The following is a 57,671-nucleotide window of genomic DNA, read 5'->3' as shown; positions in this document are numbered from 1 at the left end:
TCCCTGGTTCTGTTCCAGGGAGCGGCGGGCGCCGAGGCCATCGCTTTCTCCAATATCGTCCGCACCCCGGTCCTGGGGCCGTCCATCTCCCTGCACAAGCATGCCGACCGTGACAGCGCCGGCCTCGGCGATACGCTGGTATTCCGGATGACCGTCCGGAATACCGGCAACGCCGCTGCCGAGGTCCTCCTGTACGATCCGTTGCCGGAAGGCCTGGCCTTTGTGCCGAACAGCGTTCTTGCAGGCGGCCTTCCGCTGGCGGGGGCCAATCCGGCTGCCGGCATTCCGGTGGGACTCCTCCTTCCCGGCAGCGAAGCCTCCATCGTATTCCAGGCGCTGTCGGTGGCGCTCCCGCCTTCCCTGGAGTATCGCAACCGCGCCCGGGCCGATTATTTCTTCACCGGGCCGGACGGACAGCAGGTGCGCGGCAGTGCCGAGTCCGGGACCGTGACGGTCGCTCTGCGCGCCTACCTGCTGGAAATCTCCCTAGCCGTGAATACCGCGGCCACATTCCCGGGGGACGTGCTGACGTACACCGCGACCCTGCGCAACAGCGGACTTCAAGCGATCCGGGAGCCGATCTTCGCCGCTCGGCTCCCGGCCGCTGCCGGCTGGATTCCGGGAAGCGTCATCGCGGACGGCGTCTATGACCCGGCCGCCGACCCGCAGACCGGCCTTCTCCTGAACGATCTTGCGCCGGGCCAGTCGATGGAAGTCATATTCCGGGCACGCTCCCTCTATATCCCCAGCGCAACGGAAATTCTCGTTCAGTCGGTCGTCTCCTATTCCGTCGGAGGAGAGACGCTGCGGCGCAGCCAGAGCAGCAACAGCGTCTCCACCGCTCTCCTCGCGCCCGGGCTCACCCTCCTTAAGACGGTCAATGCCGTCTCCGCCGCTCCGGGAGCGGAACTCCGCTATACCGTTGAAGTCGGCAACCCCGGCGCGCTGGCCGCCGAGGTGGTACTGCAGGATTCGCCGCCTTTCGGGACGGATTGGGTGCCGGGCAGCGTCACGATAGCCGGCGCCGTCTATCCCGAGCTGCTCCCCGACCGGGGTCTTCCGCTCGGGATGATTCGTCCCGGCGAGTTCGTGAAGGTGCAGTTCAGCGCGCGGGTCGATCCCCTTGCGGGCAAGGGCGGGCTGACCGAAATGATCAACTATGCTTCAGCCCGCTACATCACCCTGCTGCCCGACGGCCGGTCCGTCCGGCAGACTGTCCGCTCAAATTCCGTCTCCGTGCGCTTAGCTGTGCCCCTGCTGTCTCTGACGGCAGCGGCTCAGCCGGCCAGCGTCCATCCGGGCGACGAAGCGGTCATCGCGGTGACGCTGGCCAACAGCGGCAGCCTCCCGGCAGAGGTGCGGCTCGGCTCTCTGCCGCTGCCCGGCATGGAAGCTGTGCCGGACGGCCTGAGTATCGACGGAGCCCCAGCGTCTTACGGCAGCGGCGGGTTGTCGCTTGGCGTCGTAGGTCCCGGAGAACGCCGGATCATCCGCTGCCGGGTCCGAATCCGGGAGGACGCGGCAGGGACGGTGCTGTCCGGTTACGCCGCCGCCTCCGGCCGCTATGAGTCCGGCGGACAGACCTACACGGCCGAAGCCCGCTCCAACGAATATACCGTCACCGTAGAAGGTGACGACGAATAGGAGGAGGGCTAACAAGCGGCCTGCACATATCTCTTCTTCCGCGGAATATATATGGAAAGAACTGAACCAGGAGGTGACCGCCATGCCGGAATCCGGGCTTCCTTATTCATTTGTAGTATCGAAGGAGGATTGGTCGCTGCACCGCAAAGGCCATCAGGACCAGGAGCGCCATCAGCAGAAGGTCAAGGAAGCGATCAAGGCGAACCTGCCCGATCTCGTTACGGAAGAGAATATCATTATGTCCGACGGCCGCAAGCTCGTGAAGGTCCCGATCCGCAGCCTCGACGAATACCGGATCATCTACAATTACCGCAAGCAAAAACACGTCGGCCAGGGCGACGGCGACAGCCAGGTCGGGGATGTTCTGGGCAGGGAGCCTGCCTCCTCCGGCCACGGCAAAGGCGAGAAGGCCGGGGACCAGCCCGGCCAGGACTTGATCGAAGCCGAGATTGATCTGGAGGATCTGGAGGATATTTTATTCAAGGAGCTGGAACTGCCCCATCTGAAACCCAAAACCGAGGAAGAAATCGAGACCCGTTCCATCGTCTTCAACGATATCCGCAAAAAAGGCATGATGTCCAACATCGACAAGAAGCGGACGCTGCTGGAGAACCTTCGGCGCAACGCCGGCCGGGGACAGCCCGGCATTCACAGCATCAGCCCGGACGATCTGCGGTTCAAAACCTGGGACGACATCACCATCCCGCACTCGAACGCCGTCATTATCGCCATGATGGATACCTCGGGGAGTATGGGTACCTTCGAGAAATACTGTGCCCGCAGCTTCTTCTTCTGGATGACCCGGTTTCTGCGCCGCCAGTACGAGAAGGTGGAGATCGTCTTCCTGGCGCATCACACCGAGGCGAAGGAGGTCAGCGAACACGACTTCTTCAACCGGGGCGAGAGCGGAGGAACCATCTGTTCGTCCGCTTATCAGAAAGCGCTGGAGATCATCGATACCCGCTACCCTCCGTCGAAATACAACATCTATCCCTTCCATTTCTCCGACGGAGACAACCTAAGCTCGGACAACGAGCGCTGCGTCAAGCTGATCGGCGAGCTGCTGAAGCGCTGCAACCTGTTCGGCTACGGCGAAGTCAATCAGTACAACCGCAGCAGCACGCTGATGTCGGCCTACAAGAACCTGAAGCACGAGCGCTTCATGCACTACGTCATCAAGGACAAGAAGGAAGTGTACCAAGCCCTTCGCACCTTTTTTGCGCCAAAAGAACCGGCGGCGCGCTGATCGCCTCCGCCCCCCGTTCCCTTCCATGCAGACAGGGCCGGCCCGGTCGTCTTCCGACTGCGGGCCGGCCCTGCCGGCATGCTTTCACTCTTCCAGCCCGGGCCGAAGGCCCAGGGCTTATGCGCTTTGTTGCAAGTTCTCTACAGCGGACTGGCCTTCGGCGGAATCGGCTTCCGGTGCAGCTTCTTCTCCGGTGTGAAAGGAGATGAGCGAATCCTGGAGCGACGCCGCCAGCTTCTCCAGCAGGCCCGACAGCCGGACCAGCTGCTCGCTGATCCGGAACTGCTGGGAAGACATCGAGGCCACCTCTTCGGTGGAGGCAGCCGTCTGCTGCACTACGGCGCTCACACTGTTGATCGACTCTCCCATTTCCTGCTGACTGACAAGCAGGTCGCTGACCGCCTGCGAGGATTTTCGAAGATGCTCCATGTACTTCTCCATTTCGGCTTTGACGTCGGCAAACGTCTCCGAGGTATCCCGCACCGCTGCAATCTGCTCCTGAAACAGCGGAACGGCAGCCTGTACCGCTTCCACCATGTTCCCGATATCCAGTCCGATTTCATCGGCAATCCGGGACACAGACTCAATAGACCGGCCGGACTGATTGGCCAGACCGCGGATTTCATCGGCGATGACGATAAAGCCTCTGCCGGCCGCTCCTGCGCGTACTGCTTCAATAGAGGCGTTCAGCGCCAGAATATTGGTCTGCTTGTTAATGGCAATCATCGGAGCCAGCAGACCGGCAATCAACCGCAGGCTCTCTTGAAGACGGGCGGAATTCTGCTCAATCCGGTTCATCATATCCAGCGTGGATTCGCTCTTCGCAACCAGCATTTCCATCAGCTTCCCGCCCTGTCCGCTGACTCCGAGCAGCCGTTCAGCGGAACGGTCCAGAACTTGATTGATTCCGGCGACCTCTTTCATCTGCTCGCCCATGCGCTGCACGTTCCGGCTGCTCTTGTCCGCCTCTTCCGCGAGACTGGCCGTTCCGTTGGCAATTTCCTCGGAAGCGGCAGCCACCTCCCTCGCATTCACGGAGATTTCGCCGGATGCGACAACAAGCTTCGCCGAAGTCGTCAGCACGTCCTGCGCGCTTTGTCCGCTCTGACGGGCAAGCCCGCCAAGCTGCTCCATCATTTGATTGAAGCTGTGGCCGACCCTGCCGATCTCATCCCTGCCGCCGAAGGAAGCGCGGACCGTTAAGTCCCCGTTCTCCCCTCGTTCCATCAGCTTCGCTAACATACCAAGCGGCCGGCCGATCATTCGGACGAGCAGATAGCCAATCAGCAGGGCAATCAGCGCTGCGCAGGCTACCACGATCAGCGTAATATACAGCAGCCGCTTGGCCGAATGGGTAAAATCGCTGACCGGCGCATACCCCGCCAAGGTCCAGTCGGCCGACCGGATGCCGTGATAGACCACGAGCTGATCGTTCCCGCTGCGGTCGGCAGCCGTAATCGACTGCTGTTCCTTACTGCTCTCTTTATTGTCTTTCTGCTTCGGCAGGGCGACAAAGAACTCTTGTCCCAGGGAGTCTTTATCCGCCGGGTAGACAATCCGGTTGTCTGCCGTCACAATCCGGATCTGCCCCTTGTCTCCGATATGGAAGTTCGCCAGCAGATCGCCAAGCGCCTGGCCCTTCACCTCGATAATCAGGTAATATTCCAATTCCGGGTTCTTCAGATTCCGCAGGAGCCGGCCCATGGCAAAGGAAGGGTCAGGATTGATATCGAAGAAACCCCGGGTCCGTGTCGGGAACCAGACCGGATTGCCTTTGGCAGCTTCTACAGCCTTCAGCCGCTCTTCCACCCCTTCGTCGGAGCGCAGATTATTGAGGCCTACGGATTTATAGGATTCCGAATCAATCAGGGATTTAGCAACCAGGCGCACACCCACCAGCCGCTCATCCGAAGCGGTCAAGGCAGTCAGCTTCTGTTTGATGCGTTCCTCTGCGGCACTGATATCGGCGGGAGCGCTTGCACGATTATGTATAGCGGCCAGATCAGCCTTAAGCGTTGCATCGACGGCATACTGTCTGGACAAGGATTCGTATTGGGACAGGAGGAAGTCCAGCTTGTCTGCCGCCTGGGTGACGGATTGTTCGGAAGCCGACGCAACCTGATCGGTGATGATACGCTTGGAAGCATTGTAAGAAGTGAGACCGAGAACGGAAGTCAACAGCAAGGTGGTGCAGAACAAGGCGGCAAACAGCTTGGTACCTACCGATTTGAAGACCATGCCCTTCATTACATTCATCATCCTCTGATAGTTAATAAAAGAGGGCACAATCTTCACCATAAGGGTAAAGATTGTGCCCCTCTGGAGCCCAAAATCCAAGATTCACATGGGTTCGGCAGCGTCGTCAGCCTTTACTTGCCCCGGCCGTAAGACCGTCTACCAGCAGCTTCTGCAGGAAGCCGAACAGAATCATAATCGGAATCGAGATCAGAACCGCACCGGCCGCAAAGGTCGTAAAGTTCGTATTCTGATTCGAGTTGACCATGTCATAGAGACCAACGGCCACCGTCCATTTATCTTTGGTTCGCAGAATAAGGCGGGCAAAGATAAAGTCTACCCAAGGGCCGACGAACTGCGTCAGCGCCATGTAGGTAATCATCGGTCTGGACAGCGGGAGAATGACTCTCCAGAAGATGCCGAAGTTGCTGGCGCCGTCGATACGCGCCGCCTCGTCCAGCGAACGCGGGATCGTATCGAGGAAGCCCTTGGCAATCAGCGTTCCGCCGAGCGGCGCTCCCGCCGCATAGACGAGAACGAGCGCCATATGCGTATCCAGCAGGTCGAACTCCTTGAGCAGCAGATAGATGGCGATCATACTCATGAAGCCCGGGAACATGCCCAGTACGAGCAGCACGGACATCGTCGTCTTCCGCGTCTTGAAGCGGAAACGGGAGACCGCATAACTCGTCAGCAGGGTCAGAAAGACACCCAGAATCATCGAGAAGATGGCGATCTTGAACGTGTTCAGCCACCAGTTCTGGAACAGCAGCGTGTTGTCGGTGAACAGTTGACGGTAATGCTCCAGCGTGAACGTCTCCGGAATAAAGGTCTTGCTGTAGAGCGATTTGCCGGGACGCAGCGACGACAGCAAAATCCAGAGAGCCGGATAGAGGGCCGCCACGGCGAGTATCACCAGCATAACGTAGCTGAGCGTCAGGCGTATATTCTTCTTAAGCTTAAGGCTCATTGGATCATATCCTCCTCTTGGAACGACTTCGTCCGGCGATAGTTATAGATCGAGAACCCGGCTACAATGATGAAGATGATAATGCCGACCGCCGAAGCCATGTTGTACTTGTTCTGGTCGAGCGTCAGCTTGTAGAGCCAGGTAACGAGCAGGTCGGTCGAACCGGCATACTGATAGTTACCGTTAACCGGATTACCGTTCGTCAGCAGGAAGATGGCGTTAAAGTTGTTGATATTGCCCGCGAACTGGGCAATCAGCGTAGGCGCGGTCGAGAACAGCACCATCGGCAGCGTAATAATGCGGAATTTCTGGTAACCGGTAGCGCCGTCCACTTCCGCCGCTTCATACATATCCCGCGGAATCGTAGTCAGAACGCCCATGATGAGCAGCATGGATACCGGAATACCGACCCACATGTTAACGACAATAACAGTGAACTTGGCCCAGAACGGGTCCGTCAGCCACGGCAGTTGACCTAGACCGAAATATTTCAAATACTGGTTGATCGGGCCGAACTGTCCGTTAAAGAGGTTGCGCATCAGCAGCAGCGAAATCATCTGCGGAATGGCGTAAGGAATAATGAGGATGGCTCTCCACATTCCTTTGAACTTGATTCCCTGCTGGCTGACCAGCAGTGCGACGAGCAGACCGCCGAAGTAGGTCGTAATCGTAGAGAGAATCGCCCAAATAATCGTCCAGGTCAAGACGCCGTAGAACGTATGGCTCCAGGACTTCAGAACGAGCAGATTGCGGAATGTCTCGAATCCGACCCAGTCCACCAGCTTGGCCGGAGGCATATGGTTAGGCGCAGAGTAGTTCGTGAAAGCCAGCAAAATCATAAAGATAATCGGCATGATGGTGAACATCAGTATACCGATAGAAGGCACGATCAGGAAAGTCTGCGCAAACTTGTAGTCGAGAATATAACGGATGCTGGCTTTGAAGCCGCCGGCTTGTTCTCCCTTGTCACGGGCAGCGCCAGTCTTCATGGCATCCTTAATGTTCATGTACCAGGCAATCAGGAACAGAACAAAGAAGATCAGGACAATCAAGCTTTGAATCAGAATAAAGATCGAGTGATCGCCTTTGACAAGCTTGGCGATTCCGTTGACCTTCTCAAAGTGCTGGGTCTTCTCGCCCAGCGTTCTCATACCCCAGAACGCGTCTCCGAGTTTGTTGATGAAATAAACCAACGATCCGGCTTCTGCAGCCAAGAAAATGAGGCCTTTAATGAATTGGCGGTTATATATCTGTCCCAATCCCATGAAAATCGTCGACAGTATAGCGGCTATCGTGCGGTGTCGCTTCATTTCCCTTCCGTTCTCCTCTCCTCGAGCAAAATCAGGGAATCGCCCGCCGCAACCGAGCGGCGGGCGATTTTGATTTCACGTGCTTACTGTTAAGAGCAGAGCTATACGCTATGCTTATTACTGGGCCGAAGCACCGTTGTTCAGGTCCTTGATCTGTTGAGCCGCTTTATCCATAGCAGTCTTCGGATCTACGCCCTTGTCCCAGATTTCCGGCAGAGCTGCGTTCACAGGGCTCCATACGTTGCCCATTTCAGGAATGGAAGGCATCGGCTGGGAGTTCTTCGTCTGTTCAGCAAAAGCGGAAATGTAAGGGTCGCCGGAAATCTGCTGATCGGCCAGAGCTTCATTGTTCGTCGGAATGGAACCAACCAGTTCATTCAGCTTCAGCTGGGATTCTTTGCTGGAAGCGAATTCGGCATACAGCTTAGCAGCGTTAGGATACTGCGTGTAAGCATTGACTGCGAAGATTTTGAAGCCGGCGAAGGAGATAGCGGTCTTGCCGCCAATTGTCGGCAGCGGAGCGATACCCAGTTTGTCGCCGAGGGCTTTCTTGTATCCGGCCAGTTCCCAAGGACCGTTGATGTCCATGGCTACGTCGCCGGAGTTGAACAAGCTGCGCTTGATGTCGGCTGTGATGTCGCCGCTCTTGATCGGCAGCACTTCTTTCAGCTTCATGTACTCTTTCAGGCCAGTGATTGCGCCTTCGTTGTTGATGCCGATATCGTCTTTGTTCGTGCCGTTCTCACCGAAGATGTAACCGCCGTTGGAAGCGATGAACGGATAGTTGAAGTACATGTTGCCAACTTCCCACATGATGCCGTATTTGTTCTTGGATTTGTCCGTGAACGTCTTGGCAAAGGTGATTACGTCATCAAAGCTCTTAGGAGCTTCTTTCACGAGGGACTTGTTATAGAAGAGGGCATAAGTTTCAGCAGCGCGCGGGTAGCCGTAGAGCATGTTGTCGTAGCTGGCAGCCGTGATGGAGGCTTCCGTGTTGTTGGCTTTGGTTTCAGCTTCGAACACGTCGTTCGGCAGAACCAGCTGAGCGGCTGCTGCGCGGCCCAGGTTGTCGTGAGGAATCAGGATAACGTCTGCGGCCAGACCGGAAGGACCGTCCTGGGACAGCTTCGTTACCTGGTCTGTCGGGCTCAGTTCTTCGATTTTAACCGGTACATTGTATTTCGCCGTAAATTCTTTGGAGATTGCGTCTGCAAAGGCTCTTTCTTCTTTACTTTCCCAAACAACCAGGGATGCGCCATCTTCCGGAGTGATCGAGGCAGCGGCGTCGCTGGCTGCAGGTGCTGTGCTTGCTGCAGGCGCTGTGCTTGCTGCCGGAGCCGCGGAAGAAGCGGCGTTGCCGTTGTTATTGTTGTTGTTGCCGCCGCACGCTGTGATCGACACGGCCATAGAGGCAACAGCGGTTACTGCCATCCATTTTTTCATGCTCATTACTAATAACCCCTCCTGTTTAATAAAACTAAGCTTAGCAAAGCTTTCAGAAAAGTTGCGCAAACGATTTCAAAAGGCCGAAAATGAAAGTGCTTTCTTTCTGTGCGACTTTTCAATTTCGGTTGGCTTCTCTTCGGAAAGCGCTTTATTGCTGAACCAATCATACAACAGATTCTACGTTTTGCAAAAACGTTTGCACAGGTCTAATATGCCCATTTTGATCATTATATATAATCTTTTCTTTGCATTACTCAATATATCGCAGATTTACTCTAATTTTCGCCGATATTGGTCTCTTAGTCCTCCTTTAATCCGCTTCGCGGATTTCCATGATGTTATGGGCGGTTTAAAAAACCGGTTTCCCGCTTTATTGAAACGCAGCATTTTGTCACCCTGCCTCTATGCAGCCCATGCAATGGTTTGTACAGAATCGCTTTTCAGACCGTTTCTTCCGTGCTATAATGCGAAGCAATGTTCATGAAACATGCACAACCGCGGACGTTTGAAACAACAATTTAAAGGCAATGCTATCGTCTATACGGTACAACCTCGGCAGATTTCAGAGCCAGGCTGTGCCTTTTTTGTTGAGACGCGGTACACCAATCACGATCTAACGGGAGGAAAAACCAATGCTGCTGGAAGCCATCTATCACCGGCCTCGAATGAACTGGTCCTATGCTTACGACGAGAACACCATTCATCTTCGTCTTCGCTCCAAGAAGGGCGATTTGACCGAAGCCTATGCCTGGGCAGGCGACAAATATGCCTGGGACCGAACCAAAGAACTGATCCCCATGACGCTGCTGACCTCCGATTCCATGTTCGATTACTGGGAATGCGAATCGGTCCCTCCTTACCGCCGGCTGAAGTACGGTTTTCTGCTGCTTCAGGGCGATGAACAAATCTGGATGACCGAGAACGGTTACCAGGAGGAGCAGCCGGCCAACCCGAACCGTCTGTTCGAGTTCCCTTACCTCAATCTGAGCGACGTCTTCGCGCCTCCGGCCTGGGTCAAAGACACCGTCTTCTATCAAATCTTCCCGGAACGCTTCGCCAACGGCGATCCTTCTCTCGATCCGGAAGACGCAGAGCCTTGGGGAGCTGCTCCGACACCGGAGAATTTCTTCGGAGGAGACCTTCAGGGCGTCATCGATCACCTGGATCACCTCTCTGAGCTCGGCATTACCGGCATTTATTTCACGCCGATTTTCGCCGCCACTACGAACCATAAATACGATACCGAAGACTATCTCCGGGTCGATCCGCAGTTCGGGGATACCGAAACGCTGAAACGCCTGGTCGGGGAGTGTCACAAGCGCGGAATCCGTGTTCTGCTGGACGCCGTGTTCAATCATTCGGGCCGCACGTTCGCCCCGTTCGTCGATGTGCTGGAGAACGGCGAGGACTCCCGCTATAAAGACTGGTTCCATGTACGCAGCTTCCCGCTGGAAATTGAGGACGATGTGCCGACCTATGACACTTTCGCCTTTGAACCTAAAATGCCCAAACTGAACACTCAAAATCCGGAAGTCAAAAAATATTTGCTGGAAGTCGCCGAGTACTGGATCAAAGAAGTCGGAATCGACGGCTGGCGGCTGGACGTAGCCAGCGAAGTATCCCATGAATTCTGGCGGGATTTCCGGCGTGTTGTGAAGCAAGCCAACCCGGAAGCTTACATACTCGGCGAAATCTGGCACGAATCCGCCCCTTGGCTGGAAGGCGACCAATTCGATGCCGTTATGAACTACCCGTTCACCGACGCCGTCATCGACTTCTTCGTCCGGGGCGATCTGGACGCTGCGGGCTTCGCCAATTCGATCGGCCGCCAGTTCTCGCGCTACTCCATGCAGGTCAACGAAGCCGCCTTCAATCTGCTGGACAGCCATGACACCGCCCGGCTGCTGACCCTCTGCGACGGCAACAAGCAGAAATTCAAGCAGGCTGTTGCCTTCCAGTTCACTTATATGGGAGCTCCCTGCATCTATTACGGCAGCGAATTCGGTATGGACGGCGGAGAAGATCCCGGCTGCCGGAAGTGCATGGTGTGGGAACCGGAGCTTCAGGACCGGGACATGTTCCGGTTCTATCAGGACCTGATCCGGATCCGCGGCAACCATGAAGCGCTCCGCAAAGGCTCCATCCGCTTCCTGGAAGCGGCCGTCAAGGGAAGCAAGCTGGCCTATGAGCGCCGCCTGGGCGATGAAGCCATTCTGGTACTGATGAACACCGGAGACTGCGGACAATCGTTCCGGCTTCCGGTTCAGGAGCAGGAATGGGAGAACCTTCTAACCGGGGAGAAGCTGCGGACTGATCGCGGTGTGCTGCATGCGAAGCTTCCGTCCTACGGGTATGCCATTCTCAAAGCCCGGACGCTGTAAACCGAAGCTGAACAGACTGCGGTAATTGCCCGGCCCAGAGCGCGAACGGCGCCCGGCCGGGCAAGCTTCCTTATGGCTTGAAGGGAATTGGAGGTTCCTCCAATAGAGGGGGGGCCTAATTCATGATTTTACATAAATTATGAGGGGGCCTATCCCTTTCTCTATTTACAATTTCAGCGGGTTCGATTAATATTACGATTGTAATACAAACGGTTTCATGAGGAGGTTTCTATGACAGTAACCATCAAGGATGTGGCGAAGAGAGCTGGTGTCTCTCCTTCCACGGTATCCCGGGTATTGTCCAATCATCCAAGAATCAGCCTGGAAACCTCTCGCAAGGTTAAGGAAATCATGGAAGAAATGGGCTATCACCCGAATATGATGGCCAAAAGTCTGGTCTCGAAAACCACCAACAGCATTTGCATTATATTGCCGAAGCCTGCGGAGGAACTCTTCTCCAATCTGTTCTTCATGGAACTGATTCGAGGCATAGTTACACAGGCCGGCCGCTCGGGGTTTGATGTACTGATCAGCTCGGGCGCCAACGAGAAAGAAGAACTGGAAGCGGTATCTCGGCTGCTTAAAGGCCGCCGGGTAGACGGCGTCATTCTGCTGTACTCCCGCAAGGACGACAGCGTCATCGACTTCCTGGAATCGAACGGCTATCCTTTCGTCCTGGTAGGACGAAGCGACCGTTACGAGAATATTCTCTCCGTCGACAACGACAATGTAATGGCGGCTTTCGATGCCACCAACCATCTGATTACCATGGGACATGAGCGAATCGGCTTTGTCAGCGGACCGCCGAATTTGATTGTATCGCGCGACCGGCTTGCCGGTTACCAAAAAGCGATGGAAGAAAGCGGCCTTGAGATTCGGCCCGAATGGATTGTAGAAGGCGAATTCCTTCAGGACAGCGGCTACCGGGCGATGTCGTTCTTCATGAACCTCCCGAATAGGCCAACCGCCCTGCTTGTTGTGGACGACATGATATCGTTCGGCGTGCTTCGCGGGCTGAATGAACTGAAATATACCGTCCCGCAGGATCTGGCACTCGTCGGATTCAACAACATCCCGCTCAGCGAGTTGTCCAGCCCGCCAATCAGCAGTATTGACATCGGCATTTACCACTTGGGTTACACAGCATCGCAGGTGCTGATTCAGGCTATACAGCAGCCGGACAAGGATATCGGTTACACCAACCGGTTCATTATCCCGCACCGCTTGATTGTGCGCGAATCTTCCATGTATTCGCCGGGCAGAAAGTAAAGCCAGACTACGGTTTCACCAAAATAAATGAAGCGGTTTACCGGCTTCATTTATTTTTTCAAAGATTGTACAAACGTTTGCGCTTCAAATCAAGAAGGAGGACATTATGACTACCATCAAAGCCTGTCTGTTCGATCTGGACGGCGTCCTGGTCGATACCGCCAAGTATCATTACATCGCCTGGAAGGAACTGGCCGACTCTCTCGGCTTCACCTTCACCGAGAAGGACAACGAGCGGTTAAAGGGTGTCAGCCGGATGGCTTCGCTCGATATTCTGCTTGAAATCGGCGGCCTCAGCTTCGACGATGCCAAGAAAGCCGAGCTCGCCCAGAGCAAGAACGACCGCTATGTCGAATATATCACCAAAATGGACAGCTCGGAGATTCTGCCCGGCGCCCTCGACTTCCTCAAGGAGTGCCGCAGCGCCGGAATCAAGGTAGCCCTCGGCTCCGCCAGCAAGAATGCCATGATGATTCTCGACAACACGGGACTGACGCCATATTTTGATGCCATCATCGACGGTAACAAGACCTCGGCGGCGAAGCCCGACCCGGAAGTGTTCCTGCTGGGCGCGCAGGCGCTTGAAGCCCGTCCGGAAGAATGCATCGTGTTCGAGGATGCCGAAGCCGGCATCGAAGCGGCTCAGCGGGCCGGAATGCGCAGCGTGGGCATCGGTTCGCCGGAGACTCTGGGCGCAGCCGACCTCGTCATCGCTTCGCTCGAAGAGATGAACACCCAGCGGCTTGGCGAGTTTTTTGCTTCCAAATAAGTTGTCTTCCAAATCTGTGTCTATGATAAAGGAGCCGATTGAAAGTGAAACAGTATCTGAAAATTGATGAATGGTCCATTATTGAAGAATCCTTTGATCCGCATAACCATGAAATTTCCGAAAGTATCTTCAGCATCGGAAACGGACATATGGGCGGACGCGCAAACTTTGAAGAGCAATACAGCGGACGCAGCCTGCAGGGCAGCTACATGGCAGGCGTCTATTATCCGGATAAAACACGGGTAGGCTGGTGGAAGAACGGCTATCCTGAATATTTTGCCAAAGTTCTCAACAGCACCAACTGGATCGGCATCAATATCGAAATCGACGGCACGCCGCTTGATCTGGCAACCTGCACGGTGTCCGACTTCCGCCGCGTCCTGAACATGAAGGAAGGCACGTTGTCTCGCAGCTTCGTGGCCCGTCTGGAGGACGGCAAGGAAGTGAAGGTCGAGAGCATCCGGATCGTCAGCATGGTTCGCCGCGAAATCGGCGCAATCCGCTACGCGGTAACGGCGCTTAACTTCTCCGGCAACGTTACGGTTACCCCTTATCTCGACGGCGACGTCAAGAACAAGGACTCCAACTACGACGAGAAGTTCTGGAACGAGGTGGAGAAAGGCGAAACGGCAGACGGCGGCTTCCTGACGCTGAAGACCAAGAAGCTGGACTTCCATGTTACCTCTGCCTTTGCTTACGATCTGACGCTGAACGGCGAGAAGCTGACACCGGAAGCGGCATCCGAGCTGCGCGACAAATACGTCTCCAGTACGGTTCAGGTATCGCTCAACCAAGGCGATCAGCTCGTTATCTATAAATACGCCGCCAATGTGACCTCCCGCAATCACGGACTGGGCCAACTTGTCGAAGCTGCCCAGACGGCGCTTGCTTCCGCGCGCGAAGCGGGCTTTGCCGCTCTGCTGTCCGAGCATGCCGAGGCATGGAGAGACAAATGGAAAGAAAGCGACATTATCATCGAGGGCGACGTGTCCGCCCAGCAGGCGATTCGCTTTAACATTTTCCAGCTGAACCAGACCTACACCGGCGAAGACGACCGCCTCAACATCGGACCGAAGGGCTTCACCGGCGAAAAATACGGCGGCAGCACCTACTGGGATACGGAAGCCTACTGTGTGCCGTTCTACCTCAGTACGGCCGATCCGTCGATCTCGCGCAACCTGCTGATCTACCGTTACAAGCATCTGGAGAAAGCCAAGGAGAACGCCCGCAAGCTCGGCTTCACCAAGGGTGCGCTCTATCCGATGGTAACGATGAACGGCGAAGAATGCCACAACGAATGGGAAATCACCTTCGAGGAAATTCACCGCAACGGCGCCATCGCGCATGCCATCTTCAACTATGTCAACTACACGGGCGACAAGTCCTACCTGGGACAGTACGGCCTGGAAGTGCTCGTTGAAATCTCCCGCTTCTGGGAGCAGCGCGTTCATTATGTCGCCCATAAAGACAAGTATGTAATGCTCGGCGTAACCGGCCCGAACGAATACGAGAACAACGTCAACAACAACTGGTATACGAACCGGATGGCTGCCTGGACGATGGAGTATACGCTGGAAACGCTGAACTACCTGAAGGAGAACGAAGCTTCCCGCTACGAAGAGCTGGTCGACAAGCTCGGTCTGGAAGAATCCGAGACTTCTCTCTGGGCCGACATGATCGCCAAGATGTACTACCCGGCCGATGAAGAGCGCGGCATCTTCCTGCAGCAGGACGGCTTCCTCGACAAGGAAATCGTGCCGGTGAAGGATCTGGCTCCGGAGAACCTCCCGCTGAACCAGAAATGGTCGTGGGACCGCATTCTGCGTTCCTGCTACATCAAGCAGGCCGACGTGCTGCAGGGTCTGTATTTCCTGGGCGACCGTTACGATCTGGACACCAAGAAGCGCAACTTCGACTTCTATGAGCCGATTACGGTTCACGAATCCTCCCTCTCCCCTTGTATCCACGCCATTCTGGCCTGCGAACTGGGCTACCGGGAGAAAGCGTACGAAATGTACCTGCGCACTTCGCGTCTGGATCTGGACAACTACAACAACGACACGGAAGACGGCTGCCATACGACCAGCATGGCCGGTACCTGGATGTCGATCGTACACGGCTTCGGCGGACTGCGCGTTCATGACGGACGCCTGGTGCTTCAGCCTTCGAACCCGGGCCACTGGACGTCGTACTCCTTCAAAATCGTATTCCGCGGCTCCCGCCTCAAGATCAGCGTAACGGACCGCGAAGTGATCGTGGCCAACGAGACCGATGTTCCGGCACAGCTGAAAGTATACGGCGAAGAGTTGACGGTAGGCGGACTGAGCTCCGTGACTGTTCAGCAGACTGTCTCTGCTTAAGAGGAGCAGAATCTCGTCAAATATCAGATTCATACAGAAAGGCCGTCCCGAAAGGGGCGGCCTTTGTCGTGCTGTCATGCTGTCCTACTGTCCTACTGTCGTGCTGTCTGGTCGTTCGGTCAGGCAGATTACGGAGCAGGCTTCACATATTCCGAACTGACCAGATATCCCCAGCCGGAGGCTTCCACGATCTTCAGCTTGTCATCGGCAATTAAGGATTCATTGGCAGTGCTCCTTGGAAGCAGCAGCAGCGATCGGGGATGGTTCCTGAACTCTTGGAGCTTCCCCTCTTCCGCCGCTCTCATTCCGCCGTAGAGCTTGGATGCGAGCACTACGCTCTGCGGCATGTCTTTGCCCGGATGGTCGTAATAGTACAACGTATATTCTCTCAGCGAGTCTCCGGCCGGCAGCTTCCGAAGCAGCGCCTGCTCCGGCCCCGCATCGGGTGCGCCCTCCGAAGACGCCGTCCGCACCGCGCCGCTCTCCATGAGAAGAAAGAGCAGGACAAAGGCGCCGGCCAGAGCGGCCCTTCCCTCCCTTCGCCGTACATTCCGAAGGAGAGCGGCCAGCAGGACGGCGGTAGCCAGAGCGAGTGCGGGGTAGACCGGCATAATGTACCAGCGGATCTTGGTGGAGACGGCCGAGAACAGCAGCAAGGGCACCGCAATCCAGAGAATGAGACCCAGCATGTCGCTGTCCAGCGGAAGGATGTCCCGGTTCCGCCGAAGCAGCATGACGAATGCAGTGCCGACGGCAAGCGCGAGCAGCGCTGCGCTCCATTCCAAGTGATAGAGCTTCAGAATGTGGAGATAGTAGGTCGGGCCGTTGGCATGCTGCTCAATCGCCGTAGAGGAACGCGCCAGCAGATCGTACCGGATCATCTCCCGCACAAACCGAAAGCCGTCGTGCGGATACCGAAGCGCCAGCCAGAGCAGAACCGGCAGGGATGCCGCGAGCCCGAATCCGGCCAGATGCCTGGGCTTCATCTCCCGGTACCGGCGCGTGATGACGGTGTACAATCCGGCGATGACCAGCAGGATACCAGCATGCCAGCTCTTGGTCAGGAAAGCCAGGGCGAACATCAGGCCGGTGACGGCTATCCAGCCCGGACGGCGCTCGGTCAGCAGCAGGGCAATCACCCCGACAGTCAGCCAGAGCACGAAGAGCGCGTCCGCGTCGCCTGCCCGGGCGGAATGGTGAAAGATAAACTGCGTGCTGGTTATCAGCACGGCAGCCGCAACCAGTGAGGCCGCATTCCCGTAGCGGTAGCGCGCGTACCCGGCAGTCGCCGCTATCGTCAGCAGAGCTGCGATAGCGGACACGAGCCGAAGTCCGAGCAAGTTGAAGCCGGCCAGCTTGTAGCCGAGCGCCACTGTCCAGAAGCTCAGCGGGGGCTTCAGATTCCAGTAATCCGTCTCCCAATTGTATGTATTCACCGCATAATTCCCGCTCTTCAGCATCTCATAGGCGCTGACTCCGTGCCTGGCCTCATCCCAGTCCTCAATCGGCTTGACGCCGAGATTCATGAACAGGTTGAAGCAGGCCGCAGACAACAGCAGCAGAGCCAACAGCAGGTACAGACGATCGGATATCACTTCCCGGGTTCTCATTCTTTCCCCTCTTCCCCTTCTTCTATTCTTCCGGGCTCTGCTCTCCGGATGCCGTTACATTCCCGATTACGAACCATTACCCCGGGAGGGACAGATTGGAAACATGCCTAAATTCGGGTTCAAGGTTTATGATTCGCCCCAAGCTTGGTATAATTAGGACGTACCTGATCATCGGCGAAGGAGAAGCACATGCCCACTGTAAAAATATTCACCGACAGCACGTCCGATTTGCCCGGATATTGGCAAGACCGCTATGACATCGGGGTCATCCCGCTGTATGTCGTGTTCGGCAATGATACCCGCCGGGACGGGATCGAAATTACGCCGGATGACGTCTACCGGCAGGTTGCCGCCGAAGGAGCGCTGCCCAAGACTGCGGCGCCTTCGCCGGCGGATTTCATTCGAGCGTTCGCACCGGCTGTTGAACAGGGCCGCGATGTCGTCTATCTCAGTCTCTCGTCGTCCCTGTCTTCTACATACCAGAACGCCCTGATCGCTGCGGGGGAGTTCCCCGAGGGCCGCGTTCATGTGGTGGACTCCGAATCGCTCTGCGGGGGCATTGCCCTGCTTGCCGTCCGGGCAGCACGCGCCGCCGAGAACGGCGCCGGCGCGGCCAGCATTGTCTCGGCGCTGGAAGATGAACGCCGACGCCTGAGCACCGAATTTGTTGTAGATACACTCGATTATCTGTATATGGGCGGCCGGTGTTCCGGTATGGCGAATTTTATCGGAAGTCTGCTCAAGATTCGTCCCGTCCTTCGGCTTGTGGAAGGCAAGATTCTTCCGATCGGCCGGATTCGCGGCAAGAAAGAGAAGGCCGTGGAGCAGATGCTGAACCATGCCCTGGAGAATCTGGACGTGATCGACCGCGAACTGATTATTGTGGCCCATACCCAGGCCCCGGAGGATGCGGAGTTTCTGCGCCGGGCGCTCCAGGAATCAACCGGAGCCCGGGAAATTGCCGTGATTGAGGCCGGCTGCGTCATTGGCAGCCACTGCGGCCCGCACACGGTCGGACTGATGTTTCTTAAATCCTAAATTTCCGGCCCCATAAGCAAAGGCCGTGGCTCCGGTGCACAAGCGCCGGCCGCCACGGCCTTTGGCCTTTCTAGACATAGCTGTTCTTATTACCGGTATCCTTACCCTCATCCTCATTCTCATCCTCATTTTCATCCTCGTCCTCATCCTCGGAGTCCAGCGACAGCCGGCTGACCGGGAGCAGGAACCGGAAGGCCGATCCCATTCCTTCCTCACTCTCGACAAAGATCGTTCCGCCCATCAGCTCAACCAGCTGCTTGCATATGGCCAGTCCCAGGCCGGTCCCTCCGTACTTGCGGGTAATGGAGGGATGAAGCTGCGAGAACGAAGTGAAGAGCAGGTCCAGCTTGTTCACGGCGATCCCGACACCGGTATCGCGGACCGAGAATTCTAGGAGGCCGCTCTCTGAGCCGGGCAGCGGAATGCTTTTGACGGACAGGTTAATGCTGCCCTTCTCGGTGAATTTCAGCGCATTGCCGACCAGGTTCACCAGCACCTGCCGCAACCGCACGGCATCCCCCTCGACCAGCTCCGGCACGCTCGTATCCGCCCACCAGCGCAGCGCAAGCCCCTTCTCCTCCGCCTTCGGCATGAACAGATCAATGACGCCGGAGACCACCCCTCGAAGGTCGAACCAGTCGGACTGCAGCTGCATTTTGCCGGCTTCCATCTTGCTGAAATCGAGAATATCGTTCAGGATGCCGAGCAGACTGTAGCTGCTGCTTCGCAGAATCTCGGCGTACGCCCGCTGTTCTTCGGTCAGCTCGCTGTCGGCGAGCAGGTCGGCCATCCCGATGATGCCGTTCATAGGAGTGCGGATCTCATGGCTCATCATCGCCAGAAATTCCGACTTGTGCCTCGCGGTCTGCTCGGCCATCTCCTTGGCGCGGATGATCTCCCGCTCTCCGGTAATATCGCTGAACGCAACCACGACGCCCTCTACGCGTCCCTGCTTCAGTATCGGCGATACTTGGTAATTCACGAAGAAGCTGGTCCCATCCTTGCGCCAGAAAATCTCTTCGCTCATCCGGCGGGTAACCCCGTCCGCAATCGTCCGGGTAATCGGACACTCCCGGGAACAGTAGGGCGATCCGTCCGGCCGGGTATGATGAACCTGCCTTAGACTGTGGAGGCCCATTGCTTCCCTGTACGTATAGCCGAGCATCTCAAGAGCCGCCGGATTGGCAAAGACCATGCCGCCCTCTTCATCCAGTACGAAAATCCCCTCGGTCACGGAATCGAGTATCCGTCCGTGCCAGCCTCCCCCGTTCCGTTCCGATTCACCGGGCCCTGCTTCGGGTCTGCGGAGAATGGCAAAGACGCCGACAACTTCTCCTTCGCCGCGAATCGGGGCAAAGCTTAAATCCACGTACTGCAGAAGTCCGTCCGGTTCCTTGTAGGCAAGCTTCATCCGGGAGGCTTCTCCTTGCAGCGCCCGCTCAAAGCACTGGCGGGCTTCACTCCGGCTATCGAACAGCAGAAAGCTCCGGATCCATTCGCCGACGTCTCCGGAGGTAATCGCCCGGCCGCAGATCGACATGCGGTTCGCATCCATCAGCTGTCCGTCCAGGCTCAGTATGTAGATCGGATCGGGATGTTCCGCATATAGATCACGGAAGATCCCGGCCCCGGCAATCATTCGCTTCAGCACAGCAGTCTTGTCCTTGTGCACCATCCACTTCCCCCCTGCGCTGTATCTGCCTTCATTATAGCAAAGTTTGTCACATCCGGGCAGGTAACTTCGTTAAATTTAATCCATTTGGCTTATCCGACTACATCGTCGGTCTCCACGCGCCGGATGGCAAGCCAGGCAATGAAGAGACCGGCCAGGCAGAGCGCAATCGAGATGCTCGCGAAGTTCTCCAGCCGCAGGCTCCCGAACCCGGAGGAGGTCAGCGAGATGATGAGAACCGACGATACAATCGTTGTGGGAACCGATTTGCGCCGCATTCCGAAGAAGAGCGGAATCATGGCAATTCCCGAAGCGTACACCGCATTGAGTCCGGCCTGGGCCAACAGATTTTGGACCAGTTCCCCCGTCAGCGGCTCCGCAAAGTGATGGGTTCCGTGAATAATTGCTGCCAAAGCAGCGCCCAGCACCAGCTCCGAGAGCAGAATATTGACGAAAGTGAAGATAAAGACGATCATCAGCTTCGCAAGCATCATCGTGCGGCGGGGAATCGGGTACATGAAGAGCAGCGAGATGGTCTGACTCCGGTATTCCTCGATCACCAGCCGGCTGATGACAACGGATGCGAAGACGACGAAGGTAGCCTTGCAGAAGAGGAACAGACCCTGCATGGCTTCCGTCCAGGTCGAGAAGTCTCCGTCCTCGGCACTAAGGAGCAGGCCGACCATAAGTCCCAGAATGCAGAGATTGGCGATCAGCACGCCTTTGAACAATCCGCCCAGACGATGCTTGCGCCATTCCAGCGACATGAGTTTACGCAACGTCTCCACCCCCGATCAATTCCATAAAGTAGTCTTCCAGCGACTGCGACTTGCGGCTGAAGCTGTCCAGCGGAACGTCCGCTTCCACAAGTGCCCGGTTGATGCTCTGAAGCGACACTGCAGAATCGTAAATCCGGATGATCCGTTCTCCGGCCAGTTTGTATGAGCCAAGTCCCAGCTTCCGTTCCAGAACGGCCAGCGCTCGGGACGTATCCGGGGTGACCAGCTCGATATAATCGGTATCGCGGCCTCGGACTTCTTCCATCGCCACTTCCCGGACAAGCCGTCCGCTTCGAATAACGCCGATCGTATCCGCAATCTGCTCGATTTCGCCGAGAATATGGCTGGAGATCAGAAGTGTCATGCCATAGTCTCTGCTCAGACGCCGGAACAGTTCGCGCATCTCCCGGATGCCGACGGGGTCCAGACCGTTGATCGGTTCATCCAGGATGAGCAGCTCGGGCCGGGTCATCATTGCCCGGGCAATACCCAGGCGCTGCTTCATACCGAGCGAGTACTGCTTCACCGGCCGGGAATCGCGCAGATCCAGTCCCACCGCCGACAGCGCATTGTCGACCGCTTCGGGATTGTAATATCCCATGTACTCGCCATGCAGCTCCAGGTTCTCCCGGCCGCTCAGCCGGTCATAGAAGACGGGGTATTCAATGATGCAGCCCATCCGCTTCAGCAGCTCCAGCGACTGTCCCGCCCGGACGGGATTGCCCAGAAATTCGATCTCTCCGGCCGAGGGCCGCACGAGTCCGGTTATCATCTTCATGACTGTCGTTTTGCCGGCTCCGTTCGGGCCAAGAAATCCGTAGATTTCACCTTGTCTGATCGTCATGCTGATGTCCTTCACGGCTTCCTTGCCGTCAAAGGTTTTGCTCAACCGGTCGGTTCGCAGCAGGGTTGTCATGTCTTCCCTCTCCTTTGCTGTACGCTGTATGCTTCATGTCTTTATTGTACAGACCGGATTTTGCTTTTTTCTTAACCGATTCTTACGAAAATCTTAAGCCGCTCACAGCCGCTCCCGCATTCTCGGAAAAGCTGCCGTAAAGGCCGCGCCCTGTCCGGGAACGCTGTCCACCGACAGGCTCCCGCCCATCTGCTCCGTCAGCCGCTTCGTAATCGCAAGCCCCAGTCCGCTTCCCTGGTAGCCCCGGTTGCGCGAATCCTCCAGCGTGTAGAGCCGCTCGAAGATCCGGTTCTGCTCGGAGGCCGGAATGCCTTTGCCCCGGTCCCAGACCACGGCGCACACCTGCTTCTCCCGGGCATATACCCGAAGGCCGACTACGCCGCCGTCGCTGCCGTAGGCAATGGCGTTGGAGAGAAGATTGGCCAGCACCCGGTCCAGTGCCTCCGCGTTCGCCAGGCAGTAATACGGCTCCTCCGGAATCTCGATCTCTACCCGGAGTCCACGGCTCTCCAGCAGCTCGTAGAAAGCCAGAATTCCGCGCCGTCCGGCTTCATTCAGCTCGGTTCGGGACAGCGGCAGTTCCGTATCCCCCGCCTCCAGCTTCGCCAGGTCGAAGAAGCGGTTCATCAGCGCGATGACTTCCTCGGCTTTGCGGTGAATCATCCCGAGCATCCGCAGACGCTCTTCCTCCGGGATGCCGTTCTCTCCGCCGCGCTCCAGCATCTCGATATAGCCGAGAATGACGGTCAGCGGCGTCTTCAGATCATGCGAGACATTGGCAAGCATCCGGCGAAGCGACTGCTCCAGACGAGCGCGCTCGACGTTGCCGCTGTGGTTGTGGTCCAGGAGCCGGTTAATGTCGGTCAGCAGCCGCCGCATCTGCGGTTCTTCGCTGAAGAGCAGCAGCCGTTCGTTCGTCTTCCGGTCGATGATCATCCCCAGCTTCTCATGGATGTAATCGAGCTGGCGGCCCAAATTGCCGGCCTTCCGCCGCTGCCACAGGGCGGCCAGCCCGGCGGCCGCGGCCAGCAGCGCCAGAGCGGCTATGTATATTCCCGGGGTCATCGTCATGCGAACGATTCTCCCAAGCGGTAGCCGATGCCCCACAGCGTCTTGATGATCTCGGGCTTCGACGGGTCCTCCTCAATCTTCTCCCGGAGCCGTCTCATGTGCACATTGATGACGTTCTCGTCCCCGTAATACGCGTCCTGCCAGACCGCGGCGTAGACCTGGGCTTTCGTGAATACCCGTCCGGGATGCTCGGCGAACAGCTTCAGAATCTGGAATTCCTTGGCCGTCAGCCGGACCGGTTCGCCGTTCTTCACGGCGCTGTAATTGTCGAGATCGACGGTCAGGCTGCCGAGGGACAGCAGCCGGGGCTCCGGCTGCGTTCCGGAATCGGCGGAAGTGCCCGCTGGCTGCCCTTCCGGCAGAGCGGACGCGTCCGGGACCGCTGTCGCCGAAGCGGCGGCATAGCCGGCCCGGCGGATGGCCGCCTGGACTCTGGCCGTCAGCTCGATCATCGAGAACGGCTTGGTGATATAATCATCCGCCCCGAAGCCGAGCGACAGCGCCTTGTCCAGTTCGCCGTCCTTGGCGGACAGGATCAGCACCGGGACGAGGCTCTCGGCGCGGATCAGGCGCAGCACCTCGGCGCCTCCGAGCTTCGGCAGCATCAGATCGAGCAGGACGAGATCGAAGCCGCCCCGCTCCCGGCGGAAGGCCTCGACCGCCGCCTCTCCGTCATACGCGGGGGTGACCGCGTAGCCTTCTTTTGACAAATAGGACGAGACCATCCCGCTGATCGCCTCATCGTCTTCCACCAGCAATATATGCCGTTCCGTCATGTTCCCTCTCCTTTGTGCGCAGGGCTCTATCTCAAGTTAAATGTAAGTATAGCAGATTCTCCCTGCGGTGTGAGGCAACGGGCGGGCTTCCGGTTGAAATGGCATACCTCATGCCCCCGCCTCATATACATCCTAGATAAGCGGCCTGCCGCCTGCTCTATGGCGGGTCCTGCACAGACGGGAGGGATGGGTGCGTGCCCAGCAGTGAGATTGCCGCGCTGGAGCGGGCGATTGCCGAGATTACGGAGATCGCGACCGGCTTCGGCCTCGACTTCTATCCGATGCGCTATGAGATCTGTCCGGCGGACATCATCTATACGTTCGGCGCCTACGGGATGCCGACCCGGTTCGGCCACTGGAGCTTCGGCAAGACGTTCCATAAGATGAAGTCCCAATACGACTTCGGCCTCAGCAAAATCTATGAGCTTGTCATCAACTCCAACCCCTGCTACGCCTTTCTCCTGGACGGCAACAGCCTCGTCCAGAACAAGCTCATCGTCGCGCATGTCCTTGCCCACTGCGACTTCTTCAAGAACAACATGCGCTTCTCCGCCTCCAACCGCAACATGGTGGAGAGCATGTCCTCCACCGCCGACCGCGTGGCGGAGTACAGCATCCAGTACGGGATCGACGAGGTGGAGCGCTTCATCGACGCCGTGCTGGCGATCCAGGAGCACATCGATCCCGGCCTCCTGCGGGCCGGCAGCACAGCCGGCCGGCAGAGCACCGTCCGCAAGCCGCCGGGCGCAGCGGACGGCGGGCGGCTTGCTGCCGGCAGCCGGGCTCCGGGCAGCCCGGGCAGGACGGCCGCCGGCGGGGGAGCGGCCCGCGGAGGCGCGGCGAACCCGCCTGCCGCGCCCCCCGGTCCCTACGACGAGCTGTGGAAGCTCGACGGAACGCCTTCCCCCGCCCCGAAGGAGAAGGCGGGGGAGCGGCGCTCTTTTCCCGAGGAGCCGGAGAAGGATCTGGTCTGGTTCATCCAGCAGTACTCCCCCGTTCTCGCCGACTGGCAGCGCGACATCATGACGATGCTCCACGACGAGATGCTCTACTTCTGGCCCCAGATGGAGACGAAGATCATGAACGAAGGCTGGGCGTCGTACTGGCATCAGCGGATCATGCGCGAGCTGGACCTTACTTCCGAGGAGACCGTGGAATACGCCAAGCTGAATTCGGCGGTCGTGCAGCCGTCGCGGCAGAGCCTGAACCCCTACTACCTCGGCCTGAAAATCTTCGAAGACATCGAACGCCGCTTCGACCGGGACAAAATCTTCGAGGTGCGCGAGCTGGACTCCGATATTTCGTTCATCCGCAGCTATCTGACGAAGGAGCTGGTGCAGGACCTCGATCTGTACGTCTTCGAGAAGAAGGGCCCGGAATGGAAGATCACCGACAAGACCTGGGAGAATGTCCGCGACCAGCTCGTGCAGGCCCGCATCAACGGCGGCAATCCCTATCTGGTTGTCCAGGACGCCGACTATGACCGCAACAGCGAGCTGTACATCGCGCACCGCTATGAAGGCATTGAGCTGGACCTGAAATACCTGGAGCGGACGCTGCCTTATCTCCATGCGCTCTGGGGCCGGACCGTGCATCTGCAGACGGTGATCGAAGACAAGAAGGCGCTGTTCTCCTACGACGGCAAGAAGGTAATCCGCAAGTTCCTTCAATAAGCCTTCAAGACTTCGTGAAATTCCGCCAAAAAAAGAGGGTTCCACGGCCGCCTGTACGGCGGACTGGAACCCTCTGCTATTTGCTCCGCATCACGCCGCCGCTTGGCCGGCAGCGGAAAGCGCCGCGCCCTTGGCGCCATAGGTGCTATGGACGGTCTACTTCTTCTCGTCCGTGTCCAGTTCATGCACCTTCACGCTCACCGGCTCGGCCGAGGCGGACGGTGCGGGCGAGCCGGATGGCGCGGGCGAGGCGTCCGCCTTGGCATAATCGACGATAATCGCCTTCACCTTGAGGCTCTTCGCGGTATCGGCAGCATCCGAAGCCTGGAAGAGCGACGTCATCCGGAACGAGAAGCCGCTGACGGCGTGCTCGTTGTAGAAGCGGTACTTCAGCACGCCGGTGCGGTTCTCCGGCGTAATCACGTCCTTGATGTCGTGCGTGGTGTAGTCCTGGAATTCCACGGTCAGCCGGTCGTCCGGTCCGATCGACGAGGCGTCGTACTCGAAGCTGATGGTGACATAGGATTTGGCCGGGAGGGACAGGAACTGCCCGTCGGTAATGAAGTTGGTGACGGCGTGCTTAAGCGTCATGTCCTTATTCCTGGTCACCACGATCGACTTGTCGCCGGAGGAAGACTTGTCGATGTAGTTTTTGTAGGTCAGAATGCTCTTCTTCAGCTCGCTGTCCTTCATGGAGGTCTTCGTGTAATCATTGCCGAACATTTCGCCGTTGTCGGTCGTCAATTGGTAGAGCTGGCCGCTGTTGTCGACCTGATAGACTTCGCCCTTCTTGACCGAATAGAAGACATCCCCGTTATAGTGGGAGGCGAACAGAATCGGCGATTCCCCGGAATAGTCCCGGAAGAGGCTCCGGCCGGTCAGGGCCGTGTCCAGCGAAGGGTCGGCGTAGTCGAGCACCGAGTTCAGGACATCCTTCTGGCCGTAGACGCCCTCATTGACCACTTGGCCCTGGATATCCGGCGAGTAGGCGGCGAAGATGCCCCAGTTCGATCCGTAAGGCTGATCGTTGACGCCGTGCGACTCATCGGAGACGAACAGCACCAGCGTGTTCTTGCCCCACTCCGAGGCGTTGATATAATCAATGAAGTCGGACAGCGCTTCGTCGAGATAGGCGACCGCGGCTGCCTTCCGGCTCGGATAGTCGGCTGCATAGGAATCCGTTACCGCGTAAGGGTGATGCGTGCCGACTGTCAGCATGGCGGCGAACCACGGCTTGCCCTTGGCGTTCAGCTCGTCCAGATGCGTGCGGCTCTGCTCGAAGAACGCTTTGTCGTCCGGCCCCCAGCCGAACGGCACGTAAGCGTTCTTGAAGCTCTCGCCTCCGATGACGGTATCGAACCCGGCTGCGGTCATGAAGTCGCCTTTGGACATATAATCCAGATTCGCGGCCTGGATGAATTCAGTCGCGTACCCGCGGTCCTTCAGCAGCTGCGGCAGCAGCGCCGCCCGGGTAGCCGGGTCCTGCTGCAAATACTCGTACGCCTTCGGCGTCGAAGCGTCCAGCTTCGGATAGTCGCCGCTGATCAGCGAGTACATGCCCCGAATCGTCTGGTTGTTGTGCGTGATGTAGTTGGGGACGACCAGACTGTGATTCTTGATCTTCTCCAGGCTGTCCATCCGGATGTCGTTCTTCACGCCGAGCAGCTCCTGATTAAATGGAGAGTACGCGCCCGGAATTCCTTCCATAACGACCATGAGAACGTTCTTGCCGCCGGTATGGTTCTCCAGCAGGTATTCGCCGTCCTCCAGCTTCTGCGAGGTATCGATCTTCTGCTCGATGTCGGGCGGATAATCGGTCAGGTTGTCCGCATTGAAGGTCATCAGAGCCACGGAGTTGCTGATCGAAGCCGACATGAAGTTGCCGGTCTTCCAGTCCCCGCCCGAGTTGACCGCGACTACGGCGTAGAGCAAAAGTACGCCTGCGAATGCAGCGGTCCGGTAGCGGGCCCGGCGGGCAATGCCCGGCAGCCGGTTAAGGCAGAACACCGACGCCAGCAGAGTAACCGCGAGCAGCGTCGTGTACAGCGGGAAGCTGACATGAAACAAGGTGCCCTTGATGAATTCCGCGTCGGAAGCCATCTTGATGTCGTTGATGTTGATGACATGGTCGAGGGCATAGATATATTCCACGTTGGCCAGATGAAAGACGCCGATGACGACGGCCAGCAGATAAGGCAGAACGCGCAGCAGCTTGCCGGCCGCATAGAGCAGCGCCAGCACGAGCAGCCCGGCGAAGGCATCCTTAAGAAAAGGCAGCGCAAGTCCCGACAGACTTGCATCAAGGTTCTTCTGGGAATAGAGCAGGGTGCGTCCATAGCCGAACACCGCAATAAAAAGCACGGGCGGTATCAAATAAAGTAAACGCTTCTTCATGTTCTCGCTCCTGACATTTAACACAAATTGAACAATCGTTTACTATTATATAATACTTTGTCCCCGCCCGGTCTTAATATTTGTTGAAAATCAAAGAGGATGCCTCCCTGCGAAGCTTCAGGGATGGCATCCTCTATCCGGCTGTCCGCCTATCCTTCCGCTCTGCGAAGCAGCAGGAAGGAACCCAGCAGGAAAGCCGGCAGCAGCGGCAGGCTCCGCAGCGTCCACTGCAGCGCCGTATCCGACTCATGCGCCGCGAACCAGTCTGTTATTCCGTTCTGAACGTCCGGCAGTCCTCCGGCCAGAGCGGCCGCCGCAGCCAGCACGCCGAAGAAGATCCAGACCGCTCTTCCGCCGAACCGCCGGTGCAGGCTTCCGAGAAAATAACCGAAGGCATTGAAATTCATCAGAAACAGCCAGTAGATGAAGAACAGCTCGGCTGCATTGGCGCCGCTCAGGTACGGCAGATTGAAATAATGCAGGTGCTGTCCCCAGTAATCGACAGCCTTCTCCATATAGCTCAGCACCAGATAGACAGCGGCCGTTGCGGCGCTTGCGCAGGCCAGAAAAGCCGTGCTGCTGAGAAAAAAGTCCGTTCGCCGGAGACTGATGCCGATGGCATACGGAAAGGTCTGGGCAATGAGCAGAATGCTGTAGACAAAGCCGAAGATCAGCAGAACTGAAATGGAGCCGTTGTAGCGTTCCCCGGTTCCGGCATCCCCGAATTTGCCTGTAAGCAGCGTGATGACAAGGATGGATGCCATCACCAGCCACGGTGTCTTGAGATAGCCCTTGAACCCTTTGGCATGGAGCCTCCAGGCTCCCTGAAATCCGCTCATACCGCTTCCTCCTCCTTGGCCGCAACCGCCGGGCCTGTCATCTGCACCATCAATTCCTGCAGCGATACCGCCGACAGCTCCACGCCGAACTGCCCGGCCTTGGAACGAGCCATGGCATCCATCCGTTCATGCACCGTCGCCTTGAGGTAGCCTCCGATCGCTTCCCGGCTCATGACCTTGCGGCCTGCGAGGAACGCCTCCACTTTTGAAGCGGGTCCCATGACCGTATAAGCGCTGCCGCGCAGTTCGTCGGCGTCGGTATCGAGGATCAGACGCCCCTTGTCGATCAGCAGAATATGTTCCAGAATCCGGCTGACTTCATCTATAAGATGCGTAGAGAGCAGAATCGTCCGCGGATGGAGACTGTAGTCCTCCAGCAGGCGCTCATAGAAGAGACTGCGGGCCACGGCGTCCAGGCCCAGATAGGGCTCGTCGAAGAGGGTCAGGGGCGCCCGGCTGGCAAGGCCGGTGACCACACCGAGAGCGGAGAGCATGCCGCGTGACAGCTTCTTGATGATCCGGTTGGCCGGAAGCTCAAATTCTTCCCTCAACTGTTCGGCGAATGCCGCATCCCAGTTCGGAAATACGGCTCCCGCAATGTCAAGCGCGTCACGGACCTTGAGAGAGTCGGGGTACTGCTGGCTCTCCTTGATGAAGCAGATTCGCTCCAGCACCCGGCGATTCTCGTAGGGATGTTCCCCGAAGATGCGGATTTTGCCTTCCGTTGCCTGAAGCTGGGCAGTCAGCATGCGCATCAGCGTTGTCTTCCCCGCCCCGTTGCGGCCGATCAGGCCGTAGATTCGTTCTTCCTCCAGAGCAAAGCCGACCTTCTCGACAACCGCCGTCCGGCCGTAACGCTTGCTCAGACCCTCGGCCCTCACGATCTCTGTCATAGCTCTCTCGCCCCCTTCGCGATCATATCGCATACCTGCTCGGTGGTAATGCCGAGCTTTCTGGCTTCCTGAAGCAGCGTGTTGATATACAGCTGATAGAACTGTTCCCGCCGTTTCTCCATAAGCTTCTCTCTCGCTCCTTCCGCCACGAACATTCCGATCCCCCGTTTCTTATACAGAATGCCTTCATCTGCCAGCACATTGACCCCTTTGGCCGCTGTCGCCGGGTTGATCTGATAGAGCGAAGCGAACTGGTTCGTCGATGGAACCTGGGCCTCTTCCGGCAGCCGCAGCTCCAGGATGTCGTTCTCGATTTTCTCGGCAATTTGTTGAAAGATCGGCCGGTTGTCGTCCATGCTTCACCTCTCCGTCCCACGGTTCATTGGTTAATTACTCATGTAAGTAACCATACAACCAAAGAAGCGAACTGTCAACAGGCGGGCACAGCTTCTCCCCGAATCCCCCGGATCTTACGCCAAAAAGGCCCTGCCCGTTGGGCAGGACCATCAGCGAAAAGAAAGCCGGGCGGCGGTTCAGGCCGCCGGATTCCTGGCGGGCAGTCCGCAGATTCCTAGCGGTTCAGCAGGCTCCCGACGTAGCGCAGCAGTTCATTGGCGCAGGTCGGGCAGTAGCCGTGATCGTCGATCAGGCGGCGGCTGACCTCGTTGATCCGTTTGAGCTGGCTTTCGTCGGGCGTTTTGGACGAGGTGGTGATTTTCACAATATCCTTGAGGTCGGCGAACAGCTTCTTCTCGATCGCTTCCCGCAGCCGGTCATGGTTGCTGTACTCGAACTTCTTGCCCTTGCGGGAATACGCCGAAATCCGGATCAGAATCTCTTCGCGGAACGCCTTCTTGGCGTTCTCGGAAATACCGATCTGCTCCTCGATCGACCGCATGAGCCGTTCGTCCGGCTCCATCTCTTCATCGGTAAGCGGGTCCCGGATCTTGGTCCAGTTGCAGTATGCTTCAATATTGTCGAGATAGTTCTCGAACAGCGTCTTGGCCGATTCGTCGAATGAGTACACGAACGCCTTCTGGACTTCGTTCTTGGCCAGCGCGTCGTACTCCTTGCGGGCAATGGAGATGAAATTGAGATCGCGCTCCCGTTCTTCCTTCGTGATCGACGGATGCTGATCCAACCCGTCCTTGATCGCCCGGAGCACATCGAGCGCGTTCATGCACTGCAGGTCGCCCTTGATTAATGCGCTGGAGATGCGATTGATGACATAGCGGGGGTCGATGCCGGACATCCCTTCATCCAGATGCTCGTTCTGCATTTCCTTCAGGTCCGCTTCCTTGTAGCCTTCCACTTCCTCGCCGTCGTACATCCGCAGCTTCTTGACGAGGTCCATGCCCTGCTTCCGGCTCTCCTTGAGCCGGGTCAGTACCGAGAAGATCGCGGCGGCACGCAGCGCGTGGGGCGCGATATGCACATGCTTCATGTCGCTCTGCGCGATCAGCTTGGCGTAGATTTTCTCCTCTTCCGACACCTTCAGATTGTACGGGACCGGCATGACGATCATCCGGGACTGGAGCGCCTCGTTCTTCTTGTTGGCGATGAAGGATTTGTACTCTGTCTCGTTGGTATGGGCCACAATCAATTCATCGGCGCTGATCAGCGCGAACCGTCCGGCCTTGAAATTGCCCTCCTGGGTCAGGGACAGCAGGTTCCACAGGAATTTCTCGTCGCATTTCAACATTTCCTGAAATTCCATCAGGCCGCGGTTGGCTTTGTTCAGCTCGCCGTCGAACCGGTACGCCCGCGGATCGGATTCCGAGCCGAATTCCGTAATCGTCGAGAAGTCGATGCTCCCTGTCAGGTCGGCGATGTCCTGCGATTTCGGATCAGACGGGCTGAACGTGCCGATGCCGATGCGGTCCTCTTCGGATAACAGCACGCGGACGACCTTCACGCGTTCGATATCGCCGCCGTATTCGGTTCTCAGCCGCATTTGGCAGGACGGGCAGAGATTGCCCTCGATTCGCACCGACAGTTCCCGTTCGATCTCGGGCCGCAGCTCATGCGGGATCAGATGCAGCGGTTCCTCGTGCATCGGGCAGCCTTCAATCGCGTAGACCGCTCCCTGCTGGGTACGGGAATACTGCTCCAGCCCCCGCTTAAGCAGCGTCACAATCGTCGATTTGCCGCCGCTGACCGGTCCCATCAGCAGCAGAATGCGTTTGCGGACATCCAGCCTTCGGGCCGCAGAATGGAAGTATTCCTCCACCAGCTTCTCGATGGCCCGGTCCAGACCGAAGATCTCCTGTTCAAAAAATTTGTATCGCTTGCGCCCGCCCATCTCCTCCACTCCGTGCGACTGGATCATGTCATAGACCCGGGCATGGGCCGTCTTGGCGGGAGAGGGGTCCTGATGCAGTAATTCGATATATTCCTTAAAAGTTCCGCTCCAAGCCAACCGGTCGTTCTCTGCCCGATACGATGCGATACGCTCAAAAATGTCCATTGCTTGCTGCCTCCTCACCTTGCGCTCTTCTCGTCGGCCCGGCCGACTGCCCGCGCCGTGCCGTGCTTCTGTCCGTTCCCGCCGCCCCGCCTCGCTCTTTTAGCACTGAAAAAAGTGTATTACATACCTATGCGCCGGGTATCGCGTAGTTGACCACTTTTTTGCTGTGCTATAATAGGGATTCAAGAAAGGGGAAGGCGAAGATGGCGGTGCGTCACGAGACGGAGCTGTACGCTCCATTGAAGGCTTTCTTTGAGGCCAGGGGGTACGAAGTGAAGGGGGAAGTGCGGTCGTGCGATCTGGTCGGTCTCCCGCCGGAAGGGGGGCCGCCGCTCATCGTGGAAATGAAAAAGACGTTCAATCTGCCGCTGCTGCTGCAGGGACTTGAACGCCAGAAGCTCAGTCCGGTTGTCTACCTGGCGGTAGAACGCAACCGGACCAAGAAGGGTGCCGCGAACCAGCGCTGGGGCGAGATTACCGGCCTGTGCCGGCGGCTCGGTCTGGGTCTGGTAACCGTCATCTTCTACAAGACAAAAGCTCCGCTCGTCGAGGTGCTCGCCGAGCCGGAGAACGCCCAGCCTGTCCGCCGTCCCGGACGGCGGCAGGAGCGGCTGCTGCGGGAATTCCAGGAACGCAGCGGCGATTTCAACGTCGGCGGCAGCACCCGCGTCAAGCTGGTGACGGCGTACCGAGAGAAGGCGCTGCGCGTTGCCAGCGCCCTGGAGGCGGCGGCGCGGGAAGCCGCCCTGCAGGCCGCCGAGGCTGCCGAGGCTGCCGGTACAGCCGGAGCGGCTTCCCGCGCCGGCAGCGCGGCGTCCCCGGCTGCGGCCGAAGGGGACGCGCCGGGCGAGAGCGCCGCGGCGGAGGCTGCTGCGCCGCGGCATAACAAACGCCGCTCTCCGGCGGAAGGCCGGACAGCGGCGCAAGGCGGCGGAAGCCGGGCGGCTCAGCCCGGCGGCATCACGCCGGCGGAGCTTCGCCGGCGCAGCGGGGTGCCCGCCGCAGCGGACATCCTGCAGCGGAACTACTACGGCTGGTTCCGCCGGACCGGGCGGGGCCGCTACGAGCTGACGGCCCAGGGGCAGGCCGCGCTGCTGGAATATGCCGCCGTCTCGGTCCGGCAGAGATTCGCTGCCGCAGCGCACGGCGAGTCGTCCGCCCCGGACGGCAAGGGCGGCGAGGCCGGACCCGGGCGGCCGCTCTAGCTGCGGGCCGTGAACTCTGCCACGGCTTCGCCGAGCAGGTTCATCCCGAGCAGCAGCTCGTCCCGGCCCGGGTGGCTGAAGTTCAGCCGGATGTATCTCCGGCTGCCCCCGTCCGGGCTGCACAGAGGGCCCGGCAGGAAGGCGACGCCTTTCGCCAGCGCCGCCTTCAGCAGCACTTCGGCATCCAGCCCTTCCGGCAGGCAGACCCACAGGAACATGCCGCCTCCCGGATACCGGTAAGCGGCCTCCTTCCAGGCGCTGCGTTTCAGCAGCTCCGCCATCAGCTTGAGCCGGGTATGGTATTCCCGGTTCAGCAAGGCAATGTGGTCGCGAAGATCGAACGCGGTCACATCCAGCAGATGATAGAGCAGCCGCTGATTCAGCGAGCTCGATTGCCAGTCCGCCATGCCCTTCGCCGCTGCCATCATGGCGATGATTTCCCGGCTCCCGGCCGCCCAGCCCGTCCGCAGCGCGGGAGCGACCGTTTTGCTGAACGAACCGATATACAGCACATGCCCCGAGACCGTATTGTTCTCCAGGGCGTACAGCGAGGGATAGCGGACAGACGGCGGCTGGCTGTAAGAATGAAAATGCAGATCCCCGTAGGAGTCATCCTCCACAATCAGCACATCCCGCTCCAGACACAGCTCCAGCACTTCCTTGCGGCGCTGAACGCTCCAGAGAATGCCGCTCGGATTCGTGAAGTTCGGCGCCGCGAACAGAGCTTTCGGCCGATGCCGGTCCAGCAGTTGGCGCAGATGCTCGGGATGAAGACCTTCCCCGTCCCCTTCGGCGGCAATGATGACGGCTCCCTGCATCCTTAGCGCCTGTAATACGCCGGGAGAGGTCGGATTCTCGACGAGCACCCGGTCGCCGGGGTCGATGTAGACCCTCGCGAACAGATCGACGGCTTGCTGGCTGCCCGTGGTGAGCAGCACCCCTCCCTCGCCGACATGGACGTCCTTGCTCTTCAGCCAATCTCCGATCAGCCATTCCCGAAGCGGCGCATAGCCCTCCGGATCACCGTACTGCAGCGCCTGGGCATCCGCCGAAATGACGGAGGCTGCGGCCTCGGCCAGCATCGGCAGCGGGAACAGTTCCTCGGCGGGCAGTTCCTCGGCCAGCGAAATCAGCGATCCCCGCCGCGCCTGCATCCGAATGCCAAGCAGCGGTGAACGCAGCAGCGTATAAGCCCTTTCGGAAAACTCGTACTTCATGTCCGCCCCCCTCTCTTGCACCAGCCTATTCCGTTTCCGGCGGCTTTATGCTCCGGGCCGGGACCGCCCGGCTTCAGGCATAGACGGGAGCGCCGCCCCGGGAGTAGAGCGCGAACTGCTCAATGGCCTGGGCCCGTGTTGAAACGTCGAGTTTAACATAAATCTTGCGCAGGTAATTGTCAATGGAACGCCGGCTGACATCCAGCTCAACGGCAATCTTGTCGTATGTAATCCCCTGAACGATTCGCTCCATAATGAAGATTTCCGTCGGGTTCAGCTTCATCAGCTTCTCGTTTCTCTTGTGGGCCGCCGGGTTCCAAGGCCCCCGGGACAGCCAATCCAGCGGCATGGAGAGAAACCCCTGCCGAAGTCCCCGAATCATCTGGAGCAGCTGCTGCGGAGAGGCTTCCCGCGGAAGAATTCCGCTTGCTCCCTGCTCGATCAGCGGATAGAATCCTTCTCCCTCTTCCAAATCGGCTATCAGAATGTAATAGGTAGTCGGACAGGCCTTCTTCAGCCCCGGGAGCAGCGCGCCCAGCTCTTCCCGGTTCAGTTCTCCGTCCACCAGCACCACATCCGGAGACAGCTCCTGCACAGCCGCTGCCGAAGCAAAACCGCAGGGCAGCATTCCGGCCACCTCCAGATCCCCGTCTTCCTCCAAAATCAGCTTTGTTCCCAGCATCCCCGTAGGGTAATTGCCCATAATAACAACCCGCCAAACGTTGTTCATCCGTGCCTGAACCTCCTGCTAGATCTAGAATAAAAATCCTGCCTCCGTGTGAAAGAGCTATGCCTGATTTTTCAGTATAGATGAAATTGTATAACATCCGTTTCCAAAAGCGCAATGATTTTCTTCCTGTTTTTTCCTCCTGCCATTTTGCGAAACCTATCATGATCTGCTAGAATGGGAACTTGATCTTTAGATTTGAGGTGATTGAGGCATGCAACCGTCAACGGAACCGTCCGGTGTCTACCCGCGCCGGAATACTGCACGAAACGGCTCCTCCGTCAAATGGTTTCTGCTGTTCTGGGTTCTGGTCATCGCGGCCGGAGGCTACGGCACCTACCGGTACACGCATCAACTGAAGAGCCAGGTCCTGGAGCAGCTCACCGTCCAGAGCCAACAGCAGCTCGCTGCCGTCCAGGCCGATTACGACCGGAAGCTGTCCGCTCTGACCGCCGAGATCGGGGAGCTTCAGACCCAGGTCCAGACATTCAATGAACTGCTGACGTTCACGAAGGACAACGCCAACACCAAGACAGACAACAGCAACAAGCTCTATACGCAGCTTGCCGAAGTCCGCAAGCAGCTGGATGCCTTGAAGAAAGAGATGGATCTGCTGAAATGATGACGCCGGTCAAACGCGTGAACCGCTTCTTACTTCTCGCGACAGCTCCTTTCTTCGGGCTCTTGCTCTGTCTGATGCTTGTTCAACCGGCGTTGGAACTGGATTTGAAGACAGAGCTGTACTCTCCCGCGGACGGGCCGCTGGCCGAGGCCGCCAGGCTGAAGGGCGAGCTGCAGACTGCCGGGCACACGGCCGCAGAGACCGCGCGGACGATCGGAGACAGTGTCAAGCTGTACAACCGGACCACGGCCGTAATGAACGGCATCGTCGTTCAGGCCAAGGCTCAGGCCGGACGTCCGGCTTCTATATACAACCGGCGCATTCAGACGCGTCTGGGGTGGCCGCTCAAGATCGTCGACAGCCAGCGGATCAATCTCGAGCTGTACCGGATCAACCCCGGCAGCTATAACGGTTATGCCCTGAAGGTGAAATTGAAGGACCCTTCCGCCATGGCCATGAGTCTCGGAACCGGCAGTCCGGGCAGCTCCGAGACGACTCTGCAGGCGGTTCTCCGTAGCGGAGCGGTGGCCGGAATCAATGCCGGCGGATTTGCAGACCGGAGCGGCAAGCGCTACCCGCTCGGCACTACCATGATCGGCGGGCAGTATGTGGACGGATTCCAGCCCAGCTCCAAGAACCTTACTTTTGTCGGATTGAACAAGAAGGGGAGACTGATCGGAGGCGCATTCTCCTCCCGGAGCCAGCTGGACCGGCTCCAGCCTTCCTTCGGCGCTACCTTCGTCCCGGTTCTTCTGCGCGGCGGCGTTCCGCTTCCGATTCCGGAGAAATGGAGAACATCGCCGACCCGCGCTCCGCGTACCGTAATCGGGAATTATAAAGACGATCAGCTTCTCGTCCTTGTCGTCAACGGCTACAATGAATCAGGCAACTCCGGCGCGACGCTGGCGGAGCTGCAGAACAAGCTGCAGGCGCTCGGCGTTGTCGATGCCTACAATCTGGACGGGGGCGGCTCTTCCTCGCTTATTCTGAACGGAACCGTGCTGAACCGTCCTTCGGACGGAAGGCTGCGGCAGGTGCCTACCCATTTTCTGTTCTTCAAATAACCGAAGACGGCGCATGAATCTCCCGCGCTTGCACAGAAGCCCTGCATCCGAATGGATGCAGGGCTTCTGTGTGTTTACGTGTGTCTTCCTGCCGCTTAGGCGGTGCTTGCCGCACCGGTAACCGACCGGAAGGGGCTATGTATCCAGCAGGACCTCAGGCCGTGGGGTTGTAAGCCAGGTCACGGTCCTTAACGGACTGCGCCGTCAGGCGCTTCGTGCAAGCCGAAGAATGTCCCTGCTTACGCGTGGCGCTGAAGCTGGGTCATTTCATTCAGGCATTGTCCGCAAATATAGCGTTCCTTGTACTCGCTGACTTCTTCCATCGAGCCGCAGAATACGCATTTCGGGCGATACCGTTCCAGAATGATGTGATCGCCCTGAACCAGAATTTCGACAGGGTCTCCTTCATTCATCTGGTACCTTTTGCGCAAGGATTTTGGCAGTACAATTCTGCCCAATTGATCGACTTTGCGGACTACACCAGCAGGCTTCATTTCTTGCTTACACCTCTCCTGTTATACGAATATTGAATCTTTATTCCTGTTGCCATATTCATACTTTTCGCTAAAGCTTCTGTCGAATCCTGCTGAAAATTATGACTTTTCAATATTTTCTCAAATTTTCTTTAGGTAAGACCCGGAAAATCAAGCTGCCGAAGCGCCTCGTAGACGATAATGGCTGCGGAATTGGATAAATTCAGCGAACGAACATCCCCGCTCATCGGCATTCGCATGAGCGAATCCTTGCCCTGTTCCAGAATTTCGGGGGATAATCCCTTCGTCTCCTTCCCGAAGACCAGGAAATCTCCGTCCCGGAAGGAATAATCCGTATACCGTTTGTCGGCCTTCGTCGTTGCGTAAAAGAAACGGCCCTCCGGGTACATTTGTCTTACTTCCTGAAAAGAGTCGTGATACTCGATATGGACTGCCGGCCAATAATCCAGTCCCGCCCGCTTAAGGGCAGCGTCGTCGGTCCGGAAGCCGAGCGGACGGACCAGGTGCAGATGGGTGCCGGTTGCGGCACAGGTCCGCGAGATGTTGCCGGTGTTGGCCGGAATCTCCGGTTCCACCAATACGATATGAAGCGCCATGATGAATTCCTCCTCTGGTTGTATTATACGCCATCTTCCAGACAAAAACGCCTCAGCCCTCCACCCGGCAGGGCGGAAGGCTGAGGACGGACGGTTCGATCGAATCGGGAACAGATTAAGCCTGCGTCTTCTGGAAATGCGTCATGTAATCGGCCAGTGCCTTGCAGCTCTCATAAGGCACCGCGTTGTAAATCGATGCGCGCAGTCCTCCGACGCTTCGGTGGCCCTTCAGACCGACAAAGCCTTCCGCTTCGGCGCCTTTGATAAATTTCTTCTCCAATTCCTCGGATTCCATCCGGAACGTAACGTTCATAATGGAACGGCTTGCTTCTTCGGCGACCCCGCGGTAGAAGCCTCCGCTTCCGTCGATGGTCTGATAGAGCAGCCCGGCCTTCTCGCGGTTCTTCGCCTCGACGCCTGCAAGACCGCCCTGCTCTTCCACCCATTTCAGGACCTCATTGACCATATAGACGGAGAAGGAAGGCGGCGTATTGTAGAGCGAATTGTTCTTGTAATGCGTGCTGTACCGCATAATGGTCGGGATATGGGAAGGCGATTCCGCAAGCAGCTCTTCCTTGGCGATCACAACGGTGACGCCGGACGGGCCCAGGTTCTTCTGCGCCCCGGCATAGATCAGCCCGAACTGGTTGATATCCAAGTCATGGCTCAGTATATCGCTGGACATGTCGGCAATCAGCGGCAGCTTGCCCGAATCCGGGAACTTGAAATACTGCGTGCCTTCGATCGTTTCATTGGATGTGATGTGCAGGTAGGCCGCGTTCTCCGCAGGAACAATAGCATTCAGATCCGGAATGGCCCGGAACTTCTGCTCCTCCGAGCTGGCTGCCACATGAGCGCCTCCGAGCAGCTTCGCTTCCTTGTAGGCCTTGTCGGCCCAACTGCCGGTCATGACATAGCTTCCGACCTGGCCTTCCTTCAGGAAATTCATCGGTACCATCGCAAATTGGGTCGTAGCCCCTCCCTGGAGGAACAGTACTTTGTATCCGGCCGGATTGCCGAGGAGGCCAAGCAGCCGTTCCTGCGCTTCGTTATGCACAGATTCGTATATCGCCCCGCGGTGCGACATTTCCATGATCGACATTCCGCTGTTGCGGAAATCTACAAATTCCGACTGTGCGCGTTCCAGAACCGGCAGCGGCAGTGCGGCCGGGCCCGCATTGAAGTTGTACGCTCTTTTGCTCAAATGAACTCCCCACCCTTTCATCTCTCATCACAATGGATATCTGCTATGATAGCAAGTATCTGACATGGCAGCAAGTATAAATATTCACAACTAAAGCGCGTTGAACGGACAAAAGTTCCTGTTCCCGATAAATATGCAGCCGTCTGTTTGTCCTCCGTCCGGAGCCAAGAGACCTTCAGTCACGGACGGACGCTCGGGGAGAGGCGCTTGAACTAGCTTCTTAGACATTTTTCCGCTGAACCGCGTTATTCCTTCACACCAATAAAACAACGGCCTCAGAGGGCCTTCCGGGCGCTTGCAGAGCACGTTTGGCAACGGACACTCCCTTTCTCCCGCTTGCTTCGCTGGCGTCTAGGCCTCATGTTTCTTATTTGCCTTCCAAAAAAAACCGGCCGCACCCCAGAAGGTGCAGCCGGCCGTAGACCGAGGATGCGGAGCCGAAGCTCCGCACCCGGATAAACTAATAATTATACATCGAAGTAGAGGGAATATTCATGCGGATGAACGCGGATCGCTACCGCTTGAGCTTCGCCGCGTTTGAGTGCGATGTAGTTGTCAATGAAGTCCTTCGAGAAGACGCCGCCTTCTGTCAGGAACTCATAATCGCCTTCCAGAGCGTCCAGCGCTTCGTTCAGGCTGCCCGGTACGCTGCGGATCTTCGCTTTCTCGGCATCCGGCAGTTCATAGATGTTCTTGTCCAGCGGACCGTATCCCAGTTCAACCGGATTGATCTTCTTCTTGATGCCGTCCAGACCGGCCAGCAGCATAGCGGAGAAGGACAGGTAAGGGTTCGCTGTGGAGTCCGGTGTGCGGAACTCGATACGGCAGCCCTTCGGCGTTACGGCAGCGACCGGAATGCGGATCGCAGCGGAACGGTTGCCTTTGGAGAAGACCAGATTAACCGGCGCTTCATAACCCGGAACCAGACGCTTGAACGAGTTGGTGCTCGGGTTCGTCAGCGCAATCAGGGCCGGAGCATGATACAGAATGCCGCCGATATAATGCAGGGCCATTTCGCTCAGGTTGGCGTAGGCGCCTTTCTCATAGAACAGCGGTTCGGAACCGTTGAAGATGGATTGGTGAACGTGCATTCCGCTTCCGTTGTCGCCGAACAGCGGCTTTGGCATAAAAGTGGCCACTTTGCCATACTGGCGGGCCGTGTTGTGCACGATGTATTTGTAAGTCAGCAGATTGTCAGCCGTCTTCTTGAGAGTGTCGAAGCGGAAGTTGATCTCCGCCTGTCCGGCCGTTGCCACCTCGTGGTGATGACGCTCGATCACAAGACCGGCTTCAGCCAGGAGACGACACATTTCGCTGCGGATATCCTGCTGGGTATCCACCGGAGCTACCGGCACGTAACCGCCCTTGACGTCTACCTTGAAGCCCAGGTTGCCGCCCTCTTCCTTGCGGGCTGTATTCCAGGCCGCTTCTTCGGAATCTACCGAGTAGAAGGACGTATTCATTCCGCTCTCGTAGCGGACATCGTCAAAGATAAAGAATTCGGATTCTGGAGCAAAGAAAGCCGCCGTGCCGATTCCGCTCTTCTGCAGGTACTCTTCGGCTTTGATCGCAATGCCGCGCGGGTCGCGGTCATAGCGTTCGCCGTCCGGCGTGAAGATGTCGCACATAACGTTAAGCGTAGGATGGGCGGTAAAGGGATCAATGTATGTAGCACTTGGATCCGGCATCATGACCATGTCGGATTCTTCAATTCCGCGGAAGCCCGCAATCGAGGAGCCGTCAAAAGCCACGCCGTTCTCGAATGTCTCTTCTTCGACGGCTGCAGCCGGCAAAGTGATATGGTGGGCCCGACCGCCCAGGTCAACAAAACGGAAATCTACCCATTCAATGTTGTTATCTTTGATCGTCTGCAATACTTTTTCAACCGACATGAAATTTTCCTCCCCAAGTTCCGAACATTAAGCCAATCCCACATCTCCAATGTTCTTGTTTTGTTTTTTTACTGTCGTCATTATAAAACTCATACCTGACATCGTCAATGCTTATGTCAGGTATTTTTTATGCTAATGTGAGATATTCTGACGCTTTCGTGAACGGGGCCGAATGGCAAAAAAAGCCGCGTAATATCGCGGCTTTCACGGCCTTCGGCAGCCTCTAGATCGTCACCGCATCGCGGGCTTGGGGAGACATTTGTCTGCCCACAAGCGGAGCCAGCCTGCCGAGATCCTGAACCAGATTGTGGAACTGGTCCGGGAACAGGGACTGAACGCCATCGCCAGTCATGGAATTGTCCGGATCGGTATGCATTTCAATAATCAGACCGTCTGCCCCTGCCGCCACGGATGCCTTGGACATCGGCTCGACCAGCTCGCGACGGCCCGTTCCGTGCGAAGGATCGGAGATCACGGGCAGATGGCTCAGGCTCTGCAGCGCCGGAATGGCAGCCAGATCCAGCGTATTGCGGGTGTAGGTCTCAAAAGTGCGCACGCCGCGTTCGCACAGCATGACGTCCTTATTGCCGCCGGCCAGAATGTACTCGGCCGCGTTCAGCAGCTCGTCATAGGTGGCGCTGAAGCCGCGCTTGAGCAGCACCGGCCGGCCGCAGGTTCCGAGCTTGCGGAGCAGATCAAAATTCTGCATATTGCGCGTGCCGACCTGAAGAATATCGGCGTGTTCGGCGCAGATATCGACGTATTCGGGCGTCATGACTTCGGTGATGGTGAGCAGTCCGTGACGCCGTCCCGCTTCCTGCATCATGGTCAGTCCTTCCACGCCGACTCCTTGGAAGCTGTACGGACCGGTGCGCGGCTTGAAGGCGCCGCCGCGGAGCACCTGGGCGCCAGAAGCCTTGACCAGCCGGGCAATCTCGTCGATCTGCTCCGGCGATTCGACGGCGCAGGGTCCGCCCATGATGACCAGGTTCCCGCCGCCGATCTTGACGCCCCGGATATCAATGACCGTATCGTCCGGATGGAAATCCCGGCTGGCGAGCTTGTAAGATTTGGAGATCTTTACTACGTTCTCGACCCCCTTCATCTGCCGCAGATGCGCCGCAAGCTGCGGATTCACGCTTCCGATCAGTCCGATAACCGTCCGGTCCGCGCCGCGGGAGACATGCGCCTGAAGCCCTTCCTTCTCAATAACGGCAATGATATCCTGAAGCTGTTCCTCGGGAGTATGATTCGATGTAATAACGATCATTTGCAATCCTTCCTTTCTTTGTACAGGGCTTGGGTTGTATGTAGAACAGTCGCTCAAAGGCTGGAATCCGTGATGATAATTACTTTGATGCTTTTAAGCTTTTGTGCTTTTATCCACTAAAGTAATTTTACCCGAATTCCTCCCTGCCGTCAACCGGCAAATCAAAAAAGCCGCTCCCGAAGGAGACGGCTTCCCGAATGATAACATTTCAGGCTGTATCGGACGCGGATCTCAAGCTCGGCCTGCGGTCTTGTTCTTCACCGGAGGAAGCAGCTTCGCCATATTTACGGTACGCTTGATCTCCCAGGTCTCCGGCTTCGCAGGGTCGTACTGCTCCAGATAAGCGATGACTTCCTTCGTGATCGGCGTGGGCGTCGAGGCGCCGGACGTCACGGCCACCTTGGAGATTCCCTGCAGCCACTCCGTCTTCAGCTCCGACAGGTCGGCAATCCGGTGCGCCGGTGTGCCGGCAATCTCCTCCGAGACCTGGGCCAGCCGGTTAGAGTTGTTGCTGCGCGGGTCGCCGACGACAATGACCAGATCGGCCTGGCCGGCCTGCTCCGCCACGGCTTCCTGGCGGACCTGCGTCGCCATGCAGATTTCATTGTGCACTTCCGCTCCGGGGAACCGTTCCAACAGCTTCTTCATGATATGCCGAATGTCCCATTGGCTCATGGTCGTCTGATTGGTAATGACGATTCGGGAGCCTGCGGGCAGCGACAGCGAGTCGATCTCGTCCTCCTTCTCAATCAGGTGGACGTGATCCGGGGCAATGCCGACCGCGCCTTCGGGCTCGGGATGGCCTTTTTTGCCGATATAAATAATCTCGCAGCCTTCCCCCGTCTTCTCCTTGATCAGATCATGCGTCTTCGTCACATCGGGGCAAGTGGCATCGACGGTCGTCAGACCCTTCTGGCGGGCGATCTGCCGCACCTCGGGAGAAACGCCGTGGGCCGTGAAGATCACCGTTCCGCTCTCCACCTGATCCAGAATATCGAGCCGGTTGTGGCCGTCGAGCGTAATGATGCCTTCGTCTTCAAAGGACTGGGTCACATGGCTGTTGTGGACAATCATGCCCAATATATAAATTGGCCGGGGAAGATCGAGGTTCTGGGCGGCCTGCCGGGCCAGCACCATGGCATCGACCACACCATAGCAGTATCCCCGGGGAGAAATCTTGATGACTTCCATGCTTCTATCACCGTGCTTTCTGCCTGTTAACGGGCGTAAGAATGAAATCGAATCCGTCCTATTATACCGCTATTCCAGCGGAGGAGCAAAGAGCAGCGGCAGCCAGACGACAAAGGTCGTCCCCTCGCCCTGACGGGTTACCACTTCCACGGAGCCCCCGTGCTCTTCAATGATCCATTTGGCGATCGAGAGCCCCAGGCCGATGCCTTCGGTATTGCCGCGTGATTCGTCGGCCCGGTAGAACCGGTCGAAGATATGCGGAACTTCGCTTTTGGCCATTCCGATGCCCGTATCCGCAATTCGCAGCCCGACCTGATTCTGATACAGCACTGCATCGAACCGGACTTCTCCGGAGGGGGTGTATTTGAAGGCGTTGTCGATAAAAATGAACAGCATTTGCTGCAAATAATCCTTGTTGCCGACGACATATTTGCCGTTCAGCACCGACAGATCACCGGCGGACCATTCCGCCTGTCTCGGAAGAAGGGCGGCCCGGCGGGCCACCTCGTTCATCATCGGCTCCAGAGCTACCGGCTCCTTCTCGAACGTCCGTCCGGTATCCGAACGGGCCAGCGTCAGCATATCGGCCACCAGCCGGGTCATCCGCTGGGCTTCATCCGCAATATCCTGGATCGCCTCGACGGACATTTGGCGGATGTCGGCTTCGCTGAAGCCCCGATCCTTGCCCGGTTCCAGCTCCCAAATCTTGCGGAGCAGGTCGATATTGCCGCGGATCGTCGTCAGCGGCGTCCGCAGCTCGTGCGAGGCGTCGGACACGAACCGCCGCTGTACCGCATAGGCCTCTTCCATGTCTTTGTAGATGCCGTCCATCCGCGCCAGCATGCCGTTGACCGTATGGATCAGCCGTCCGATCTCGTCCGGCGGTCCGTCATATTCGATCCGCACGCTGAGATCGTTGCCGGTCTGAATGCTCTCGGCGGCTTCGGTAACCTTGCCGATCGGATTCATCGACTTGCGGGCCATGAACAGCCCGAAGGTAAAGGCGGCGAGCAGGGTGGCGAAGGACCCTGCAATCAGAATGGTTTTGAGCCGGTGAAGAAGCTTGTCCTGCTCCCCCGTGTAAGAGGCGATTTGAAGCACTCCGACCGGGTTGTTGTTATAGTTCTCGGCGTTGACCGCCACCTGATAAATCAGGAAATGGTAGCCTCCGTACGTCCCCTGGACGAACTGCATCTTGTTCTTCACCTGCTCGCGGCTCGGCACATCAAACTGTAATCCAAGGTCCTGCAGATTGCCGCTAAGCGTCAGCTTGCGGGAATCATAAATATACATCTGCCCGAACATGTACTGCGCGTCCAGCCTGTTATTGAACGACAGATCCAGCGATCCGTCGAAATTGAGCGTGGGCTGCAGAAGCTCGGGCCGCTCGGCCTGCGCCCGCAGCCGGTCCTTCAAATCGCCATAGGTGTTGATATAGAAAAAAACGTAAATCGCACCCGAGAAGACCAGCAGCATGACGGCCAATATTCCCGAATACCAGGCGGTCAGCCGCAACCGGATCGACATGTCAGTTATCTCCTCTTAGGATATAGCCGGCACCGCGGATCGTCTGAATCAGACGCTTGCCCCCATGCTCCTCCGTCTTCTGCCGGAGCATCGCAATGTAGACCTCCAGCACGTTGGATTCCCCGCTGTAGTCATATCCCCAGATCTTATCCATAATGAGATCGCGGGAGAGCACCCGTTTTGGATTCTGCATGAACAGATGCAGCAGCTCGAATTCCTTCGCCGTCAATTCCAGCCGTTTCCCGGCCCGGGTCACTTCGCGGGAATCGACATCCAGCATCAGATCCTCATAGACCAGACCCTGTTCGCCCCCGCCGGCCTGCTCGCTCTTGCGGCGCAGCAGCGCGCGCACCCGCGCAAGCAGCTCTTCGAGCGCAAACGGCTTGACCAGATAATCGTCCGCTCCGAGATCGAGACCCTTGACCCGGTGCTCCACTTCGTCCTTCGCGGTCAGCATGAGGACCGGAACGCTGCTGCCCCCTTCCCGCAGACGCCGGCATACTTCGAATCCGTCCACCTGCGGCATCATAACGTCCAGAATGACCGCATCGGGCTCGCTGTCCAGCACCGCCCGCAAGCCCTCCGCTCCGTTGGAAGCCGTCTTGACTTCATAGCCTTCAAAAGCGAGCCCCCGCCGCAGCATGGAAATAATTTTGTCGTCGTCGTCGATAATCAGAATACTCGGTCGCATCGGTGTAGAGCCGCCCCTTTACTCTTCAAGAATTGTCTATATTGTATCATACGAGAGAAGGCGGGAGGGATGCCCCTCCCGCCTCTTCTCCGGTCCCGTCCGCCTGGATTAACGGTTCGAGTTCTGCGAGCTGCCTGTATTGAAGTCGTTCTTGTTGCCGATGGTTACCGGCAGGTCCAGCGATTTGCCGTCCCGGACGACATTCAGCGTAATCTTGTCGCCCACCTTCAGGGTCTGAATATAATCAATCAGATCCTGGCTGGTCGCATATTTCTTGCCGTTCGCCCCGGTGATGATGTCATAAGGGCGAAGGTCGGCGACATAAGCCGGGGACTTATAGATAATCTCGGCCACAACGGAGCCGTCCTTAAGGTTAGTTCCCATCTGGCTGGCCACTTCATCCGTGATCGTCATCAGTGTGGCGCCGATGAACGGCACCGGTTCTTTCGGAATAGCCTGGTTCGACTCCAGCTTGTCGACGACTTCCTTGATGGTGTTCACTGCAATGGCGAAGCCGATGCCCTGGGAATCCGTGCTTACCGCCACATTCATCCCGATGACCTGGCCGTCCGCATTCAGCAGCGGGCCGCCGGAGTTCCCGGGGTTAATGGAAGCGTCGGTCTGCAGCAGGTTCTTATAGTTGCGCGTGCCGCTGCCGTCCTCTTCATTAATGTCGATGCTGCGGTCCTTCGCGCTGAGCACGCCTGCCGTTACGGTGTGGTCAAAGCCCTGCGGGTTCCCGATGGCTACCACTTCGGAACCCACCTTGATCGAATCCGAATCGCCGAGCGGTACGGTCGGGAAGTCCGTGCCTTCAATCTTCAGCACAGCCAGATCCAGGTCTTTGCTCTTGCCCAGCAGCTTCGCTTCATACGGCTTGGTTGTTCCGTCGACCGTAACCTGAATGACGTCAGCGCCTTCGATAACATGTTCGTTCGTCAGGATATAGCCGTTGGCATCATAGATGAAACCTGTACCGATCCCATAAGGCGTAAGCTGAGCATCCGAACCAGAGTTGGAATTCGAATTGGAATTTCCGTTATTATTGCGCGAATTACCGCTGCTTCCTCCGAACTGGTCGCCGAAGAAGAATTGGTAGAACGGATCATTGGAATACGGGCTGGACTGGCTGCCGCGCGAGCTGCTCTTGACCAGCGTCTCGATCTTGACGACGGCCGGACCGGCTTGATCCACCACCGAGGAGACATCGCCTGAACCGGAAGTCAAGGATGTCATCGCAGTGGAAGGATTCACCTTGGCGCTCTCGTTGGCTGCCTTTGCGGTAGTCGCCGTCGCGACTGCGGCCTTGGTATCTTCCGGTGTGAACCAGTTGCCCCGGTCCGCCGCGAACATCGAACCGCCAAGGACGAGCATGCCGGCCAGAAAGGAGAGAACTCCTGTCTTCAAAGCGCTCTTCGGCTTCTTGTTGTTGTACTGCCAGTTGCCGTCCGCTCCGCCGCGTCCGCCCGAGCCGCTGCCTCCGTCGTATCCGCCGCCCGGACGAACCGCCGGACTGAACGAGGAGAGCGGTTTAACCGGCTGCGGCGGAGTGACCTCCACCCGTTCCGGCTCCCGCTCGCTGTCCGCATTCACCGATTTGAAGGGACCGTACGAATAGTAATAGGACGACCCGGGTTCGGCCGAAGCTTCGCTTCCCGCTCCATCCCGGCTGGTATTGTAATCGCTGTTGCGGTTAGGAGTCTCTTCCCCATTGAATTTGTTGTTGTCTTCCATAATTCTATTTCAACCTCCCGCATCTCTGCCGCTTCGCATTCCGTCTGCGGCAGGTGTAAGTTTGTTCCTTTTCTTGTCTTTATAATGGACTTTAAACCTTAAGTCCACATTAAAAACAATTTAAGTGGAGATAAAACATGGCGGGAGCTGCCCCTGTTTCTTCTGTTATTAAAAATAAAAACAGAGCTTTCTCTGCCGAGAAAGCTCTGCTTGGAGCCCATCCATACGGCGTCCCGTTCCGGGCGCCTCGCCTCTGTCTCTATCCCACCCAGCCTTTGCGGTGGGCGTAGATGGCCAGCTGGGTGCGGTCCTCCAGCTCGCATTTCATCAGCAGATTGCTGACATGGGTCTTCACGGTCTTGATGCTGATATGCAGCTCTTCGCCGATATCCTTGTTGCTCTTGCCCTCGGCAATGAGCAGCAGCACTTCCTTCTCGCGCTCGGTCAGGCCCGAGGAATCGCCCTGCACGGTCCGCTGCCGGATGCCGCGGGTCAGCGCCTGCGAGACATCGCCGGTCATGACCGGCATTCCCCGGTAGGCCCCCTGCAGCGCATAGATCAGTTCCTCCGCCGAGACGGTCTTCAGCACGTAGCTGACCGCGCCCGCTTCAATGGCATCGACCACAAGGTCATCCTCCAGGAAGCTGGTCAGAATCACGATCTTCAGGCCCGGAAATTCTGCCAGCATGGCCCGGGTGGTCTCCACGCCGTTCATGACCGGCATCATCAGGTCCATCAGCACAAGGTCCGGAAGCTGCTCCTCTCCCCGGCTCCGAAGTAATTCCAGCGCTTCCTTCCCGTTCGCGGCCTCTGCGATTACGTCGAAGCTTGGCTCCAGCATCAGATAGGTCTTCAACCCCATCCGGACCATGTCATGGTCGTCCACCAGCAGAATACGTATGGCGCTCATGAAGTCGCCTCCTCCATCGAGTATTTCGGTATATGTACGCGGATTGTCGTGCCTGCCCCGGACCGGCTGATGATCTCGACCTGGCCGCCGAGCTTCTCGGCTCGCTCCCGCATCGTGCTGAGCCCGTATGAGCCCTGCTTCTGTCCTCCAAGCTCGAAGCCCTGGCCGTCGTCGCTGATGCTCAGCGCCACCTGGCGCGGCGTCTCGCGGAGAGACAGGCTGACCAGCCTCGCCTCGGCATGCTTGACGATATTGGCCATGGCCTCCTGGATAATCAGGAAGAGCTGATACTCAATCGCCTCGGACAAGCCCCCCTGAAGCTCCAGCTCCTTGATGCCTTTCAGCCCGTTCTGTCGGCAGTAGTCCGGGAACCATTTCTCCAGCGCCTCATACAGATTGCGGCCTTCGAGTTCCACCGGACGAAGCTGGGCGATCAGGGCCCGCATCTGCTTCTGCGCCATCTGCGACATCGTAATCAGCTGGCCCATGACCGTGCGGCCCTGCGCCGGGTTGACTTCCAGCACCTTCGGCAGCGAGGAGGCCGACATGTGAATGGCGAACAGCTGCTGGCTGACGGTGTCGTGCAGATCCCGCGCCATCCGGCGGCGCTCCTCCAGCACGGCGCTCTCCGTCGCCTTCTCCTTCTCGATTACATCCTGCTCGCCGAGGCGCTGCAGGAGCTTCATTTTATTCTCGACCGTATCCATCATCATATTGAACTCATGGTAGACGCGGGCAAACGAAGGGTCGTCGCTGTCCGGCATGCGGACCGAGAGATTTCCCTTCGCCACCTGAAGCATATTGAGGTCCAGATGGTCGATCCGGCGCTGGATGCGCTGGACCGCCATATAGCCGATGACAACCGTGAACAGCACAATCGAGGCGGTGAGATAGACCCACATCCGGTAATCCGCGACCCGGATGTACCCGAAGCAGGTGCCTGCATACATCAGCAGAGCTGTCATACTGCCCGAAATCAGGAAGTACAGAAGCAGCACCCATTTCGTATTCTTAAGCATCGTCCCCATGTCTCACCCCACCGTTTTGACCTTAATGTCGCCGATAAAAGCGCTGATGTTGATCTTGAGCCGGCGGCCCGCCTCCTTGTAGTACGGCGTCTTGAATTGTACGCTGCTCATGAATCCGCTTCGGGCCTGCTCGAGCACCTCCATATCTCCGATAAACGAGCTGCTGTTGACCGAAATGCCAAGATCCATATCGTCGGGAATGTAGATCTTCAGATCGCCGATAAAAGCGCTGATGTTGATCTTCGTCTCCCCGTACGGAATCTGCGCATTCGTCAGATCCAGCACGGTATCTCCGATAAATTGGGAGATATTCGTATGCTTCAGCTGGAAATACTCCCGGCCCAGATGCACATCACCAATGAACGTGGACCGGTTGGTCGAATGCTCGTTGTCGTGCGAACTGTGACCGCCCCCGTGTCTCCCGCGTTCTTCCCAGGTGCGGCGATGCCGTTCCGCCTGTTCCCGGCGGCGCTCCATGTGCCGTTCGTGGCGTTCTTCCCGGCGGCGCTGGTGACGGTCCCGGGAGCCATGATCGCCGTAAAAGTCCTCTTCGTCCCGATCCTCGTTGTCATCGGTCTCCCTCCGGCGCGGCGCAGAGGCCAGCGACGGTCCGAAATTGCCGGCGGCACCCGGATCGGCAGCCTTCTCCGCGCCGGGGGTTGTCCCCTGTCCGTCTGAAGAGTCCGCTCCCGGTCCGCCCAGCTTGCCGAACTTGCGCTCGAACTCCTCGTCGAGCGTCGATGCCAGCGGCGCGGCCGGCGGCACTTCAGGTCCGGCGGATGAGCCGGAGGCCGGCTCGTAGAACGACGGGCCCTGCGGCGGAGCCGGCGGTACCGGAGGCACCGGAGGAGCCGGAGGGTCGTTTCGGCGGGGCCGCAGAATGACGCTCAGTCCGCCGATAATCAGTGCGGCGGGGAGCAGCATTTTGACCAAATCCCCAAAAGTAAGAGCAAACCACTCCAGGTTATTCCCGAGGAAGAATACGCCGAGTCCGGTGCAGATCAGGGCGCTGAACATGGAACCTGCACCTTGGCGGCCCTCCAGGACCCCCAGGATCTGCTGCACGCCCCACAGAATCAAGATGGCCGGCCAGAAATTCGCGAACAGTTCTCCTATTGAAAAATCTATATATCCCAGTTGGCGGGCCAGAAACAGAGCCCCGACTCCGATCAGGACCAGACCGCCAAACGCTTGGCTGGATGCTCTTCTCTTCATGCCTCATGTCTCCTTCTGCCATATTGTAACACACTCACTGGCTTTATGAATTCAGTTTAACGGAAAGTCCGGTGACCCGACAGCGGCGGCGGAATGAATGCGGACTCGGTCCAGGGACCGAGAACGACGGGGGAAACGGGAGGGCCCAAGCTTTCTTGGCACAGCCTGCCTTCCGATCCGTTCCATGTCCACGCAAAAACACCTGCGTCCTTGTGGACGCAGGTGCCTTCGGACCGCATAAGTCGGCGGAAGCTCCTTATTTGGACGGCTTCATTGCCGGTTTGGCGGCAGCCTTCGTTGCGCCGTCGTTCTCTACGGCAAACTCGGCGTTGTACTTCTCGTTCGGTGTCTGGTAGTTCTCCTGGACTTTCGGTTTCTTGGCCATGGATGGTCACCTCCCTCGACATGTAGTATGGGAAGGAGCCAGTCCAATTATGCGGCGCTGAACCTGCAGGAGCCTGCCGGATTCCGGAAGCCCGTCAGATCAGCTCATCGAGCTTGGACTGCGGGACAAAGTCATACGTGCGGATCGTTCTGGCCAGGTCGCGGAGCATGGCTTCAGAGCATTTGCCGCTGCCGCGGCGGATAAGCTGCACCTCGACCTTCTTCTTGCCCCATTCGTTATAAACCTGCTTCGTGGTGGCAAAATAAAGATCGATCTTCTGTCCCTTGATCGCCGACCCCGTGTCCGCGACGACGGCATAGCCGTATCCCGGGATATACAGAATGCTTCCGAGCGGCAACACCTTCGGGTCTGCCGCTATGGTGGAGACGGCATTCTTGTCCCGGCGAACCTTGACGCCGGAATACGTAATTCCGTATTCGGGATGGTTCGGCCGTTTGCCCGTCGATTCATACCCGGCGGTATATCCGGTCGCCGTAACCGTGAACGTCCGGATGATCTGCTCCGGCTCCGGAGCCGACACCGGAATGGCCGGATCGGCCGTTCTCAGCCGCTCGGCTGCCTGGAGCCGGGCCTGCTCTTCGGCCTTGGCCTGCGCCGCTTCCGCAGCGGCCCGTGCCGCTTCGCGGTATTCCGCCCGGCGTCCGACGCCCCGTTCAGGCGCCGCATCATCCGCTGCGGCGGCAACGGCAATGCGGGGCGGATCGCCCTCGATTGCGCGGCCGAGCGCAGGTTGTTCCTTATGCATCAAGAAGAACGCGACCGCCACAGTGACGAGTGCGCACCAAATTCGTGATCCAGATCGAAATGAAATCATGTCATTACCTCCCCCTTACTAGCGAGGGTTTCCCGATCTGGAACATTTTATACCCGAATTAGTGAAACAAGCGTCCCGCGTCAAAAAGCCGCGCCGTCCCGTTAGGACAGACGCGGCGGTATCAGGTACAGCGATATATCGCTACGGGCAGATCACCGTCAGATCGTACGGTTGGCTACTTCTTCGGTCAGCAGGCCCAGCACTTCATCGAGCGATTTCGCGCCGATGTCGCCTTCTCCGCGCTTGCGGACCGAGACGGTGCCGGAGGATTTCTCGTTCTCGCCGACGATGAACATATACGGCAGCTTCTCAAGCTGGCCTTCGCGGATTTTGTAGCCGAGCTTCTCGTTGCGCAGATCCGCTTCCGCGCGGAGACCGCGGCGGCGAAGCTGGTCCACGACTTCGTTCGCATAGTCGTCGAACGCGTTCGATACCGGGATAACCTTGACCTGCTGCGGCGACAGCCACAGCGGCAGAGCGCCGGCGAAGTTCTCCAGCAGGAAGGCCACGAACCGTTCCATCGTTCCCAGAATCCCGCGGTGCAGCACGACCGGACGGTGCTTCTGACCGTCTTCACCGACATATTCCAGCTCAAATTTCTCCGGCAGCAGGAAGTCGATCTGTACGGTCGAGAGCGTCTCTTCCTTGCCCAAGACGGTCTTGATCTGAACGTCCAGCTTCGGACCGTAGAACGCCGCTTCGCCTTCCGCCTCATAGAACGGCAGGCCGGCTTCTTCTACAACTTCGCGCAGCATGCGCTGGGCCGTCGTCCACATCTCGTCGTTCTGGTAGTATTTCTCCGTGTCCTGCGGATCCCGGTAGGACAGGCGGAACCGGTAATCATGGATGCCGAAGTCGCTGTAGACCTGCTTGATCAGCTCCAGCACGCGAGTGAATTCGCCCTTGATCTGGTCGAGGCGGCAGAAGATATGCGAGTCGTTCAGAGTCATCGAGCGTACGCGGTGCAGACCCGTAAGCGCGCCGGACATTTCATAGCGGTGCTGGATACCCAGCTCGGCGATGCGGATCGGCAGATCCCGGTAGCTGTGCATGCTGCTCTTGTAGATCATCATATGATGCGGGCAGTTCATGGGCCGAAGCACGAACTCCTCCGTATCAATCGTCATCTTCGGGAACATGTCTTCCTGATAGTGATCCCAGTGGCCGGAAGTCTTGTACAGCTCCACGTTGCCCAGTACCGGCGTGTAGACATGCTGGTAGCCGAGGCTTGCTTCCAGATCCACGATATAGCGTTCCAGAATGCTGCGGAGCTTCGCACCCTTCGGCAGCCAGATCGGCAGACCCTGGCCTACTAATTGATTGAAGGTAAAGATCTCCAGCTCCTTGCCGAGACGCCGGTGATCGCGCTTCTTCGCTTCTTCCAGAAGGCGCAGATGCTCGTCCAGCTGGGCTTTCTTCAGCCAGGCGGTGCCGTAGACACGCTGGAGCATTTTGTTCTTCGCATCCCCGCGCCAGTACGCTCCGGCTACGCTCATCAGCTTGAAGACCTTGATCTTACCGGTTGACGGCACATGCGGCCCGCGGCAGAGATCGAAGAACTCGCCCTGCTTGTAGATCGTGATCGGTTGGCCGTCGGGCAGCGCTTCAATCAGTTCTTTCTTATAAGGGTCGCCAAGCTCGCTGAAGATGGCCAGCGCCTCTTCCCGGCTGACTTCCTTGCGGACGATCGGCAGGTTCTCGGATACGATGCGCTCCATTTCCTTCTCGATCTTCAGCAGATCTTCGGGATTCAGCGGATGATCCAGATCCATATCATAATAGAACCCGTCCTCGATGACCGGACCGACCCCGAAGAAGACTTCCTTCTGGCCGAACAGACGTCTGACGGCCTGGGCCATCAGGTGGGCGGTGCTGTGACGCATCACGTCCAGCCCTTCCTTGGAATCAAGCGTTACAATTTCAACCAGGTCGCCTTCACCCACCTGCGCGGACAGATCGACCAGAATGCCGTTCAGCTTGCCCGCCGCGGCGTTCTTGCGCAGACCGCTGCTGATCGACGCTGCGACATCGTCAATCGTACTGCCCTCTGCGTATTCCCGGACCGAGCCGTCCGGAAGCTTGATGCTTACTGCCATGTTCATATCCTCCTTCTCATCTTGGAAACAACAAAAAACGCCCGTCCCGCAAAGGGACGAGCGTCAGATCACCCGTGGTTCCACCCAAATTCGATTGCCGCCGGAGGCGGAAATCCTTCATCAGCATGGGGTAACGGCCATGGACCGGCGGTTCTTACTGGTTCACTCCAGGCCTCGCGCCTTGAAGGAACGTTGGGAGCCGCAGCTACAAAGGGGTAAACCGAAGCCGGGATTCCGGAGGAAATTGCAGCGTAACTTTCCTCTCTCTGTACGGTCCGTGTACATTCGGTTCATATCTTTGTCGTTGCTTTTGGCATGAGTAATTATAATTCCGAATGCTTCCGGGAGTCAAGCCGTAAGGCGTGCGCCGCCGCCCGGTTCGTCCGGTCATTACGCTTCATTCGTCTTCGGACGCTGCGCGTCCGGGCAAGCGGCCCGCCCGTTTCAAGCTTTCCCGCAGCAGGTACTCAATATGCCCGTTGACACTGCGGAATTCTTCGGCCGCCCATCGCTCAAGCGCAGCATGCAGCTCCGGATCGATGCGCAGCGGGAAGTTCTTCTTGGCCGCCATTAGGGTCTGACCCCTTAGTAGAGCGAGCCGGCGTTAATGACCGGGCTCGCCCCGCGCTCGGATACAATGGCCACCATCAGATTGTTAATCATGGCCGCCTTGCGCTCTTCATCCAGATCGACTACGCCGCTCTCCTTGAGCTGCTTGATCGCCATATCCACCATGCCGACCGCTCCTTCCACAATAATCTGCCGGGCCGAGAGAATCGCCGATGCCTGCTGGCGCTGCAGCATGGTGCTGGCAATCTCGGTGGAGTAAGCCAGATGCGTCAGACGGGCTTCCAGCACCACTACCCCCGCCATGGACAACCGGTCCTGAAGCTCTGTCGTAAGCTGACGGGCAATCTCATCGGAATTGGCGCGCAGCGACAGCCCGGTCTCATTGAAATTGTCGTACGGGTATTTGCTCGCTACATGGCGCAGCGCCGTCTCGCTCTGAATCTCCACGAATCCCCGGTAGTTGTCCACGTCGAACAGCGCCTTGGCCGAATCGACAACCCGGAATACCACAACGGCTGCAATTTCGATCGGATTCCCCTCGACATCGTTCACCTTCAGCTTGACGCTGTTGAAGTTGCGCACCCGCAGCGATACGGTCTTCCGCAGACTGAGCGGAATAACCGCCCAGAGTCCGCTCTTATTGATGGTTCCGACGTATTTCCCGAAGAACGTTACGACCTCCGCTTTATTCGGCTGGACAATCGTGATGCCTGTCAGCAGCAGACCAGCCAGAAGAAATAAAAGGGCAGGAACTGCGACATACTCCTTCACCGGCCCCAGGTAAATCCCCGCCCCGCACAACAGCACAACCAGCCCAATGACCCAAAAGCCGTTAATCGGGTGCAAAATCCGTTCCTTCATCTTCATCAGCACTCCTTCATAATGGATATGTATTTGATATATTCATGATATCACTTTTGGTAACTGATGTAAATGAGTTTTATCCAAAACAAGCCGCCTCCCCATCGTCCTGATGGGAAGGCAGCCTGCGGGGTTAACCTGTATGCCGCCCTATGCACGAACGCTGAACGCTTAGGTCTCGTTCTTCGTCACGCCGTTCAGGCTGGGCGGATAATCGGCCGCCTTCAAGCTGTTCAGCATCTGCGGCTCCTCCAGAATGCTGGATCGGTTCTGCTGGCTGTCCTTGACGTCGGCCTTGTTGTCGGCCCGGTCCAGCTTGGGGTCGGGATTGGTCTTGTGCATGGGTTTCACCTCCGTTGTACGGCTAGTATCGTCCATCCGAAATCATTGTTATGCTTGAACGCTGGTTCATACAAATAAATCTTTTATAATTTACCCCTTTCTGACATACGGGTATAATTAATTTACAGCTGATAAGGAGCGAAATAATGATGAAGCAAGCGACTATGCTAATAAGCGGATTAATAATCTTACTGATAAGCGGATGTTCCACGACACCTAGCAATGACACTAAAACTGGCGAAAAGTTTACCGCCCTTCGGCAATCGGAGTTGTCCCTTTTACAAGATCAAATGCACCATGCAGACTCCTTCTCTTCAGCGCAATCCATAGATGATTATCAAATCCGCGCGGAGATTGGGTTAGATCAGGAAAATAACGATTTAAGGATCGTTTACAATGTGATTGTGGACCATCCCAAGGTCGCAATGGATGATGTGGTTGTCAGTTTTCTCTTAGAGGACAAAATGAATGTAAAATTAATAACAAATGATGTTTTTTTTACGAACCTGAATGGTGACGTCAAGACGCTCAGCGATTTGTCCCCTGACGGAGAACTAAAAGGAACTACGGCTTTTCGCGCTTTTATCATTGATCCGAAAGCTATCGACCAGGAATTTTTGAACCTCTACCAAAGGATATATGTCCATATTGCGTGGAATAACTCGGAGGGAGTTAAAGAAAGCCAATTCATCGCTGTCACCGGGGAAACTTCTAAAGAGTTGGTTGATTTTCTCACGGAGAGCATGAAACCACATGCGATCGCTCCGTCTCCCGCTGTAAAATCAGCTCTATAAATAACGGCTTCAGTGTATGAAGCCCCAAGCAGAAACAGGGCCTCCATTACGGACGCCCTGTTTCTGTATAACCTGGTTCTGAATAGTCCAGTCCTAATTCTGCATCACAAAATCATGCTCCACCTTCGCGTTCACATCGTCGAACACGCGAAGAATATCGTAGCGCGTATTCCGCTGCGCCGGAACCTTGCCCGCCGCCCGGATAATATCCAGCGTCTCCTGAATATTGACCTTGTGCGTAGCGCCTGCGGAGGAGACGACATTCTCCTCGATCATCGTGCTGCCGAAATCGTTGCAGCCGTACTGAAGCGACAGCCGGCCGATCTCCGGTCCCATCGTCACCCAGGAGGACTGGAAGTTCTTGATATTATCCAGCACGAGCCGGCTGACCGCCACCGTCTTGAGGTACTCTTCCGGCGACTGCCGTTCCAGCTTCAGATTCGTATTGTCAGGCTGGAAGGTCCAGGAGATGAACGCCAGGAAGCCTTCCGAATTATAGTTGCCGGCAATGCATTCATCCTGCGCCTCCCGCACGCGCAGCAGGTGAAGCGCCCGTTCTTCCAAGCTCTCGCCGAGACCGATCACCATGGTCGCGGTCGTATTCATACCGATCCGGTGAGCGGTCCGCATCACTTCCATCCAGTCCCGCCAGGAGCCCTTGAGCCGGCTGATCCGGCGCCGGGTGCGGTCGTCCAGAATCTCGGCGCCGCCGCCGGGCAGCGAATCCAGACCGGCGGCGTGAATCTGGCGCAGCGTCTCTTCCAGCGTAAGCCCGGAAAGTTCCTTCATCTTCATAATCTCCGCAGGCGAGAACGAGTGCATCGTAATGTCCGGGAACCGGGATTTGATATTCCGGAGCAGATCCGTGTAGTAACTGAACGGCAGGTTCGGATTCGTTCCGCCCTGCATCAGAATCTCCGTACCGTTCACCGCGATGGTCTCCCGGATCTTCTGGTAGATCGTCTCATCGGGCAGCACGTATCCTTCGGGAGAGCCCGGACGCCGATAGAACGCACAGAACCGGCAGTAGACATCGCAGACATTGGTATAGTTGACATTCCGCCCGATGACAAAGGTTGCCACCGGGTCCGGATGCCAGCGCTTCATTATAACGTCTGCCGCCGCCCCCATTTTCTCAATCTCGTTGCTCTCGAACAGCGTTATCGTATCTTCCAGCCCCAAGCGGTCGCCCCGCAGCGCCTTCTCCAGAATCGAATCAATTGCACTCACTCTTGTGTCCTCCCCATGACCGGCCGCGGAGCCCATTCACGCAAATTTGCGGTATTCCGGACCGTATTGATTCTATCATCGTACCACAAACCGGACGGGTTGAAAAAGCCCCGGACGCTTCTGGTCAAGACCCCATTTAGTGGACATTGAAAAAAACACCTAGGCTCCAAGCTGGCGTCGGTACTCTACTGGCGTCAGTTTGTTTAATTTACG

General features: G+C 57.5%; 48 protein-coding genes (1 of these 48 running past the window's edge). 12 read left to right on the top strand and 36 right to left on the bottom strand.

Going from position 1 to position 57,671, the window contains the following annotated elements; all coding sequences use genetic code 11:
- A protein-coding gene (locus F4V43_RS15180; RefSeq protein WP_150459102.1) for a DUF11 domain-containing protein crosses the window boundary here: on the top strand, positions 1 to 1,644 show its 3' portion. Its footprint begins 27 nt before the window's first position; only the last 1,644 of its 1,671 coding nucleotides appear in the window; its start codon lies beyond the left edge, outside the window; the stop codon is at positions 1,642 to 1,644.
- An 82-nt stretch (positions 1,645 to 1,726) separates the two neighbouring features.
- Positions 1,727 to 2,890 carry a sporulation protein YhbH gene (gene yhbH / locus F4V43_RS15175; protein ID WP_150459101.1) on the top strand — a complete coding sequence of 388 codons (1,164 nt, stop codon included), beginning with the start codon at positions 1,727 to 1,729 and terminating at the stop codon, positions 2,888 to 2,890.
- Positions 2,891 to 3,007: 117 nt separating this feature from the next.
- Here the strand turns inward: yhbH and F4V43_RS15170 are convergent, their stop codons facing one another.
- The 4 genes from F4V43_RS15170 to F4V43_RS15155 form a co-directional block, all read right to left on the bottom strand.
- Entirely contained in the window at positions 3,008 to 5,137 is a 2,130-nt protein-coding gene (locus F4V43_RS15170; RefSeq protein WP_223879915.1) for a methyl-accepting chemotaxis protein, read from the bottom strand.
- A gap of 115 nt (positions 5,138 to 5,252) precedes the next feature.
- Complete coding sequence (locus tag F4V43_RS15165; protein WP_150459099.1) at positions 5,253 to 6,095, bottom strand: sugar ABC transporter permease; 843 nt, start codon at positions 6,093 to 6,095, stop codon at positions 5,253 to 5,255.
- The gene (locus F4V43_RS15160; RefSeq protein ID WP_150459098.1) at positions 6,092 to 7,405 is read right to left on the bottom strand and encodes a sugar ABC transporter permease; all 1,314 of its coding nucleotides are present in this window, start codon (positions 7,403 to 7,405) and stop codon (positions 6,092 to 6,094) included. Before F4V43_RS15160 ends, F4V43_RS15165 begins: the two co-directional genes overlap by 4 nt.
- A gap of 117 nt (positions 7,406 to 7,522) precedes the next feature.
- The gene (locus F4V43_RS15155) at positions 7,523 to 8,854 is read right to left on the bottom strand and encodes a maltose ABC transporter substrate-binding protein (RefSeq protein WP_150459097.1); all 1,332 of its coding nucleotides are present in this window, start codon (positions 8,852 to 8,854) and stop codon (positions 7,523 to 7,525) included.
- Between the two features lie 629 nt (positions 8,855 to 9,483).
- Here F4V43_RS15155 and F4V43_RS15150 point away from each other — a divergent pair.
- The 4 genes from F4V43_RS15150 (at position 9,484) to F4V43_RS15135 (ending at position 15,630) form a co-directional block, all read left to right on the top strand.
- Entirely contained in the window at positions 9,484 to 11,232 is a 1,749-nt protein-coding gene (locus F4V43_RS15150; RefSeq protein WP_150459096.1) for an alpha-glycosidase, read from the top strand.
- A gap of 231 nt (positions 11,233 to 11,463) precedes the next feature.
- Positions 11,464 to 12,501 carry a LacI family DNA-binding transcriptional regulator gene (locus tag F4V43_RS15145; protein WP_150459095.1) on the top strand — a complete coding sequence of 346 codons (1,038 nt, stop codon included), beginning with the start codon at positions 11,464 to 11,466 and terminating at the stop codon, positions 12,499 to 12,501.
- A gap of 106 nt (positions 12,502 to 12,607) precedes the next feature.
- Positions 12,608 to 13,270 carry a beta-phosphoglucomutase gene (gene pgmB / locus F4V43_RS15140; RefSeq protein ID WP_150459094.1) on the top strand — a complete coding sequence of 221 codons (663 nt, stop codon included), beginning with the start codon at positions 12,608 to 12,610 and terminating at the stop codon, positions 13,268 to 13,270.
- Positions 13,271 to 13,314: 44 nt separating this feature from the next.
- The gene (locus F4V43_RS15135) at positions 13,315 to 15,630 is read left to right on the top strand and encodes a glycoside hydrolase family 65 protein (protein WP_150459093.1); all 2,316 of its coding nucleotides are present in this window, start codon (positions 13,315 to 13,317) and stop codon (positions 15,628 to 15,630) included.
- A 128-nt stretch (positions 15,631 to 15,758) separates the two neighbouring features.
- Here the strand turns inward: F4V43_RS15135 and F4V43_RS15130 are convergent, their stop codons facing one another.
- Positions 15,759 to 17,240: an ArnT family glycosyltransferase gene (locus F4V43_RS15130; protein WP_150459092.1), complete on the bottom strand. Its 1,482-nt coding sequence runs from the start codon at positions 17,238 to 17,240 to the stop codon at positions 15,759 to 15,761.
- Positions 17,241 to 17,429: 189 nt separating this feature from the next.
- Between F4V43_RS15130 and F4V43_RS15125 the strand changes: the two genes are divergently transcribed.
- Complete coding sequence (locus F4V43_RS15125) at positions 17,430 to 18,278, top strand: DegV family protein (protein WP_150459091.1); 849 nt, start codon at positions 17,430 to 17,432, stop codon at positions 18,276 to 18,278.
- A 70-nt stretch (positions 18,279 to 18,348) separates the two neighbouring features.
- Here F4V43_RS15125 and F4V43_RS15120 read toward each other — a convergent pair whose 3' ends face one another.
- The 5 genes from F4V43_RS15120 to F4V43_RS15100 form a co-directional block, all read right to left on the bottom strand.
- On the bottom strand, positions 18,349 to 19,953 hold the full coding sequence (locus tag F4V43_RS15120; RefSeq protein ID WP_150459090.1) for a PAS domain-containing protein: 1,605 nt from the start codon (positions 19,951 to 19,953) through the stop codon (positions 18,349 to 18,351).
- 89 nt (positions 19,954 to 20,042) lie between these two features.
- On the bottom strand, positions 20,043 to 20,729 hold the full coding sequence (locus tag F4V43_RS15115) for an ABC transporter permease (protein ID WP_150459089.1): 687 nt from the start codon (positions 20,727 to 20,729) through the stop codon (positions 20,043 to 20,045).
- Entirely contained in the window at positions 20,722 to 21,645 is a 924-nt protein-coding gene (locus tag F4V43_RS15110; protein WP_150459088.1) for an ABC transporter ATP-binding protein, read from the bottom strand. Before F4V43_RS15110 ends, F4V43_RS15115 begins: the two co-directional genes overlap by 8 nt.
- A gap of 102 nt (positions 21,646 to 21,747) precedes the next feature.
- Positions 21,748 to 22,716: a sensor histidine kinase gene (locus F4V43_RS15105; protein WP_223879914.1), complete on the bottom strand. Its 969-nt coding sequence runs from the start codon at positions 22,714 to 22,716 to the stop codon at positions 21,748 to 21,750.
- Entirely contained in the window at positions 22,713 to 23,492 is a 780-nt protein-coding gene (locus tag F4V43_RS15100) for a response regulator transcription factor (protein WP_150459087.1), read from the bottom strand. Before F4V43_RS15100 ends, F4V43_RS15105 begins: the two co-directional genes overlap by 4 nt.
- A gap of 194 nt (positions 23,493 to 23,686) precedes the next feature.
- Here F4V43_RS15100 and F4V43_RS15095 point away from each other — a divergent pair, with 194 nt between their 5' ends.
- On the top strand, positions 23,687 to 25,165 hold the full coding sequence (locus tag F4V43_RS15095) for a SpoVR family protein (protein WP_150459086.1): 1,479 nt from the start codon (positions 23,687 to 23,689) through the stop codon (positions 25,163 to 25,165).
- 156 nt (positions 25,166 to 25,321) lie between these two features.
- Here F4V43_RS15095 and F4V43_RS15090 read toward each other — a convergent pair whose 3' ends face one another.
- The 5 genes from F4V43_RS15090 to F4V43_RS15070 form a co-directional block, all read right to left on the bottom strand.
- The gene (locus F4V43_RS15090) at positions 25,322 to 27,559 is read right to left on the bottom strand and encodes an LTA synthase family protein (protein WP_150459085.1); all 2,238 of its coding nucleotides are present in this window, start codon (positions 27,557 to 27,559) and stop codon (positions 25,322 to 25,324) included.
- Between the two features lie 149 nt (positions 27,560 to 27,708).
- Positions 27,709 to 28,398: a hypothetical protein gene (locus F4V43_RS15085; RefSeq protein ID WP_150459084.1), complete on the bottom strand. Its 690-nt coding sequence runs from the start codon at positions 28,396 to 28,398 to the stop codon at positions 27,709 to 27,711.
- Positions 28,395 to 29,291, bottom strand: coding sequence for an ABC transporter ATP-binding protein (locus F4V43_RS15080; RefSeq protein WP_150459083.1), 897 nt, complete (start codon positions 29,289 to 29,291; stop codon positions 28,395 to 28,397). The genes F4V43_RS15085 and F4V43_RS15080 overlap by 4 nt, the downstream gene beginning before the upstream one ends.
- Positions 29,288 to 29,647, bottom strand: coding sequence for a GntR family transcriptional regulator (locus F4V43_RS15075; RefSeq protein ID WP_150459082.1), 360 nt, complete (start codon positions 29,645 to 29,647; stop codon positions 29,288 to 29,290). The genes F4V43_RS15080 and F4V43_RS15075 overlap by 4 nt, the downstream gene beginning before the upstream one ends.
- A gap of 215 nt (positions 29,648 to 29,862) precedes the next feature.
- Positions 29,863 to 31,758, bottom strand: a complete 1,896-nt coding sequence (locus F4V43_RS15070) for a PrkA family serine protein kinase (RefSeq protein WP_150459081.1) — start codon at positions 31,756 to 31,758, stop codon at positions 29,863 to 29,865.
- A gap of 203 nt (positions 31,759 to 31,961) precedes the next feature.
- Here F4V43_RS15070 and F4V43_RS20105 point away from each other — a divergent pair, with 203 nt between their 5' ends.
- Positions 31,962 to 32,963, top strand: coding sequence for a DUF2161 family putative PD-(D/E)XK-type phosphodiesterase (locus tag F4V43_RS20105; protein ID WP_411898466.1), 1,002 nt, complete (start codon positions 31,962 to 31,964; stop codon positions 32,961 to 32,963).
- Here the strand turns inward: F4V43_RS20105 and F4V43_RS15055 are convergent.
- Both F4V43_RS15055 and F4V43_RS15050 read right to left on the bottom strand, forming a co-directional pair.
- The gene (locus F4V43_RS15055) at positions 32,960 to 34,180 is read right to left on the bottom strand and encodes a PLP-dependent aminotransferase family protein (RefSeq protein ID WP_150459080.1); all 1,221 of its coding nucleotides are present in this window, start codon (positions 34,178 to 34,180) and stop codon (positions 32,960 to 32,962) included. The two genes, F4V43_RS20105 and F4V43_RS15055, sit on opposite strands and share 4 nt — an antisense overlap.
- Positions 34,181 to 34,253: 73 nt before the next feature.
- The gene (locus tag F4V43_RS15050; protein WP_150459079.1) at positions 34,254 to 34,910 is read right to left on the bottom strand and encodes a response regulator transcription factor; all 657 of its coding nucleotides are present in this window, start codon (positions 34,908 to 34,910) and stop codon (positions 34,254 to 34,256) included.
- 211 nt (positions 34,911 to 35,121) lie between these two features.
- Between F4V43_RS15050 and F4V43_RS15045 the strand changes: the two genes are divergently transcribed.
- Together F4V43_RS15045 and F4V43_RS15040 are read left to right on the top strand one after the other, a co-directional pair.
- Positions 35,122 to 35,529 (top strand): hypothetical protein, encoded by a 408-nt coding sequence (locus F4V43_RS15045; protein ID WP_150459078.1) that lies wholly within the window; start codon positions 35,122 to 35,124, stop codon positions 35,527 to 35,529.
- On the top strand, positions 35,526 to 36,593 hold the full coding sequence (locus F4V43_RS15040; protein WP_150459077.1) for a phosphodiester glycosidase family protein: 1,068 nt from the start codon (positions 35,526 to 35,528) through the stop codon (positions 36,591 to 36,593). The genes F4V43_RS15045 and F4V43_RS15040 overlap by 4 nt, the downstream gene beginning before the upstream one ends.
- A gap of 239 nt (positions 36,594 to 36,832) precedes the next feature.
- Here the strand turns inward: F4V43_RS15040 and F4V43_RS15035 are convergent, their stop codons facing one another.
- From F4V43_RS15035 to F4V43_RS19760, 18 genes are all read right to left on the bottom strand, one after another.
- Positions 36,833 to 37,087 carry an AbrB/MazE/SpoVT family DNA-binding domain-containing protein gene (locus F4V43_RS15035; protein WP_150459076.1) on the bottom strand — a complete coding sequence of 85 codons (255 nt, stop codon included), beginning with the start codon at positions 37,085 to 37,087 and terminating at the stop codon, positions 36,833 to 36,835.
- A 131-nt stretch (positions 37,088 to 37,218) separates the two neighbouring features.
- Positions 37,219 to 37,683: a tRNA (uridine(34)/cytosine(34)/5-carboxymethylaminomethyluridine(34)-2'-O)-methyltransferase TrmL gene (gene trmL, locus F4V43_RS15030; protein WP_150459075.1), complete on the bottom strand. Its 465-nt coding sequence runs from the start codon at positions 37,681 to 37,683 to the stop codon at positions 37,219 to 37,221.
- 115 nt (positions 37,684 to 37,798) lie between these two features.
- Positions 37,799 to 38,908, bottom strand: coding sequence for a 3-phosphoserine/phosphohydroxythreonine transaminase (gene serC, locus F4V43_RS15025; protein WP_150459074.1), 1,110 nt, complete (start codon positions 38,906 to 38,908; stop codon positions 37,799 to 37,801).
- A 446-nt stretch (positions 38,909 to 39,354) separates the two neighbouring features.
- Positions 39,355 to 40,779, bottom strand: coding sequence for a type I glutamate--ammonia ligase (glnA, locus tag F4V43_RS15020; RefSeq protein ID WP_150459073.1), 1,425 nt, complete (start codon positions 40,777 to 40,779; stop codon positions 39,355 to 39,357).
- Positions 40,780 to 41,002: 223 nt separating this feature from the next.
- The gene (gene aroF, locus F4V43_RS15015; protein ID WP_150459072.1) at positions 41,003 to 42,049 is read right to left on the bottom strand and encodes a 3-deoxy-7-phosphoheptulonate synthase; all 1,047 of its coding nucleotides are present in this window, start codon (positions 42,047 to 42,049) and stop codon (positions 41,003 to 41,005) included.
- 231 nt (positions 42,050 to 42,280) lie between these two features.
- Positions 42,281 to 43,240, bottom strand: coding sequence for a 4-hydroxy-3-methylbut-2-enyl diphosphate reductase (locus F4V43_RS15010; protein ID WP_150459071.1), 960 nt, complete (start codon positions 43,238 to 43,240; stop codon positions 42,281 to 42,283).
- A 69-nt stretch (positions 43,241 to 43,309) separates the two neighbouring features.
- On the bottom strand, positions 43,310 to 44,767 hold the full coding sequence (locus F4V43_RS15005) for a sensor histidine kinase (protein ID WP_150459070.1): 1,458 nt from the start codon (positions 44,765 to 44,767) through the stop codon (positions 43,310 to 43,312).
- A 1-nt stretch (position 44,768) separates the two neighbouring features.
- Complete coding sequence (locus tag F4V43_RS15000) at positions 44,769 to 45,458, bottom strand: response regulator transcription factor (protein ID WP_150459069.1); 690 nt, start codon at positions 45,456 to 45,458, stop codon at positions 44,769 to 44,771.
- 108 nt (positions 45,459 to 45,566) lie between these two features.
- Positions 45,567 to 47,192 (bottom strand): S1C family serine protease, encoded by a 1,626-nt coding sequence (locus tag F4V43_RS14995; protein WP_150459068.1) that lies wholly within the window; start codon positions 47,190 to 47,192, stop codon positions 45,567 to 45,569.
- Positions 47,193 to 47,451: 259 nt separating this feature from the next.
- Complete coding sequence (locus F4V43_RS14990; RefSeq protein WP_150459067.1) at positions 47,452 to 48,102, bottom strand: response regulator; 651 nt, start codon at positions 48,100 to 48,102, stop codon at positions 47,452 to 47,454.
- Entirely contained in the window at positions 48,099 to 49,130 is a 1,032-nt protein-coding gene (locus tag F4V43_RS14985; RefSeq protein ID WP_150459066.1) for a HAMP domain-containing sensor histidine kinase, read from the bottom strand. Before F4V43_RS14985 ends, F4V43_RS14990 begins: the two co-directional genes overlap by 4 nt.
- A 3-nt stretch (positions 49,131 to 49,133) precedes the next feature.
- Positions 49,134 to 50,345: a cell wall-active antibiotics response protein LiaF gene (gene liaF, locus F4V43_RS14980; RefSeq protein ID WP_223879913.1), complete on the bottom strand. Its 1,212-nt coding sequence runs from the start codon at positions 50,343 to 50,345 to the stop codon at positions 49,134 to 49,136.
- Positions 50,346 to 50,601: 256 nt separating this feature from the next.
- On the bottom strand, positions 50,602 to 50,730 hold the full coding sequence (locus F4V43_RS19995; protein WP_263406134.1) for a hypothetical protein: 129 nt from the start codon (positions 50,728 to 50,730) through the stop codon (positions 50,602 to 50,604).
- 94 nt (positions 50,731 to 50,824) lie between these two features.
- Positions 50,825 to 51,565 carry a 3D domain-containing protein gene (locus tag F4V43_RS20035; protein ID WP_191089604.1) on the bottom strand — a complete coding sequence of 247 codons (741 nt, stop codon included), beginning with the start codon at positions 51,563 to 51,565 and terminating at the stop codon, positions 50,825 to 50,827.
- Positions 51,566 to 51,723: 158 nt separating this feature from the next.
- The gene (gene thrS, locus F4V43_RS14970; protein WP_150459065.1) at positions 51,724 to 53,661 is read right to left on the bottom strand and encodes a threonine--tRNA ligase; all 1,938 of its coding nucleotides are present in this window, start codon (positions 53,659 to 53,661) and stop codon (positions 51,724 to 51,726) included.
- Between the two features lie 397 nt (positions 53,662 to 54,058).
- Positions 54,059 to 54,232 carry a toxin-antitoxin system HicB family antitoxin gene (locus F4V43_RS14965; RefSeq protein ID WP_150459064.1) on the bottom strand — a complete coding sequence of 58 codons (174 nt, stop codon included), beginning with the start codon at positions 54,230 to 54,232 and terminating at the stop codon, positions 54,059 to 54,061.
- Positions 54,233 to 54,246: 14 nt separating this feature from the next.
- Entirely contained in the window at positions 54,247 to 55,092 is an 846-nt protein-coding gene (locus F4V43_RS14960) for an SPFH domain-containing protein (RefSeq protein ID WP_150459063.1), read from the bottom strand.
- Between the two features lie 171 nt (positions 55,093 to 55,263).
- The gene (locus tag F4V43_RS19760; protein WP_191089603.1) at positions 55,264 to 55,434 is read right to left on the bottom strand and encodes a hypothetical protein; all 171 of its coding nucleotides are present in this window, start codon (positions 55,432 to 55,434) and stop codon (positions 55,264 to 55,266) included.
- 146 nt (positions 55,435 to 55,580) lie between these two features.
- On the opposite strand from F4V43_RS19760, the gene F4V43_RS14955 reads away from it, so the two are divergent.
- Positions 55,581 to 56,228 (top strand): hypothetical protein, encoded by a 648-nt coding sequence (locus tag F4V43_RS14955; protein WP_150459062.1) that lies wholly within the window; start codon positions 55,581 to 55,583, stop codon positions 56,226 to 56,228.
- 93 nt (positions 56,229 to 56,321) lie between these two features.
- Here the strand turns inward: F4V43_RS14955 and mqnC are convergent, their stop codons facing one another.
- Positions 56,322 to 57,458, bottom strand: coding sequence for a cyclic dehypoxanthinyl futalosine synthase (gene mqnC, locus F4V43_RS14950; RefSeq protein WP_150459061.1), 1,137 nt, complete (start codon positions 57,456 to 57,458; stop codon positions 56,322 to 56,324).
- Positions 57,459 to 57,671: the final 213 nt, after the last annotated feature.

Source organism: Paenibacillus spiritus, from assembly GCF_008710135.1.
Taxonomy (GTDB): domain Bacteria; phylum Bacillota; class Bacilli; order Paenibacillales; family Paenibacillaceae; genus Paenibacillus_AQ; species Paenibacillus_AQ glufosinatiresistens.
The sequence above is the reverse complement of the archived record's forward strand: the minus strand, read 5'-3'. Positions and strand labels throughout refer to the sequence as shown.

What these genes read in the sequence shown, in the direction of transcription:
- F4V43_RS14995 (WP_150459068.1), bottom strand. Translation starts at nt 47,192, where the DNA reads ATGGAAGACAACAACAAATTCAATGGGGAAGAGACTCCTAACCGCAAC.
- F4V43_RS20035 (WP_191089604.1), bottom strand. Translation starts at nt 51,565, where the DNA reads ATGATTTCATTTCGATCTGGATCACGAATTTGGTGCGCACTCGTCACT.
- F4V43_RS15005 (WP_150459070.1), bottom strand. Translation starts at nt 44,767, where the DNA reads ATGTCGATCCGGTTGCGGCTGACCGCCTGGTATTCGGGAATATTGGCC.
- glnA (WP_150459073.1), bottom strand. Translation starts at nt 40,779, where the DNA reads ATGTCGGTTGAAAAAGTATTGCAGACGATCAAAGATAACAACATTGAA.
- F4V43_RS15125 (WP_150459091.1), top strand. Translation starts at nt 17,430, where the DNA reads ATGCCCACTGTAAAAATATTCACCGACAGCACGTCCGATTTGCCCGGA.
- F4V43_RS14960 (WP_150459063.1), bottom strand. Translation starts at nt 55,092, where the DNA reads ATGAAGGAACGGATTTTGCACCCGATTAACGGCTTTTGGGTCATTGGG.
- trmL (WP_150459075.1), bottom strand. Translation starts at nt 37,683, where the DNA reads ATGGCGCTTCATATCGTATTGGTGGAACCGGAGATTCCGGCCAACACC.
- F4V43_RS15150 (WP_150459096.1), top strand. Translation starts at nt 9,484, where the DNA reads ATGCTGCTGGAAGCCATCTATCACCGGCCTCGAATGAACTGGTCCTAT.
- F4V43_RS15170 (WP_223879915.1), bottom strand. Translation starts at nt 5,137, where the DNA reads ATGAAGGGCATGGTCTTCAAATCGGTAGGTACCAAGCTGTTTGCCGCC.
- F4V43_RS15120 (WP_150459090.1), bottom strand. Translation starts at nt 19,953, where the DNA reads ATGGTGCACAAGGACAAGACTGCTGTGCTGAAGCGAATGATTGCCGGG.
- F4V43_RS19760 (WP_191089603.1), bottom strand. Translation starts at nt 55,434, where the DNA reads ATGCACAAGACCAATCCCGACCCCAAGCTGGACCGGGCCGACAACAAG.
- F4V43_RS15130 (WP_150459092.1), bottom strand. Translation starts at nt 17,240, where the DNA reads ATGAGAACCCGGGAAGTGATATCCGATCGTCTGTACCTGCTGTTGGCT.
- F4V43_RS15055 (WP_150459080.1), bottom strand. Translation starts at nt 34,180, where the DNA reads ATGAAGTACGAGTTTTCCGAAAGGGCTTATACGCTGCTGCGTTCACCG.
- F4V43_RS15155 (WP_150459097.1), bottom strand. Translation starts at nt 8,854, where the DNA reads ATGAGCATGAAAAAATGGATGGCAGTAACCGCTGTTGCCTCTATGGCC.
- F4V43_RS15040 (WP_150459077.1), top strand. Translation starts at nt 35,526, where the DNA reads ATGATGACGCCGGTCAAACGCGTGAACCGCTTCTTACTTCTCGCGACA.
- F4V43_RS14985 (WP_150459066.1), bottom strand. Translation starts at nt 49,130, where the DNA reads ATGGGGACGATGCTTAAGAATACGAAATGGGTGCTGCTTCTGTACTTC.
- F4V43_RS15050 (WP_150459079.1), bottom strand. Translation starts at nt 34,910, where the DNA reads ATGAACAACGTTTGGCGGGTTGTTATTATGGGCAATTACCCTACGGGG.
- F4V43_RS15160 (WP_150459098.1), bottom strand. Translation starts at nt 7,405, where the DNA reads ATGAAGCGACACCGCACGATAGCCGCTATACTGTCGACGATTTTCATG.
- F4V43_RS15110 (WP_150459088.1), bottom strand. Translation starts at nt 21,645, where the DNA reads ATGACAACCCTGCTGCGAACCGACCGGTTGAGCAAAACCTTTGACGGC.
- F4V43_RS15010 (WP_150459071.1), bottom strand. Translation starts at nt 43,240, where the DNA reads ATGGAAGTCATCAAGATTTCTCCCCGGGGATACTGCTATGGTGTGGTC.
- F4V43_RS14990 (WP_150459067.1), bottom strand. Translation starts at nt 48,102, where the DNA reads ATGAGCGCCATACGTATTCTGCTGGTGGACGACCATGACATGGTCCGG.
- pgmB (WP_150459094.1), top strand. Translation starts at nt 12,608, where the DNA reads ATGACTACCATCAAAGCCTGTCTGTTCGATCTGGACGGCGTCCTGGTC.
- F4V43_RS14965 (WP_150459064.1), bottom strand. Translation starts at nt 54,232, where the DNA reads ATGGCGGCCAAGAAGAACTTCCCGCTGCGCATCGATCCGGAGCTGCAT.
- F4V43_RS15085 (WP_150459084.1), bottom strand. Translation starts at nt 28,398, where the DNA reads ATGAGCGGATTTCAGGGAGCCTGGAGGCTCCATGCCAAAGGGTTCAAG.
- F4V43_RS15165 (WP_150459099.1), bottom strand. Translation starts at nt 6,095, where the DNA reads ATGAGCCTTAAGCTTAAGAAGAATATACGCCTGACGCTCAGCTACGTT.
- F4V43_RS15090 (WP_150459085.1), bottom strand. Translation starts at nt 27,559, where the DNA reads ATGAAGAAGCGTTTACTTTATTTGATACCGCCCGTGCTTTTTATTGCG.
- F4V43_RS15035 (WP_150459076.1), bottom strand. Translation starts at nt 37,087, where the DNA reads ATGAAGCCTGCTGGTGTAGTCCGCAAAGTCGATCAATTGGGCAGAATT.
- F4V43_RS15100 (WP_150459087.1), bottom strand. Translation starts at nt 23,492, where the DNA reads ATGACGGAACGGCATATATTGCTGGTGGAAGACGATGAGGCGATCAGC.
- F4V43_RS15145 (WP_150459095.1), top strand. Translation starts at nt 11,464, where the DNA reads ATGACAGTAACCATCAAGGATGTGGCGAAGAGAGCTGGTGTCTCTCCT.
- F4V43_RS14955 (WP_150459062.1), top strand. Translation starts at nt 55,581, where the DNA reads ATGATGAAGCAAGCGACTATGCTAATAAGCGGATTAATAATCTTACTG.
- F4V43_RS19995 (WP_263406134.1), bottom strand. Translation starts at nt 50,730, where the DNA reads ATGGCCAAGAAACCGAAAGTCCAGGAGAACTACCAGACACCGAACGAG.
- F4V43_RS15075 (WP_150459082.1), bottom strand. Translation starts at nt 29,647, where the DNA reads ATGGACGACAACCGGCCGATCTTTCAACAAATTGCCGAGAAAATCGAG.
- F4V43_RS15045 (WP_150459078.1), top strand. Translation starts at nt 35,122, where the DNA reads ATGCAACCGTCAACGGAACCGTCCGGTGTCTACCCGCGCCGGAATACT.
- aroF (WP_150459072.1), bottom strand. Translation starts at nt 42,049, where the DNA reads ATGATCGTTATTACATCGAATCATACTCCCGAGGAACAGCTTCAGGAT.
- F4V43_RS15080 (WP_150459083.1), bottom strand. Translation starts at nt 29,291, where the DNA reads ATGACAGAGATCGTGAGGGCCGAGGGTCTGAGCAAGCGTTACGGCCGG.
- F4V43_RS15000 (WP_150459069.1), bottom strand. Translation starts at nt 45,458, where the DNA reads ATGCGACCGAGTATTCTGATTATCGACGACGACGACAAAATTATTTCC.
- F4V43_RS20105 (WP_411898466.1), top strand. Translation starts at nt 31,962, where the DNA reads ATGGCGGTGCGTCACGAGACGGAGCTGTACGCTCCATTGAAGGCTTTC.
- thrS (WP_150459065.1), bottom strand. Translation starts at nt 53,661, where the DNA reads ATGGCAGTAAGCATCAAGCTTCCGGACGGCTCGGTCCGGGAATACGCA.
- F4V43_RS15105 (WP_223879914.1), bottom strand. Translation starts at nt 22,716, where the DNA reads ATGACGATGACCCCGGGAATATACATAGCCGCTCTGGCGCTGCTGGCC.
- serC (WP_150459074.1), bottom strand. Translation starts at nt 38,908, where the DNA reads ATGAAAGGGTGGGGAGTTCATTTGAGCAAAAGAGCGTACAACTTCAAT.
- F4V43_RS15070 (WP_150459081.1), bottom strand. Translation starts at nt 31,758, where the DNA reads ATGGACATTTTTGAGCGTATCGCATCGTATCGGGCAGAGAACGACCGG.
- liaF (WP_223879913.1), bottom strand. Translation starts at nt 50,345, where the DNA reads ATGAAGAGAAGAGCATCCAGCCAAGCGTTTGGCGGTCTGGTCCTGATC.
- yhbH (WP_150459101.1), top strand. Translation starts at nt 1,727, where the DNA reads ATGCCGGAATCCGGGCTTCCTTATTCATTTGTAGTATCGAAGGAGGAT.